At 55.6% G+C, this 56724-nt stretch carries 55 protein-coding genes and 1 other RNA gene (1 of these 56 cut by a window edge); 24 read left to right on the forward strand and 32 right to left on the reverse strand.

What is annotated here, in order from left to right:
- The 3 genes in view from recJ to xerD are tightly spaced (at most 22 nt apart) and all read right to left on the reverse strand, a layout consistent with a single transcriptional unit that may run on beyond the window.
- A protein-coding gene (recJ, locus tag NIM72_RS08680) for a single-stranded-DNA-specific exonuclease RecJ (protein ID WP_161732582.1) crosses the window boundary here: on the reverse strand, nt 1-1465 show its 5' portion. 272 nt of this gene lie to the left of the window's left edge; the window shows 1465 of its 1737 coding nt (coding positions 1-1465); it begins with the start codon at nt 1463-1465; its stop codon lies off the left edge, out of view.
- 3 nt (nt 1466-1468) lie between these two features.
- Nucleotides 1469-2182, reverse strand: a complete 714-nt coding sequence (gene dsbC / locus NIM72_RS08685) for a bifunctional protein-disulfide isomerase/oxidoreductase DsbC (RefSeq protein ID WP_161732584.1) — start codon at nt 2180-2182, stop codon at nt 1469-1471.
- Nucleotides 2183-2204: 22 nt separating this feature from the next.
- On the reverse strand, nt 2205-3098 hold the full coding sequence (gene xerD, locus NIM72_RS08690; protein WP_161732586.1) for a site-specific tyrosine recombinase XerD: 894 nt from the start codon (nt 3096-3098) through the stop codon (nt 2205-2207).
- A gap of 102 nt (nt 3099-3200) precedes the next feature.
- Between xerD and fldB the strand changes: the two genes are divergently transcribed.
- Nucleotides 3201-3719, forward strand: a complete 519-nt coding sequence (fldB, locus tag NIM72_RS08695; RefSeq protein ID WP_161732588.1) for a flavodoxin FldB — start codon at nt 3201-3203, stop codon at nt 3717-3719.
- Between the two features lie 72 nt (nt 3720-3791).
- Here fldB and NIM72_RS08700 read toward each other — a convergent pair whose 3' ends face one another.
- Nucleotides 3792-4202 carry a protein YgfX gene (locus NIM72_RS08700; RefSeq protein ID WP_253419958.1) on the reverse strand — a complete coding sequence of 137 codons (411 nt, stop codon included), beginning with the start codon at nt 4200-4202 and terminating at the stop codon, nt 3792-3794.
- Nucleotides 4177-4443 (reverse strand): FAD assembly factor SdhE, encoded by a 267-nt coding sequence (gene sdhE / locus NIM72_RS08705; RefSeq protein ID WP_013358937.1) that lies wholly within the window; start codon nt 4441-4443, stop codon nt 4177-4179. Before sdhE ends, NIM72_RS08700 begins: the two co-directional genes overlap by 26 nt.
- Before the next feature lie 226 nt (nt 4444-4669).
- Here sdhE and ygfZ point away from each other — a divergent pair, with 226 nt between their 5' ends.
- Nucleotides 4670-5656: a tRNA-modifying protein YgfZ gene (ygfZ, locus tag NIM72_RS08710; protein WP_253419962.1), complete on the forward strand. Its 987-nt coding sequence runs from the start codon at nt 4670-4672 to the stop codon at nt 5654-5656.
- Between the two features lie 51 nt (nt 5657-5707).
- Here ygfZ and NIM72_RS08715 read toward each other — a convergent pair whose 3' ends face one another.
- Complete coding sequence (locus tag NIM72_RS08715; protein WP_253419965.1) at nt 5708-6373, reverse strand: hemolysin III family protein; 666 nt, start codon at nt 6371-6373, stop codon at nt 5708-5710.
- Between the two features lie 168 nt (nt 6374-6541).
- Here NIM72_RS08715 and NIM72_RS08720 point away from each other — a divergent pair, with 168 nt between their 5' ends.
- Entirely contained in the window at nt 6542-7261 is a 720-nt protein-coding gene (locus NIM72_RS08720; RefSeq protein ID WP_253419968.1) for a MurR/RpiR family transcriptional regulator, read from the forward strand.
- A 115-nt stretch (nt 7262-7376) separates the two neighbouring features.
- Nucleotides 7377-8816 (forward strand): 6-phospho-beta-glucosidase, encoded by a 1440-nt coding sequence (locus NIM72_RS08725; protein WP_161732598.1) that lies wholly within the window; start codon nt 7377-7379, stop codon nt 8814-8816.
- A 27-nt stretch (nt 8817-8843) separates the two neighbouring features.
- Here NIM72_RS08725 and NIM72_RS08730 read toward each other — a convergent pair whose 3' ends face one another.
- From NIM72_RS08730 to NIM72_RS08765, 8 genes are all read right to left on the reverse strand, one after another.
- The gene (locus NIM72_RS08730) at nt 8844-9587 is read right to left on the reverse strand and encodes an SDR family oxidoreductase (RefSeq protein ID WP_161732600.1); all 744 of its coding nucleotides are present in this window, start codon (nt 9585-9587) and stop codon (nt 8844-8846) included.
- Nucleotides 9588-9653: 66 nt separating this feature from the next.
- Nucleotides 9654-12527, reverse strand: a complete 2874-nt coding sequence (gene gcvP, locus NIM72_RS08735; RefSeq protein ID WP_253419971.1) for an aminomethyl-transferring glycine dehydrogenase — start codon at nt 12525-12527, stop codon at nt 9654-9656.
- 80 nt (nt 12528-12607) lie between these two features.
- A complete protein-coding gene (gene gcvH, locus NIM72_RS08740; protein ID WP_161732604.1) occupies nt 12608-12994 on the reverse strand; it encodes a glycine cleavage system protein GcvH in 387 nt (128 codons plus the stop codon).
- Nucleotides 12995-13017: 23 nt separating this feature from the next.
- Complete coding sequence (gcvT, locus tag NIM72_RS08745) at nt 13018-14115, reverse strand: glycine cleavage system aminomethyltransferase GcvT (protein WP_222925012.1); 1098 nt, start codon at nt 14113-14115, stop codon at nt 13018-13020.
- Nucleotides 14116-14547: 432 nt separating this feature from the next.
- The gene (ubiI, locus tag NIM72_RS08750) at nt 14548-15750 is read right to left on the reverse strand and encodes an FAD-dependent 2-octaprenylphenol hydroxylase (RefSeq protein WP_253419974.1); all 1203 of its coding nucleotides are present in this window, start codon (nt 15748-15750) and stop codon (nt 14548-14550) included.
- Between the two features lie 13 nt (nt 15751-15763).
- A complete protein-coding gene (gene ubiH, locus NIM72_RS08755) occupies nt 15764-16942 on the reverse strand; it encodes a 2-octaprenyl-6-methoxyphenyl hydroxylase (protein WP_161732610.1) in 1179 nt (392 codons plus the stop codon).
- Nucleotides 16939-18261 carry a Xaa-Pro aminopeptidase gene (gene pepP, locus NIM72_RS08760; protein WP_161732612.1) on the reverse strand — a complete coding sequence of 441 codons (1323 nt, stop codon included), beginning with the start codon at nt 18259-18261 and terminating at the stop codon, nt 16939-16941. The genes ubiH and pepP overlap by 4 nt, the downstream gene beginning before the upstream one ends.
- Nucleotides 18262-18307: 46 nt before the next feature.
- On the reverse strand, nt 18308-18886 hold the full coding sequence (locus NIM72_RS08765; RefSeq protein ID WP_022623836.1) for a YecA family protein: 579 nt from the start codon (nt 18884-18886) through the stop codon (nt 18308-18310).
- Between the two features lie 170 nt (nt 18887-19056).
- On the opposite strand from NIM72_RS08765, the gene zapA reads away from it, so the two are divergent.
- From zapA to NIM72_RS08780, 3 genes are all read left to right on the forward strand, one after another.
- Nucleotides 19057-19386, forward strand: a complete 330-nt coding sequence (gene zapA / locus NIM72_RS08770) for a cell division protein ZapA (RefSeq protein WP_008925677.1) — start codon at nt 19057-19059, stop codon at nt 19384-19386.
- A gap of 39 nt (nt 19387-19425) precedes the next feature.
- Nucleotides 19426-19608, forward strand: a non-coding RNA gene (ssrS, locus tag NIM72_RS08775) — 6S RNA.
- 106 nt (nt 19609-19714) lie between these two features.
- Complete coding sequence (locus tag NIM72_RS08780) at nt 19715-20308, forward strand: 5-formyltetrahydrofolate cyclo-ligase (protein WP_253422066.1); 594 nt, start codon at nt 19715-19717, stop codon at nt 20306-20308.
- Between the two features lie 344 nt (nt 20309-20652).
- Here NIM72_RS08780 and serA read toward each other — a convergent pair whose 3' ends face one another.
- Nucleotides 20653-21891 (reverse strand): phosphoglycerate dehydrogenase, encoded by a 1239-nt coding sequence (serA, locus tag NIM72_RS08785; protein ID WP_161732614.1) that lies wholly within the window; start codon nt 21889-21891, stop codon nt 20653-20655.
- A gap of 279 nt (nt 21892-22170) precedes the next feature.
- Nucleotides 22171-22830, reverse strand: coding sequence for a ribose-5-phosphate isomerase RpiA (gene rpiA, locus NIM72_RS08790; RefSeq protein WP_010248819.1), 660 nt, complete (start codon nt 22828-22830; stop codon nt 22171-22173).
- 182 nt (nt 22831-23012) lie between these two features.
- Here rpiA and NIM72_RS08795 point away from each other — a divergent pair, with 182 nt between their 5' ends.
- Entirely contained in the window at nt 23013-23918 is a 906-nt protein-coding gene (locus NIM72_RS08795) for a LysR family transcriptional regulator ArgP (protein WP_010248822.1), read from the forward strand.
- A 32-nt stretch (nt 23919-23950) separates the two neighbouring features.
- Here the strand turns inward: NIM72_RS08795 and NIM72_RS08800 are convergent, their stop codons facing one another.
- The 7 genes from NIM72_RS08800 to tkt form a co-directional block, all read right to left on the reverse strand.
- Nucleotides 23951-24673, reverse strand: coding sequence for an oxidative stress defense protein (locus NIM72_RS08800; RefSeq protein ID WP_150014177.1), 723 nt, complete (start codon nt 24671-24673; stop codon nt 23951-23953).
- Between the two features lie 143 nt (nt 24674-24816).
- Nucleotides 24817-25440 (reverse strand): arginine exporter ArgO, encoded by a 624-nt coding sequence (gene argO, locus NIM72_RS08805; protein ID WP_161732616.1) that lies wholly within the window; start codon nt 25438-25440, stop codon nt 24817-24819.
- A 124-nt stretch (nt 25441-25564) separates the two neighbouring features.
- On the reverse strand, nt 25565-26446 hold the full coding sequence (gene mscS / locus NIM72_RS08810) for a small-conductance mechanosensitive channel MscS (RefSeq protein WP_161732618.1): 882 nt from the start codon (nt 26444-26446) through the stop codon (nt 25565-25567).
- Nucleotides 26447-26638: 192 nt separating this feature from the next.
- Complete coding sequence (gene fbaA, locus NIM72_RS08815) at nt 26639-27718, reverse strand: class II fructose-bisphosphate aldolase (protein ID WP_013358958.1); 1080 nt, start codon at nt 27716-27718, stop codon at nt 26639-26641.
- 104 nt (nt 27719-27822) lie between these two features.
- Nucleotides 27823-28986, reverse strand: coding sequence for a phosphoglycerate kinase (pgk, locus tag NIM72_RS08820; protein WP_033733685.1), 1164 nt, complete (start codon nt 28984-28986; stop codon nt 27823-27825).
- 51 nt (nt 28987-29037) lie between these two features.
- Nucleotides 29038-30057, reverse strand: a complete 1020-nt coding sequence (epd, locus tag NIM72_RS08825) for an erythrose-4-phosphate dehydrogenase (protein ID WP_161732622.1) — start codon at nt 30055-30057, stop codon at nt 29038-29040.
- Between the two features lie 314 nt (nt 30058-30371).
- Nucleotides 30372-32366, reverse strand: a complete 1995-nt coding sequence (gene tkt / locus NIM72_RS08830) for a transketolase (protein ID WP_161732624.1) — start codon at nt 32364-32366, stop codon at nt 30372-30374.
- A gap of 271 nt (nt 32367-32637) precedes the next feature.
- On the opposite strand from tkt, the gene NIM72_RS08835 reads away from it, so the two are divergent.
- Nucleotides 32638-33393 carry a M48 family metallopeptidase gene (locus NIM72_RS08835; RefSeq protein WP_161732626.1) on the forward strand — a complete coding sequence of 252 codons (756 nt, stop codon included), beginning with the start codon at nt 32638-32640 and terminating at the stop codon, nt 33391-33393.
- A gap of 64 nt (nt 33394-33457) precedes the next feature.
- Here the strand turns inward: NIM72_RS08835 and NIM72_RS08840 are convergent, their stop codons facing one another.
- From NIM72_RS08840 to speA, 3 genes are all read right to left on the reverse strand, one after another.
- Nucleotides 33458-33868: a YidB family protein gene (locus NIM72_RS08840; protein WP_161732628.1), complete on the reverse strand. Its 411-nt coding sequence runs from the start codon at nt 33866-33868 to the stop codon at nt 33458-33460.
- A gap of 198 nt (nt 33869-34066) precedes the next feature.
- Nucleotides 34067-34987, reverse strand: a complete 921-nt coding sequence (speB, locus tag NIM72_RS08845; protein ID WP_253419977.1) for an agmatinase — start codon at nt 34985-34987, stop codon at nt 34067-34069.
- Nucleotides 34988-35157: 170 nt separating this feature from the next.
- Nucleotides 35158-37134: a biosynthetic arginine decarboxylase gene (gene speA, locus NIM72_RS08850; RefSeq protein WP_161732632.1), complete on the reverse strand. Its 1977-nt coding sequence runs from the start codon at nt 37132-37134 to the stop codon at nt 35158-35160.
- Between the two features lie 843 nt (nt 37135-37977).
- Between speA and metK the strand changes: the two genes are divergently transcribed.
- Both metK and NIM72_RS08860 read left to right on the forward strand, forming a co-directional pair.
- Complete coding sequence (gene metK / locus NIM72_RS08855) at nt 37978-39129, forward strand: methionine adenosyltransferase (protein WP_010248851.1); 1152 nt, start codon at nt 37978-37980, stop codon at nt 39127-39129.
- A gap of 532 nt (nt 39130-39661) precedes the next feature.
- Complete coding sequence (locus tag NIM72_RS08860; protein WP_161732634.1) at nt 39662-41059, forward strand: sugar porter family MFS transporter; 1398 nt, start codon at nt 39662-39664, stop codon at nt 41057-41059.
- A 79-nt stretch (nt 41060-41138) separates the two neighbouring features.
- Here NIM72_RS08860 and NIM72_RS08865 read toward each other — a convergent pair whose 3' ends face one another.
- Both NIM72_RS08865 and NIM72_RS08870 read right to left on the reverse strand, forming a co-directional pair.
- Complete coding sequence (locus NIM72_RS08865) at nt 41139-42407, reverse strand: O-antigen ligase (protein ID WP_237566680.1); 1269 nt, start codon at nt 42405-42407, stop codon at nt 41139-41141.
- The gene (locus tag NIM72_RS08870; protein ID WP_222925007.1) at nt 42397-43542 is read right to left on the reverse strand and encodes a glycosyltransferase; all 1146 of its coding nucleotides are present in this window, start codon (nt 43540-43542) and stop codon (nt 42397-42399) included. The genes NIM72_RS08865 and NIM72_RS08870 overlap by 11 nt, the downstream gene beginning before the upstream one ends.
- Before the next feature lie 210 nt (nt 43543-43752).
- Here NIM72_RS08870 and NIM72_RS08875 point away from each other — a divergent pair, with 210 nt between their 5' ends.
- The 6 genes from NIM72_RS08875 to ruvX all read left to right on the forward strand — a co-directional run bounded on the left by NIM72_RS08875 (nt 43753) and on the right by ruvX (nt 47969).
- Complete coding sequence (locus tag NIM72_RS08875; RefSeq protein ID WP_161732638.1) at nt 43753-44265, forward strand: SprT family zinc-dependent metalloprotease; 513 nt, start codon at nt 43753-43755, stop codon at nt 44263-44265.
- Between the two features lie 76 nt (nt 44266-44341).
- Nucleotides 44342-45046, forward strand: a complete 705-nt coding sequence (gene endA / locus NIM72_RS08880; RefSeq protein ID WP_161732640.1) for a deoxyribonuclease I — start codon at nt 44342-44344, stop codon at nt 45044-45046.
- A gap of 70 nt (nt 45047-45116) precedes the next feature.
- Nucleotides 45117-45848: a 16S rRNA (uracil(1498)-N(3))-methyltransferase gene (rsmE, locus tag NIM72_RS08885; RefSeq protein WP_253419991.1), complete on the forward strand. Its 732-nt coding sequence runs from the start codon at nt 45117-45119 to the stop codon at nt 45846-45848.
- Between the two features lie 106 nt (nt 45849-45954).
- On the forward strand, nt 45955-46899 hold the full coding sequence (gshB, locus tag NIM72_RS08890) for a glutathione synthase (RefSeq protein WP_161732644.1): 945 nt from the start codon (nt 45955-45957) through the stop codon (nt 46897-46899).
- An 87-nt stretch (nt 46900-46986) separates the two neighbouring features.
- On the forward strand, nt 46987-47550 hold the full coding sequence (locus tag NIM72_RS08895) for a YqgE/AlgH family protein (protein WP_161732646.1): 564 nt from the start codon (nt 46987-46989) through the stop codon (nt 47548-47550).
- Complete coding sequence (ruvX, locus tag NIM72_RS08900; protein WP_161732648.1) at nt 47550-47969, forward strand: Holliday junction resolvase RuvX; 420 nt, start codon at nt 47550-47552, stop codon at nt 47967-47969. Before NIM72_RS08895 ends, ruvX begins: the two co-directional genes overlap by 1 nt.
- A 5-nt stretch (nt 47970-47974) precedes the next feature.
- On the opposite strand, the gene NIM72_RS08905 is transcribed toward ruvX, so the two are convergent.
- Entirely contained in the window at nt 47975-48970 is a 996-nt protein-coding gene (locus NIM72_RS08905) for a type IV pilus twitching motility protein PilT (protein ID WP_253419995.1), read from the reverse strand.
- A 14-nt stretch (nt 48971-48984) separates the two neighbouring features.
- Here NIM72_RS08905 and NIM72_RS08910 point away from each other — a divergent pair, with 14 nt between their 5' ends.
- Genes NIM72_RS08910 through hemW form a run of 4 tightly spaced genes read left to right on the forward strand, consistent with a single transcriptional unit; the run spans nt 48985 to nt 52006 of the window.
- Complete coding sequence (locus NIM72_RS08910) at nt 48985-49692, forward strand: YggS family pyridoxal phosphate-dependent enzyme (protein WP_161732652.1); 708 nt, start codon at nt 48985-48987, stop codon at nt 49690-49692.
- A gap of 12 nt (nt 49693-49704) precedes the next feature.
- The gene (locus NIM72_RS08915; RefSeq protein ID WP_150014212.1) at nt 49705-50259 is read left to right on the forward strand and encodes a YggT family protein; all 555 of its coding nucleotides are present in this window, start codon (nt 49705-49707) and stop codon (nt 50257-50259) included.
- A 21-nt stretch (nt 50260-50280) separates the two neighbouring features.
- Nucleotides 50281-50874, forward strand: coding sequence for an XTP/dITP diphosphatase (locus NIM72_RS08920; RefSeq protein WP_161732654.1), 594 nt, complete (start codon nt 50281-50283; stop codon nt 50872-50874).
- Nucleotides 50867-52006 (forward strand): radical SAM family heme chaperone HemW, encoded by a 1140-nt coding sequence (gene hemW / locus NIM72_RS08925; RefSeq protein ID WP_253419998.1) that lies wholly within the window; start codon nt 50867-50869, stop codon nt 52004-52006. Before NIM72_RS08920 ends, hemW begins: the two co-directional genes overlap by 8 nt.
- A 36-nt stretch (nt 52007-52042) precedes the next feature.
- On the opposite strand, the gene NIM72_RS08930 is transcribed toward hemW, so the two are convergent.
- The 3 genes from NIM72_RS08930 to trmB all read right to left on the reverse strand — a co-directional run bounded on the left by NIM72_RS08930 (nt 52043) and on the right by trmB (nt 53870).
- Nucleotides 52043-52759: a DUF2884 domain-containing protein gene (locus NIM72_RS08930; protein WP_253420000.1), complete on the reverse strand. Its 717-nt coding sequence runs from the start codon at nt 52757-52759 to the stop codon at nt 52043-52045.
- Between the two features lie 65 nt (nt 52760-52824).
- A complete protein-coding gene (locus NIM72_RS08935) occupies nt 52825-53151 on the reverse strand; it encodes a YggL family protein (RefSeq protein WP_003853403.1) in 327 nt (108 codons plus the stop codon).
- Entirely contained in the window at nt 53151-53870 is a 720-nt protein-coding gene (gene trmB / locus NIM72_RS08940) for a tRNA (guanosine(46)-N7)-methyltransferase TrmB (protein ID WP_161732661.1), read from the reverse strand. Before trmB ends, NIM72_RS08935 begins: the two co-directional genes overlap by 1 nt.
- Nucleotides 53871-54024: 154 nt before the next feature.
- On the opposite strand from trmB, the gene mutY reads away from it, so the two are divergent.
- Genes mutY through mltC form a run of 3 tightly spaced genes read left to right on the forward strand, consistent with a single transcriptional unit; the run spans nt 54025 to nt 56516 of the window.
- A complete protein-coding gene (mutY, locus tag NIM72_RS08945; RefSeq protein WP_253420003.1) occupies nt 54025-55110 on the forward strand; it encodes an A/G-specific adenine glycosylase in 1086 nt (361 codons plus the stop codon).
- On the forward strand, nt 55110-55382 hold the full coding sequence (locus NIM72_RS08950) for an oxidative damage protection protein (protein WP_003853409.1): 273 nt from the start codon (nt 55110-55112) through the stop codon (nt 55380-55382). Before mutY ends, NIM72_RS08950 begins: the two co-directional genes overlap by 1 nt.
- Nucleotides 55383-55436: 54 nt before the next feature.
- Nucleotides 55437-56516 carry a membrane-bound lytic murein transglycosylase MltC gene (gene mltC / locus NIM72_RS08955; protein WP_161732666.1) on the forward strand — a complete coding sequence of 360 codons (1080 nt, stop codon included), beginning with the start codon at nt 55437-55439 and terminating at the stop codon, nt 56514-56516.
- The last annotated feature ends 208 nt before the right edge of the window (nt 56517-56724 follow it).

The following is a 56724-nucleotide window of genomic DNA, read 5'->3' on the forward strand; positions in this document are numbered from 1 at the left end:
CGGCTTCGCGCAGCATCTCTGCGGTCTGCAGCGAAAACTCCTGCGGCTGTAACGCGCCATCAGACCAGATGATGCCCTGCAGGGCTTCGCCATCCAGCCACTCTCCGACCAGGTCGGCAAAGCGCTGACGAAACTCCTCGTAGCGTGCGGTTTCCAGTGATAAACCGGCCGCCATGGCGTGACCACCGAACTTCAGCATCAGGCCGGGATTCAGCGTGTCCAGGCGCTCCAGCGCATCGCGCAGATGCAGACCGGCAATCGAGCGGCCCGAGCCTTTCAACGTGCCGTCACCCGCGGGCGCAAAGGCAATGACCGGACGATGGAAACGCTCTTTCAGACGAGAGGCGAGAATGCCCACCACGCCCTGATGCCATTCGGGATGATAGAAGGCCAGTCCCAGCGGCAGATCGCTCTGTTCACGCTCCAGCGCCTGACACAGCGCCAGCGCTTCACTCTGCATGCCCTGCTCTATCTCTTTGCGCGTCTGGTTCAGCGCATCCAGCTCACTGGCCAGCATGCGCGCCTGGCTAAGATCGTCGGTCATTAACAGCGCCACGCCCACCGACATATCGTCGAGGCGGCCTGCGGCGTTGAGCCGTGGCCCCAGCGCAAAGCCGAGATCGCTGGCCGCCAGCTGACGGGCATCGCGATTCGCAATTTCCAGCAGCGCCCGGATGCCTGGCCGACATTTTCCGGCCCGGATGCGGCTGAGCCCCTGCCACACCAGAATGCGGTTATTAACGTCGAGCGGCACCACATCAGCAACCGTGCCGAGCGCGACCAGATCCAGCATCTCTGCCAGATTCGGTTCAGTGCGGGTAGCGCCAAACCAGCCCTGGGTACGCAGATGGGCGCGCAGCGCCAGCATCAGATAGAACGCAACGCCCACGCCTGCCAGCGCGCGTGAAGGAAAGTTGCAGTCCGGCAGATTGGGATTCACGATCGCCTCAGCGGCCGGCAGGGTTTCGCCCGGCAGATGGTGGTCGGTAATCAGCACCGGAATACCGTGCTGATGCGCGCACTCCACACCGGCATGAGAGGAGATGCCGTTATCGACCGTCAGAATCATTGCGGCACCACGCGCGCGCGCCTGCTCAACCACTTCCGGACTGAGGCCATAACCATCTTCAAAGCGGTTAGGCACCAGATACTGCACGTTGCCGCCACCCATGCTGCGCAGCGCCATCACCGTCAGCGCGGTACTGGTTGCGCCATCGGCATCAAAGTCGCCCACTACCATAATGCGACGCCCATCCAGCAGCGCCTGGTGCAGCAGCTCTACGGCGCTCTCAATCCCGCTTAAGGACTGATAGGGCAGCAGGTTTTTTGCACCGCGCTCCAGCTCCGCAGCGTCACACACGCCGCGTTGCAGATAAAGTCGTTTCAGCAGCGGCGGCAGCGTGGCCGGTAGCGCATCGTCAACCGTCACCTCACGGCGACGGAGTTCTACATCCTGTTTTACCACCGATTAACCACCACGCTTCTGATTGTCCAGCACCTGCTTCAGCTCCTGCGGCGACTGATAACCCGGTATCATCATGCCGGTGTCGGTCAGCATTGCGGGCGTGCCCTGAATGCCGAAAAGCACACCCAGTTTGTAGTGCTGAGCAATATCAATTTTGCAGCTGTCCGGCGCGGCCATCTTCGGCGCATTACCTTTCATCGCCTCGTCGAACACTTTATTACGGTCAGCGCTGCACCAGATCGCTTTCATCGCCGGTGCGATCTGACCATTCAGCCCTTCACGCGGAAACGCCAGGTAGCGCACGGTAATGCCCAGCGCATTGTAGTCCGCCATCTGCTCGTGCAGCTTGTGACAGTAGCCACAGGTGATATCGGTGAAGACCGTGATCACGTGCTGCTCTTTTGGCGCTTTGTAGACGATCATTTCCGGCACCAGCGCCTCGACTTTTTTGTCCAGCAGCTGGTTGGTGACGTTGACCGGCTGTTTGCCGCTGACATCATAGAGCGGGCCCTGAATCATATGTTTGCCGTCATCGGTCACGTAGAGCACGCCGCTTTCCGACAGCACGGTTTTAAAACCCGGCAGCGGTGACGGGCTGATCTCCGTCTGGTTCAGACCGAGCTTTTTAAGGGATTGCTGAATGGCGCTGTCATCGGCCTGGGCCAGACCGGAAAAGGCGCTGGCTAACAGGGCCAGCATGGCAAAATGCTTGTTCATTTTTATCCTTTATGCCCGCGAATCAGGCTCGCGGATGGTGTTGTTGATGTAACTGACGCAGGCGCTCAGTGGCGACGTGCGTATAAATCTGGGTGGTGGAGAGATCGCTATGTCCCAGCAGCATCTGTACGACACGCAGATCCGCGCCGTGGTTCAGCAGATGGGTCGCAAAGGCATGGCGCATCACATGCGGCGATAACTTTTCACTGTCGATGCCCGCCAGCGTGGCGTAGTGCTTAATGCGATGCCAGAAGGTCTGGCGCGTCATCTGCTGCGCCCGGTTGCTGGGAAACATCACGTCCAGCGTCTGCCCGTTGAGCAGCCACGGACGACCATGTTCCATATATTGCTCCAGCCAGTAAACCGCTTCTTCACCTAACGGCACAAGCCGCTCTTTATCCCCTTTACCGATAACCCGGACAACCCCCTGGCGCAGGCTGATGTCGCTGAGCGTCAGTCCAGTCAGTTCAGAGACGCGCAGGCCTGTGGCATAGAGCACTTCCAGCATCGCTTTGTCGCGCAGCTCTAATGGGATGTTGGTATCCGGTGCCTGCAATAGCCGTTCAACCTGGGCTTCACTGAGATCTTTCGGCAGACGCTGCGGCAGTTTTGGTGCAGAGAGCAGCGCGCTGGGATCGTCCGGGCGCAGCTTTTCGCGATAAAGATACTGGAACAGGCGACGCATGGCGCTGAGCAGCCGCGCTGAACTGGTCGCCTTGTAGCCGCCCTCCAGCCGTTCAGCAAGAAACTGCTGCAGATCCAGCGGCGTCACGCTGAGCAGCGTCAGCTGGCGATGCGCCAGCCAGCCGGTCAGCGTCTGAAGATCCTGACGATAAGAGGAGAGAGTATTCTGCGCCAGATTGCGTTCAATCCAGAGCGCATCAAGAAACTGTTCTGTCAGATCGCTGTCCTGCACGTTATCTCCGCCGTCTGGTGTAAAATCATGCTCATTATGCCTGATTCAGCAGCGCTTCTGGTACAATTGCGCCAAAGTCAGTATTTACAGAGTGTTATCTGCATGAAAATCGGTCTTTTTTACGGTTCCAGTACCTGTTACACCGAAATCGTAGCGGAGAAAATTCGCGATTTTATTGGCGAAGAGTTAGTGACGCTTCATAACGTCAAAGATGACGACCCGCGCCTGATGGAGCAGTACGATTTGCTGATCATGGGCATCCCGACCTGGGATTTCGGTGAGTTGCAGGAGGACTGGGAGGCGATCTGGCCGCAGTTGCCCGCACTGAATCTGCAAAACAAGATTGTCGCGCTATATGGCATGGGCGATCAGATTGGCTATGGCGAGTGGTTTTTAGATGCGCTCGGCATGCTGCACGATTTGCTGCAGCCAATGGGCGTGCATTTTGTCGGGTACTGGCCGCTTGAGGGCTATGAGTTCACCAGCCCGAAACCGCTGAGTGCCGATGGCTCGCAGTTTGTAGGTCTGGCGCTGGATGATGTGAATCAGTTCGAGGTCACCGACGAGCGCGTTGAGCAGTGGTGCGAACAGGTGTTAACCGAAACCGCTGCACGACTCTGACCGGTCAGGCGCGCTGGTTTGCTGTTGTCGAACCCAGGCGCCAGCAGACGATGATTGCCTGGCCTGCTGCCGTTAATGCCGCGCTTTGCTGAAACAGCAGGCGCGCAACGCCCGCCATTCGCCAGGCTGCATATTGTCCCGCATCAGCCACCAGCGCAGCGTGGCACCCTGTTCGCTCTTTGCCACCAGCAGCACGCCAATCGGCAACCAGCGCAGCGGCTGGGTTGGCCGCCAGCGTTTTCCCTGCCAGATCCAGCAATGAACGCTTTCCCGCTGTAACGTACCGTGCCGCTGAATTAATCGCCGAACGCTGCGCCAGCCCTCAGCCAGCATCAGCAGAATAACCGGCGTTTTAATCAGCCAGCCGCTCACAGGCAGCGTCATCAGCATTACACCAGGAACGGCAGCCACCAGCCAGGCGCACAGACATCCGCACGCCAGGCGAGAGGGTCGCAGCTTACATTGCCACCGGGCCGCGGTCATGGTTACGCTGCTGGATCAGTTTTACCATCCGCTTAAGCTCCGGATCGGCTGGCTCACCGTGGTTCATCAGCCAGTTAAACAGATCGGGATCGTCACTCTTCAACAGGGCAACAAAGACCTGCTTATCGGTGTCGTTCAGCGTGTCATACTCAAATTTGAAGAACGGCATAATCGCCACATCCAGCTCCAGCATGCCGCGACGGCAGGCCCACTGAATACGTGATTTATCATTAATATCCATGCATCAATTTCCACAATTCTCAACGTGGCCGCTAGTGTAACCTGGTTTACTGCGGCTCGCAGGCACAGCGTCGCAGGCTGTGCAACCTGCCACATTTCAGGCTGGATTTTTTCAGGGTTATCACGCCTTTTGTGCGCCGTTTTCCGTAAACAGGTTGCATTGCCAGTCGGCTCTTTTAACATTGAAGATATTATTCCGGATGAACCTTCTTATACAGGATATCTCCATGCCCACATTTACTTTACCGCCGCGCCAGCCTGCCGCGTCGTCTCGTCTGCCGTTAACCCTGATGTCACTGGATAGCTGGGCGCTGGTCTCCGTTACCGGGGCCGACAGCACCGCTTACCTGCAGGGTCAGTTAACGCTGGATGTCGCGGCGCTGGATGCCGACCATCATTCGCCCGCCGCACACTGCGATGCCAAAGGCAAAATGTGGAGCAATATGCGCCTGTTCCATCGCGGTGAAGGCTATGCCTATCTGATCCGTCGTGAACTGCGCGACACCCAGTTGACCGAGTTAAAGAAATACGCCGTGTTTTCGAAAGTGACGATGGCGGCTGATGATGAGTCAGTATTGCTGGGCGTAGCCGGTTTTCAGGCGCGCGCCGCGCTGACCAATCTGTTTGATAGCCTGCCCGACAGCGAGAAACCGGTGGTACAGCAGGGCGAAACGACGCTGCTATGGTTTGCCCATCCGGCCGAGCGTTTTCTGCTTGTCACTTCGCTGTCTCAGGCAGAAGCGCTGAAGCAGAAGCTCAACGAGGATGCACAGTTCAATGACAGTCAGCAGTGGCTGGCGCTGGATATTGAAGCGGGCATTCCGGTGATCGATCCGGCCACCAGCGTGCAGTTTATTCCCCAGGCCACCAACCTGCAGGCGCTGGATGCCATCAGCTTTAAAAAAGGCTGCTATGCCGGTCAGGAGATGGTCGCCAGGGCGAAATATCGCGGTGCCAATAAACGCGCGCTTTACTGGCTGGCGGGTCAGGCCAGTCATCTGCCCGAAGCGAATGCCCCGCTGGAGTTGCAGATGGGTGAACGCTGGCGTCGTACCGGCAGCGTGCTGGCTGCAGTGCAGTTAGATGATGGCATCAGCTGGATTCAGGTGGTGCTGAATAACGATCTGGAGCCGGACAGCGTGCTGCGGGTGGAAGGTGACGAAGGCGGCCATCTGACCATTCAGCCGCTGCCCTACTCACTGGATGAGAGCTGATTCCGCCAAATGGCCCTTCCGTTAAGGGAAGGGCCAGTGCTGCAATTCAGATCAGCGCACATAAAAGTAGATAGCGCAGAAGTGGCAGAGACTGCCGCCCAGCACGAACAAATGCCAGATGGCATGGTTATAGGGAATGCGGCGCGCCACGTAGAAGATCACGCCCAGCGAATAGATAATTCCGCCTGCGGCCAGTAACCAGATGCAGCCCGCAGGCAGGATCATCGCCAGCTGATAAACCACAATCAGCGACAACCACCCCATACAAAGATAGGTCACCAGCGACAGCGCTTTGAAGCGATGCGCAATCGTGAGCTTGAACAGAATACCCGCCAGTGCCAGCCCCCAGATTACCGCCATTAATCCATACGCCAGCGGCGTTCTCAGCCCGACCAGCAGAAACGGCGTATAGGTGCCGGCAATCAGCAGATAAATGGCGCAGTGATCCAGCTTTTTCAGCCAGGGCCTGGCCGGGCCAGCCGGAATAGCGTGATAAAGCGTCGAGGCCAGAAACAGCAGGATCATGCTGCCACCATAGAGGCTGTAACTGATAAAAGTGACGGTGTCAGCCTGCCTCTCCGTTGCCTGATTGAGCATCAGCACCAGTCCGACGATGCCGAAGAGACAGCCCAGACCATGACTGATACTGTTGGCAATTTCTTCGCCGAACCACTCGTCCGCGGCGTGTCGTTGTTTGTGAGAAAGTGTGGGGGTCATAAGTGTGTCCTGAACAGCGTAATCGCAGTGATAATATTCTCCAGACGGGATGATAACGATTTCAGTGTACACCTGTACGCTAAAATTATCTGATGAATTTCGCTATCCGTTAAACCGGATGCTGAATCTGGTAAACTGACCGCTGGTCAACTGTTCTATGAGTCATTCATGTTTTCGCATCGCGATCTCGCTCGTCTTAACGATCTGGAAATGCAGGTCTATCAGTTCATCATTAAGCACCGCGAAGGCGTCAGCTACATGACGATCCGCGAGCTGGCTGCGCAGGCTGGTGTCTCTACTACTACCGTGCTACGTTTCTGCCGCAAGATGGATTGCGAAGGCTGGTCGGAATTCCGCATCCGCCTGCGCTTAAGCGAACAACAGAGCGCGCCGCTGCTGAACACGGCCGGCGTCAGCGAAATGCTGAGCTTTTTTAAGAGTATAAATAACCCGGAGTTTGAACAGCTTATTGCCCAGGCCGCGCAGAAGATTAATCAGGCGGAGCGAATTTTCTTTATTGGCGTCGGCACCTCCGGCAGCCTGGCAAAATATGGCGCGCGTTTTTTCTCAAACCTCGGTAAATTCAGTCATGCGATTGACGATCCCTATTATCCTGTCGCACCCGATCTCTATGAAAATGCTATTGCCATTATTTTATCGGTCTCAGGCGAAACCGAAGAGATCCTGCGCATTGCCAGCCAGTTTAGTATTAATAAGTGCAAAATCATTGCGATAACCAATACGGAAAGCTGCTCACTGGCGAAGATTGGTGACTTCAACCTCTGCTATCACGTGCCGATTATCCGCATGGCGGACAACACCGATATTACGACTCAGGTGCCAGTGACCTATATTATTGAAGCTATAGGCCGTCAGCTGGGGAAATAAAACAGCCTGTTTTTCAGATGTAACAAACGCCATTTTCTGCGCGCTGTTATATCGTGACTTTCATTATTTCCTTGCTACACTCAGCGCAATTTCAATATTCGCAATAGGGTGAAGCATGAGTGCAGAATTGCAGTTACCAAAAGGCTTTCTTTGGGGCGGCGCAGTGGCAGCGCATCAGGTTGAAGGTGGCTGGGATCAGGGCGGCAAAGGCGTCAGCATTGCTGACGTGCTGACCGGCGGTTCGCATGGCGTTGACCGGGTGATCACCGACGGCGTGCAGCCTGGCCATTTCTATCCGAACCACAAAGGCGTGGAGTTTTACTCCCACTACAAACAGGATGTCGCGCTGTTTGCCGAGATGGGCTTCAAATGCTTCCGCACCTCCATTGCCTGGACCCGCATCTTCCCCAACGGGGATGAGCAGCAGCCCAACGAAGCGGGCCTGCAATTCTATGACGATCTGTTTGATGAACTGCTGAAGTATGGCATTGAACCGGTCATCACCCTTTCGCACTTCGAAATGCCTTATCACCTGGTCAAAGAGTATGGCGGCTGGCATAACCGTAAAGTGGTCGACTTCTTTGTGCGCTTCAGCGAAGTGGTGATGAATCGCTATAAGAACAAAGTGAAATACTGGATGACCTTTAACGAGATCAACAACCAGCGTAACTGGCAGTATCCGCTGTTTGGTTACTGCTGTTCAGGCGTGATCTTCACCGAACACGAGAAGCCTGAGCAGGCGATGTATCAGGTGATGCATCACCAGTTTGTTGCCAGCGCCAGAGTGGTCAAACTCGGCCACGATATCAATCCAGACTTTCAGATTGGCTGCATGATTGCCATGGTCCCGGTTTATCCGTTCTCCTGCCACCCGGACGATGTCGTGCTGGCGCAGGAGTCGATGCATCAGCGCTATGTGTTCAGTGACGTGCAAATGCGCGGCTACTACCCGGCCTACACCCTGAAAGAGTGGGCGCGCAAAGGGTATGACATCCAGATGGAAGCGGACGATGCCGAGACACTGCGTCAGGGCTGCGCCGACTATGTCGGCTTCAGCTACTACATGAGCAACGCCGTGAAGACCGATGCCAGTGGCGTTGACGACCCGATTACCGGCTTTGAAGGTGTGGTGAAAAACCCGCATGTGAAAGCGTCAGACTGGGGCTGGCAGATCGACCCGGTGGGCCTGCGCTATGCCATGAACGAGATGTACGAGCGTTACCAGAAGCCGCTGTTCATTGTAGAGAACGGCTTTGGTGCTATCGATAAGCCCAATGCCGACGGGCTGATTGAAGATGATTACCGTATCGACTATCTGCGTGCGCACATCGAAGAGATGAAGAAAGCGGTGGCATATGATGGTGTGGATTTAATGGGCTATACGCCGTGGGGCTGCCTGGATTGCGTTTCGTTCACTACCGGTCAGTACGACAAGCGTTACGGCTTTATTCATGTGAATAAAAATGATGATGGCAGCGGTGATTTTTCTCGTGCGAAGAAGAAGAGCTTTGACTGGTATCAGCAGGTTATCGCCAGCAACGGCGAAAACCTCTGATTCATTACTTCGCTCAGACGAAACCCGTTAACGCCCACCGGCAGCGTCAATGATGCTGCCGGTGACGTAAGAGGCCGCGTCACTGGCCAGCCAGACGATCGCTTGCGCCACCTCTTCTGCCTCACCGCCACGTCCCATCGGGATCACGCTGGCAAGCCTGTCTACCCTGTCCGGCTCGCCGCCATCGGCATGCATCTCTGTATAGATAAATCCCGGACGTACGCTATTAACCCGAATCCCCTGCTGCGCCACTTCCAGCGACAAACCTTTCGTCAGCGTATCCATCGCCCCTTTTGAGGCGGCGTAATCAACATATTCGCCGGGCGCACCAGTACGGGATGCGGCCGATGAGACATTGACGATCGCACCGCCCTGACCGCCATGATGGGTGCCCATCCGCTTAACCGCCTCACGACAGCAGAGAAAGGTCCCGATAACATTGGTGGCAAAGACTTTATGCAGTCGCGCTGCATCCAGTTGCTCGGTGCGGCACTGCTGAAAAAGAATCCCGGCGTTGTTCACCAGCAACGCCAGCGGCACAGACTGCTGGTCGAGTTGCGCAAACATCGCCATCACCTGGGCTTCATCACTGATATCTGCCTGAACAGCAAAGGCTTCACCGCCCTGCTGCTGGATCTGCGCCACCAGCTGTTGCGCTTCGGCCTCACGCTGACGATAGTTCACCGCAACACGATAACCCTGCGCTGCCAGTAACAGCGACGTGGCCCGTCCGATACCGCGGCTGCCACCCGTAACCAGTGCCAGTTTCATACTGATTCTCCAGTAAAAAGGGCCGAAAAATCGGCCCCTGATAGTTAATACTTACCTGCGGTGAGCTTACTGATAGTCGCTCATCGGCACGCAGGAGCAGAACAGATTGCGGTCGCCAAACACATCATCCAGACGTTTTACCGTCGGCCAGTATTTGTTGTGGCTGCCCGCCGGGAAGACCGCCAGTTCACGGCTGTAAGGATGTGACCACTCACTGACGATTTCCAGCTGGGTATGCGGCGCATTGACCAGAGGGTTGTCGTCGAGCGGCCACTCACCTGCCGTGATACGGTCAATCTCCATGCGGATCGACAGCATCGCGTCGATAAAGCGATCCAGTTCGATTTTGCTCTCGGACTCGGTTGGTTCCACCATCAGCGTACCCGCTACCGGGAAGGACATGGTCGGCGCGTGGAAGCCATAATCAATCAGGCGCTTAGCGATATCCAGCTCACTGATACCGGTCTGCTCTTTCAGCGGACGGATGTCGAGAATACATTCGTGCGCCACGCGGCCGTCACGGCCCGTGTAGAGCACCGGATAGGCGGACTGCAGGCGGCTGGCGATATAGTTGGCATTCAGAATCGCGACCGAGCTGGCCTGTTTCAGCCCTTCGGCGCCCATCATACGAATGTACATCCAGCTGATCGGCAAAATAGAGGCGCTGCCAAACGGCGCTGCGGAGACCGCACCCTGCTGCGTCAGCACACCGTCGATCTGTACCACGCTGTGTCCCGGCACAAACGGGGCCAGGTGCGCTTTGACGCCAATCGGTCCCATACCCGGGCCGCCGCCGCCGTGCGGAATGCAGAAGGTTTTATGCAGATTCAGGTGCGAGACATCCGCGCCGATATAGCCCGGCGTGGTGATGCCGACCTGCGCATTCATGTTCGCGCCATCCAGATAAACCTGGCCGCCATACTGATGCACAATCTGGCACACTTCACGGATGGTCTCTTCATAGACGCCGTGGGTGGAGGGATAAGTCACCATGATGCAGGAGAGCTTGTCGCCCGCCTGCGCCGCTTTTTCCCGCAGGTCGCCAAGGTCGATGTTGCCCTGTTTATCGCAGGCCACGACCACCACGTCCATGCCCGCCATCTGGGCGGAAGCCGGGTTAGTCCCGTGCGCTGAACTCGGGATCAGGCAGAGATGACGATCGCCCTCGCCACGGCTTTCGTGATAGCGGCGGATCGCCAGCAGCCCGGCATATTCACCCTGCGCGCCGGAGTTCGGCTGCATACAAAGTGCGTCATAGCCAGTGAGCTGCACCAGCCACTGCGAAAGCTGGCCGATCATCTGCAGATAGCCGGTCGCCTGTTCCGCCGGGCAGAACGGATGCAGCTCCGCAAATTCCGGCCAGGTGATCGGGATCATTTCGGCAGCAGCGTTGAGTTTCATGGTGCAGGAGCCCAGCGGGATCATCGCCTGATTCAGCGCCAAATCCTTTTTCTCCAGGCTGTGCATGTAGCGCATCATCTCGGTTTCGCTGTGATGACGGTTGAACACCGGATGGGTCAGGATTTCGCTGTGGCGTTGCAGGCCAGCAGGAATCGCGTGGCTTTCGCTGGCCACTTCGCTGTCGAGCTTTTCCAGGTCCTGACCGTGTTCGTCACCCAGCAGAATGGCAAACAGCGCAAGAATATCGTCGCGGCAGGTGGTTTCATCCAGCGTGATGCCCACGGCGTTATGGATGTCGCTACGCAGGTTAACGCCAAAGCTCAGGGCGCGGTTCAGCACGGCGGCTTTATCCGCCACTTCCACCGTCAGCGTATCGAACCAGTGGTGATGGCGTAGCTTCAGGCCACCCTGCTGCAGTCCGGCTGCCAGAATAGTCGTGAAGCGGTGAATGCGTGAGGCAATACGTTTCAGACCGGCCGGGCCGTGGAACACCGCATAGAGACCGGCGATGTTAGCCAGCAGCACCTGCGACGTACAGATGTTGGAGTTGGCCTTTTCACGGCGGATATGTTGTTCACGGGTCTGCATCGCCATACGCAGCGCCGTGTTGCCCGCTGCATCACGTGACACACCGATGATGCGGCCTGGCATAGAGCGTTTATGCTCGTCGCGGCTGGCGAAGAAGGCCGCGTGAGGGCCGCCATAACCCATAGGCACGCCGAAACGCTGAGCGGAACCAAACACAATGTCTGCACCCTGCTTGCCTGGCGCTTCCAGTAATACCAGCGACATGAAGTCTGCCGCCATGCTGACCACCACTTTACGAGCTTTCAGTCCGGCAATCAGCGCGCTGTAATCGTGCGCGTCGCCGGTCGTGCCCACCTGTTGCAGCAGCACACCAAACAGGTCGTCGTGATCGGGCGCTTTGTCGGCGCTGTCGATAATCAGTTCGAAGCCAAATGTCTCTGCACGGGTGCGGACCACATCCAGCGTCTGCGGATGAATATCGTCGGCAATAAAGAATTTATTGGCGTTTTTGAGCTTACTGACGCGCTTTGCCATCGCCATCGCTTCGGCAGCAGCAGTGGCTTCATCCAGCAGTGACGCGGAGGCAATATCCATGCCGGTGAGGTCCAGCGTCAGTTGCTGGAAGTTCAGCAGCGCTTCCAGACGGCCCTGCGAGACCTCGGGCTGATATGGGGTATAGGCGGTGTACCAGCCCGGGTTCTCCAGCATATTTCGCAGGATGACCGGCGGGGTGATGACCGCACTGTATCCCATACCGATCCAGGATTTGTAACGCAGATTCTGGCTGGCAATCGCTTTCAGTTCGGCCAGCGCCTGCTGTTCCGTAGCGGCTTCGCCCACCGCGGGCGGGCCTGGCAGCTGAATGTCTGCCGGCACAATCGTGCTGATTAACGCGTCCAGCGAACGGGCACCAATCGCGTCAAGCATCTGCGCCTGCTGCTCAGGTGAAGGACCAATATGGCGCTCGATGAATGCACCGTTGTGTTCAAGCTGGCTGAGAGTCTGAGTCATTAGCAGTAAATCCTGAATCGGGCTGGGGGAACCGGAGAGCAAACATAAATCTGCGGCCTCTGTGTGAGGCCGCCTGACGACTACTCGTCGATGGAGGCTTTGTAAGCATCCGCATCCAGCAGCGTGTCGATTTCAGACGCGTCGCTGGCTTTGATTTTGAATAACCAGCCGCCTTCATAAGGCTCGCTGTTGACCTGCTCCGGTGAGTCAGTCAGTGCTTCGTTGACCGCCACAATCTCACCGCTGATCGGCGCATAGATATCTGAAGCCGCTTTAACGGATTCTGCGACCGCGCACTCTTCACCAGCGGCAAACGTCGCGCCCACTTCCGGCAGATCGACAAACACCATGTCGCCCAGTAACTCCTGCGCATGTTCCGTAATTCCCACGGTGTAGCTGCCATCGGCTTCTTTGCGCACCCATTCGTGGCTGTCGCGGTACTTCAACGTATTCGGCACATTGCTCATTGGCCATTTCTCCTGAATAAAATTTACTGGGCGACCGGCTTACCGGCGCGGACAAAAACGGGACGGGTAACCTGAACCGGCATCTGACGGTTACGGATCTCAACGATGGCAGTGCTGCCGATAGAGGCCGGAACACGCGCCAGGGCGATGCTGCAACCCAGCGTTGGTGAGAAAGAACCACTGGTAATGATCCCTTCCTGTAACTGCCCCTGGTCATCGGTGAAACGCACCGGCAGGCCGTTACGCAGCACCCCTTTTTCTGTGAGGATGAGTCCCACCAGCTTTTCGGTGCCGCGTTCACGCTGCAGTTCCAGCGCTTCCCGGCCGATAAAATCGCGGTCAGCGGGTTCCCAGCAGATGGTCCATCCCATGTTGGCGGCCAGCGGTGAAACGCCTTCATCCATCTCCTGACCATAAAGATTCATACCCGCCTCCAGACGCAGCGTGTCGCGCGCGCCAAGGCCAGCAGGTTTTACGCCTGCGGCCAGCAGACGCTGCCAGAAATCGGCCGCCTCCTCTGCAGGCATAGCAATCTCATAGCCCGCTTCGCCGGTATAACCGGTTGTGGCGATAAACAGGTCACCTGACTGCACGCCGAAAAACGGCTTCATGCCAGCGACAGCCTGACGCTGTTCTTCGCTGAACAGCGTCTGTGCTTTCTGCTGCGCCTGCGGCCCCTGCACGGCAATCAGCGCCAGGTCATCACGTTCGGTAAGCGTAATGCCATAGCCCTCTGCGTGTTGGATGATCCAGGCGAGGTCCTTCTCACGGGTGGCAGAGTTCACCACCAGTCTGAAGAACGTTTCGCTCATAAAGTAAACAATCAAATCATCAATGACGCCACCCGATGCATTCAGCATGCCGGTGTAGAGCGCTTTACCCGGCTGCGTCAGTTTTGCCACATCATTTGCCAGCAGGTAGCGCAGGAATTCGCGGGTCCGCTGACCTGTCAGGTCAACAATGGTCATGTGAGAGACATCAAACATACCGGCATCGCTGCGCACCAGATGATGTTCATCCATCTGGGAGCCATAGTGCAGCGGCATCATCCAGCCATGAAAATCCACCATGCGGGCACCGCAGGCCTGATGCTGTTCAAACAGAGGTGTTTGCTGAGTCATAACCATCCTGTGCAGAAGCGGTTGAGTGCAAAAGTGCGCCGGAATTCAGTGCCGACGCAAACGTTCTCTTACGGCTGACGTTACCACCGAATCTGACGATTAACCATAAGCAAACCGGGGTCGAAAGCAGATGCACAGCCTAACCAGGAACGACCACCAACAGGATAAAAAACTGCAATTTTGTGATTAATCGCGCAATAAATTCAGTGATTATAAATATACGCAGCAAATTTATGCGAGATGGCATTCAGGATGTTAAAAAAATCCCGCAGCTCGCCAGGATATGAATGAGAAAAAGTAATGCGAATTCAGCCGCAAAATTAGAATAAATCAAACGAAGATCCCTGATGGTGCAGCGTTGCCTTTTGGTGGTGCAGAGGGGTTCAGATATAAAAAAAGCCAGCAGATGCTGGCTTATCAGGAGGCGTGGATTTAGCGTAGCCAGGCGGGCAAATCATTCAGGCCCATCGCCTGCTTCAGCATCATCGGTTTTACCCCTGGCAGGCGATCCGCCAGCTTCAGACCCACGTCGCGCAGCAGTTTCTTCGCCGGATTATTACCAGCGAACATCTCACGGAAGCCCTGCATTCCTGCCAGCATCATGGCGGCACTGTGTTTACGGCTGCGCTCGTAGCGACGCAGATAGAGGTGCTGACCAATATCTTTGCCCTGCTGATGCAGACGCCGAATCTCACCAATCAATTCGGCGGCATCCGTAAAGCCAAGGTTAACGCCCTGACCCGCCAGTGGATGAATGGTGTGGGCCGCATCGCCCACCAGTGCCAGACGGTGTGCCGCAAAGTTGCGGGCATAGCGTGCCACCAGCGGAAACGACTTACGCTCGCTCTCCAGCTGGCACAGGCCGAGGCGCATATCAAACGCCACCGAGAGCTGCTGATTGAATAGCGCTTCCGGCATAGTTTCCAGACGACTCGCTTCCTGCGGCGAGAGGGACCAGACGATAGAGCTCAGATGCGGATCCTGCATTGGCAGGAAAGCCAGAATGCCGTCGCCGTGGAACACCTGGCGCGCCACCATGTCATGCGGCTTCTCAGTGCGGACGTTAGCCACTAATGCATGGTGATCGTAATCCCAGAAGGTCAGCGGAATATCGGCTTTATTACGCAGCCAGGAATTGGCACCGTCGGCGGCAATCATTAATCGCGCGCTTAACATGCTGCCATCCTGCAGGGTAATAAAGGCTTCGTTGTCGCCAAATGCCACCTGCTGTAACTGCGAGGGGGCCATCAGCGTTACGTCACTGCAGGCACTGGCGCGTTGCCAGAGCGCGTTATGGATCACCGGGTTTTCGATGATATGGCCCAGATGCGACAGGCCCTGGTGCTGATCATCAAAGGCGATGGCACCGAAACTATCCTTATCCCACACTTCCATGCCGTGATAAGCGCTGGCACGCAGCGAGAGAATGGTCGACCAGACATCCAGCTTCTGCAACAGCCGTTCACTGGCGGCGTTGATCGCCGACACGCGAATGGACGGTGATGCACTCATCGCCAGCGGTGGCTCCGGTGATTTTTCCAGGACGGCGATGCGCAGTCCGCTGCCCTGCAAGCCGCAGGCCACCGCCAGTCCCACCATACCGCCACCGGCAATCACCACATCAAAAGTTTGCATCTGAGCCTCTTTATTAACGCTTAACCCAGCCAAGCGTACGCTTAGCCAGTTGATTTCGTAGCCACGGCAGATGATCCATCGCCAGCAGGCCCAGGTTGCGACCGGCTACCATCGGGCCATAGCGATTCGCAAAGACGCGAACCAGCCCGTCGGTAATACCGATAGTCGCGGCGCGATCGGGCTGACGACGCTGCTGGTAATGGTTAAGCACTGCATAACTGCCGGGGTCCTGCTGCTGGCGATGGGCGGCGGCCAGGGTTTCAGCCAGCGACATCACATCACGCAGGCCAAGATTGAAGCCCTGACCAGCAATCGGATGCAACGTCTGCGCCGCATTGCCCACCACCGCCACGCGATGCGTCACGGGCGACATCGCCCGGTGCAGCGCCAGCGGGTAATATTCACGCTGACCGGTGTGGGTGAATTTGCCCAGGCGCCAGCCAAAGGCACGCTGCAACTGGCTGAGAAATTCAGCCTCGCTCCACGCCTCAATCTGTTCACGCTGCGACAGCGGATGACACCAGACCAGCGACAGACGGTTGCCGGACATCGGCAGCAGCGCCAGCGGGCCATGTTGGGTGAAACGCTCGAATGCCCGGCCCTGATGAGGCAGCGCAGTGGTGACATTGGCAATCACGGCGAGTTGTTGATAGTCGTCCCGTTGCCACTGGATACCGCACGAGGCGGCCAGCGCAGAGCGCGTGCCATCCGCCGCCACCAGCAGTTTGCCGCTGAGTTGCTCCCCACTGTCCAGCGTCACCTCCACCTGCTGCTCGCTGCGTTGGGCATGCGTAACGCGCGCCGGACAGCACAGCGTCACACCTGGCGCTTTTTTCAGTTCCGCAAACAGCCGCTGACCGACGTCAAACAGTTCAACCACCTGTCCCAGTGCCGGAATAGCGTAATCCGCCGCTGCCAGCGACACAAAGCCAGCGTGCCCGCGGTCGGAGACATGGATGTCGGTAATCGGGGTGGCACAGCTGGCGATGCGCTGCCACAGATTGATGTCCGCCAGCTGCTGGCAGGTGCCGGCAGAGAGCGCAATCGCGCGGCCATCGAAACCGGGATGCGCCCGACTGCCCGGCTCACTGCTTTCAATCAGCGTCACCGGCAGGGTACCCTGAGTGAGATGGGAGAGCGCCAGCGCCAGCGTCGCCCCGGTCATGCCGCCGCCGGCAATCAGAATCGTCATGCCTGTTTTGCCGCCGCCATCAGTGCTTCAATCTCATCGGCCTCTTTCACGACGCTGTCGGTAAGATTTTCAATACCATCTTCAGTGATCACAATGTCATCTTCGATTCGGATACCGATGCCGCGATACTGTGCGGGCACATCCGCATCCGGGGCGATATAAAGGCCCGGCTCAATGGTTAACACCATGCCCGGCTCCAATACGCGGTCGCGGCTCGGGGTACCATAGTGACCGACATCATGAACATCCAGCCCCAGCCAGTGCCCCAGGCCATGCATGTAAAACTGGCGATGTGCTTCTTCAGCGATCAGGGTATCAACGTCGCCTTCAAGGATGCCCAGATCAACCAGGCCCGTCACCATAATGCGCACCACTTCATCATTCACTTCACGAATGCTGATGCCGGGCCGGAACAGCTCAAGCGATCGGTTCAGCGAAGCCAGTACGATGTCATAAATCGCGCGCTGCGCCGGGCTGAATTTGCCATTAACCGGGAAGGTGCGGGTGATATCGCCAGCGTAGCCGTAGAATTCACAGCCTGCATCGATCAGCACCAGATCGCCGTCGCGCATTTCACTTTCATTTTCGGTGTAGTGCAGAATGCAGCCGTTCTCACCAGCACCCACAATGGTGTTATAGGAGGGAAAACGCGCACCGTGACGGGTAAACTCGTGAAGAATTTCCCCTTCCAGCTGATATTCGAACATGCCTGGCTGGCAGGTTTGCATGGCACGGGTATGCGCCAGTGCGCTGATTATCCCGGCGCGACGTAACAACTCAATTTCATCCGCATCTTTAAACAGACGCATCTCATGCACCCACGGACGCCAGTCAGTGACGGTGGCAGGCGCGCTGAGATTCTGGCGGAAACCGCGACGCAGCTTGTCCAGCGCGCTGAACACCAGCGTATCCGCATGGGCATATTCGCCCTGCGCATGATAAATGACGTCAAGGCCATTCAGCAGCAGGTGCAGCTGTTCGCCGATATCGCTCCAGGGGAGGGCACGATCGACGCCCAGTTTTTCGGGAGCCGCCTCCTGGCCCAGCCGACGGCCAGACCAGACTTCCGCTGCCGGGTCGCGAACGCGGTTAAACAGCACGCTGTGGTTGTGATTTTCATCGCTTTTGATCAGTACCAGCAGTGCCTGCGGCTCGTTAAAGCCGGTGAAATAGCTGAAGTCGCTGCTCTGACGAAACGGATATTCCGTGTCATTACTGCGCGTCACTTCGGGCGCAGCAAAAATCAGCGCTGCGCTGCCAGGCGCCATCTTTGCCAGCAGCGCCTGACGACGCTGCAGGTATCGTTCCAGTGAAATCATCTCTGCACTCCCTGTAAACTGACCGGTTAAACGCGTTGACCTGAAATTAGTGTAGCGTCGGTTTTTGCACTTCTGGCGCAGTAGGCTGTGGACGGGTAAACGTATCGTGGCACAGCAGTGCGGCGACACGTACATACTCAATCACCTCTTCCAGCGACTGCTCCAGCTCCTCCTGGTCTTCATCTTCTTCGTAACCGAGCTGGGCGATAGTACGCAGATCGTCGATTGCTTCGCCGGTTTCGCCGGTGACCTTATCCAGTTTAGGCTGTGTTACGCCCAGGCCGAGCAGAAAATGGTTAACCCAGCCCGCCAGCGCGTCGGCACGGTCAAATACGGTGATGTCGTCGTCAGCAGGCAGCAGTAGCTGAAACAGGAAGCCTTCATCTTCCAGCGTAGTCGCCGTATGCTCGTGTAGCTCCGCCAGCGGCACGGCAAGAGTGTGTGAAAACGCCATGCCTTCGTTAGCCAGATCGTGTACCAGCGTCTTCCAGCTGGTGTCCTGGTTACCACCGCAGAGGATCCCGCTCAACAGGCCATGCATTTCCGCGGGCGTCATTCCAACACCCTGCTGTGAGAGCACCGCCGCGAGCGCGTTGTAATCGGGGGTTGCGTTCTGTAAGGACATAAGTTTTCATCGTCGTTGGCAGAATAAGTTCGTGTTATGCTACCACTAGCTGCCTCAAGGTTTCCAGAAAAGGGGTTGTATCTTATTTCGTGGGTCTATATAGTTGCCCGCCTCCCAAGCCATTGACTGCTAAGGGAGTTGCGAGCGAAGTAATCAGTCAGGAAGGTGGCATGTCTGCACAACCGGTAGATTTACAAATTTTTGGTCGTTCGTTGAGAGTAAATTGTCCGCCAGAGCAGCAAGATGCGCTCAATAGCGCGGCTGAAGATCTCAATCAACGGTTGCAAGATCTAAAAGTTCGCACTAGAGTCACCAATACAGAACAACTGGTGTTCATCGCCGCGTTAAACGTCTGCCACGAGCTGGCGCAAGAGAAAGTGAAAACGCGCGATTATGCTGCTAATATGGAACAACGTATCCGTATGTTGCAGCAGACGATTGAACAGGCATTAGTTGAGCAGGGTCGCATCTCTGAGCGTGAGGGTGCGAAATTCGAATAAAACTTCATGGTTGCTATACTTAAGTAACGGTGAGGTAAATCTTCTCTGAGATGTTTGCATGTGGGCCAGTCCCCTGAGCCGATATTTCGAAAAAACAGAATGTGACGCTCGTAACCTGTGTGCATGCTCGGTTCGTCCGAGAAGCCTGATGGTTATGACGGCATGTTCACCTTGAACCAAGGGTTCAAGGGTTACAGCCTACGGCGGCATCTCGGAGATCTCTCTTCCTGTAGTCCTGCTTTTTCCCCTGACTGACATGTTATAGTCGCTCAACAGCGACTTATCCGGCGGGGAAATCATGTCTGAACCTTCCATGTCTGAACCTTCCATGTCTGAACCTTCAATGACCCAGCGTCAGGCGATTCGCCAGCATGTGCGACATCTGCGACGGGCACTCACCGATGAGCAGCAAACGCAGGCCGCTGAGCAGCTCGCTGAACATGCGCTCAACTACGCCCCGGTGACTGAAGCGCGCAATATCGCCCTTTTTCTGTCGGTGGATGGCGAACTGAATACCCGTCCGCTGATTGCCCGCCTCTGGCATCTGAAGAAAACGGTCTGTCTGCCGGTTTTACACCCCTTCTCCCCCGGTAATTTGTTGTTTCTGCGCTACTCGCCCGATACCCCATTGCTCAAAAATAAGCTGCGCATTCCTGAACCGCCGCTGGATATCCGGCAGTTGATCACCCTTGACCAACTGGATCTGATGATGGTGCCGCTGGTGGCATTTGATCAGCATGGACAGCGTCTGGGGATGGGCGGCGGCTTCTACGATCGTACCCTGCAGAACTGGCGGCAGCACGGTTTTTTGCCGGTGGGCCTGGCACACGATTGTCAGCAGGTCGATAGCCTGCCGGTGGCAGAATGGGATGTGCCTTTGCCGACGGTAATGACGCCATCAAAACTCTGGCAGTGGGAGTAGAAGCGTCGCTTTTGCAGACAAGTGAAAACCCATACCTGGGCGCATCTGGCAGCAATGGAAAAGCTTAACGCGCAGGGAACATGGTCAGAAGAGGAAAGCGTCCCGCGGAAGGGACAAAAACGCCGGGAACGTTTTTGAACAACGCAAAGCGTTGGCCCGGCAACGGGCACACATCAGGGATGAGGTGCGTAATCGCGCGGGCCGGGCATGCCAGGGATGGCGGCTTTTGCGTCTTTCCGATCTGACCGTGTTCTCTTCGCAGTCTCGATCTTAAAGTAAATCGCGACAGCCTGTATTACCTACCTGAAGAGACGCGACTAAGCGCCTGTTCAGGTTGGTAGCGCTTAGTAGAGCAGACGCGCGCGGATAGTACCCGGAATCGCCTTCATCAGCTGCAGCGCGTTCTCGGCCACTTCCGGCTCTGCATCAATGTCGATCACCACATAGCCCATGAACGGTGAAGTTTGCAGATACTGGGCGGCGATGTTGATACCCTGCTCGGCAAAAATCTGGTTGATGGCCGTCAGCACGCCAGGACGGTTCTCATGGATATGCAGCAGACGACTGGCGCTGATACCGTGAATCGGCAGTGATACTTCCGGGAAGTTGACCGCTGAGAGAGTCGAGCCGTTATCGGAATATTTTGCCAGCTTGCCCGCCACTTCAATCCCGATATTCTCCTGCGCTTCTTCTGTCGATCCGCCAATGTGCGGCGTCAGGATCACATTGTCGAACTCACTCAATGGAGAGATAAACGGCTCGCTGTTGGTGGCTGGCTCGGTCGGGAAGACGTCGATGGCTGCACCACCCACATGCTTGCTGGCCAGGGCATCACACAGCGCGGGAATATCCACGACTGTACCGCGTGAGGCGTTAATCAGCAGCGCACCGGGTTTCATCTGCGCCAGCTGCTCTGCACCGATCATATCCTGTGTAGAGGCCGTTTCCGGCACGTGCAGGCTGACAACGTCGCTCATGTTGAGCAGGTCTGCAAGATGGCGTACCTGCGTGGCATTACCCAGCGGCAGCTTGTTTTCAATGTCGTAGAAGAAAACATGCATGCCCAGACTTTCTGCCAGCACGCCCAGCTGCATACCGATATGACCGTAACCGATGATGCCCAGCTTTTTGCCACGCGCTTCAAATGAGCCTTTGGCAATCTTATTCCAGATGCCACGGTGTGCTTTCGCGTTTGCTTCCGGGATGCCACGCAGCATCAGCAGCATCTCACCAATGACCAGCTCCGCCACCGAGCGGGTATTCGAGAAAGGCGCATTGAACACCGGGATACCCCGGCGGGCAGCCGCCTGCAGATCAACCTGGTTGGTGCCGATACAGAAACAGCCCACGGCGACCAGCTTTTCAGCCGCCGCAAAAATCTCTTCAGTGAGCTGGGAGCGGGAACGGATACCAATGAAGTGCGCATCGCGGATCGATGCTTTTAACGCGTCGGAGTCCAGTGCGCCCTTGTGGAATTCGATGTTGGTATAGCCTGCAGCCCGCAGGTTTTCCAGCGCGCTCTGATGGACACCTTCCACCAGCAGGAACTTAATCTTATCTTTTTCCAGTGATACCTTTGCCATTTCCCGATCCTATTCAGCATTCAATGAGGACTACCATAAGCCAGCCTTCTGTCAAAATATCAAAAAAATCGCGTCCGGCAATACAAACGATTGCCCGCCAGCCAGCATGGCAATGGCTGGCAGCAGCACATTGCCGGACAAAATCATGAGGTCAGCGATGAAGAGAGAACGAACCTACTGTCGATGACGGTTATGTGACATAAGTCACCAAATTTCACCGACGCGAGAAAAGATGATTTGCAGGCAGAAATAACCGGCGCCTTTACAGCGCCAGACAGATCATTTTTTGATGGTTTTCACGCCATCAGGACCGCCGATCAATGCGATATCGGCACCGCGCGCGGCAAAAAGGCCAACGGTCACGACGCCAGGCAAAGCATTGATGGTTTTTTCCAGCTCAATCGGATCGAGAATGCGGAGATTATGCACATCAAGAATAATGTTGCCGTTATCCGTGACCACGTTCTGACGATACTCAGGTAAGCCACCCATTTTCACCAACTGACGCGCCACGTAACTGCGCGCCATCGGAATCACTTCGACCGGCAGAGGGAAACGCCCCAGCACATCGACCTCTTTTGAGGCGTCAGCGATGCAGATAAACGTCTCTGCCACTGCGGCCACGATCTTTTCGCGCGTCAGCGCTGCGCCACCGCCTTTGATCATCTGCATCTGTGGGTTGATCTCATCCGCGCCATCAACGTATACCGACAGCAGGTCAATCTCGTTCAGATCGAACACCTGAATACCCAGGCTCTTCAGCTTCTGGGTTGAGGCATCCGAGCTGGAGACAGCACCTTCAATCTGATGCCTGACTGTGGCCAGCGCATCAATAAAGTGGGCAGCGGTGGATCCGGTGCCTACGCCAACAACGGTGCCCGGCTGCACGTACTCAAGTGCAGCCCAGCCAACGGCTTTTTTCAGTTCATCCTGGGTCATGGTATGTTTAAAACCTGTGCGACAACGAAGTGCGCGTAGTATAAAACAAGGCTTGCTGAAAATGCTCGGCTGTCCGACGTGGATTTATCGCTTTGGAAGCCAGCCCACAAAAAATAAGAGAGCCATCACAGGTGACACTTTTGTGGCATAGTGACGTCCACCCTGAAGGAGAGAGAAGAAGAATGAAACGCCCGGATTATCGAACGCTTCAGGCGCTGGATTCAGTGATCCGCGAACGCGGCTTTGAGCGTGCCGCACAAAAGTTATGTATCACCCAGTCGGCGGTTTCACAGCGTATCAAGCAGCTGGAGAACCTGTTTGGTCAGCCGCTGCTGGTACGTACCGTGCCACCGCGTCCGACTGAACAGGGGCAAAAACTGCTGGCGTTGCTGCATCAGGTAGAATTGCTGGAAGAGGAGTGGCTGGGCGACGAGAACAGTGGCACCACGCCGCTGCTGCTGTCGCTGGCGGTCAATGCCGACAGTCTGGCGACCTGGCTGCTGCCCGCACTGAAAGATGTACTGGCGGATTCACCTGTGCGTCTGAATCTGCAGGTCGAAGATGAAACCCGCACTCAGGAGCGTCTGCGTCGGGGTGAAGTGGTGGGTGCGGTGAGTATTCAGCCGCAGCCACTGCCAAGTTGCCTGGTGGATCAGCTCGGTGCGCTCGACTATCTGTTTGTGGCGTCACGCGACTTTGCCGATCGCTTCTTCCCAAACGGCGTCACCCGCTCTGCCCTGCTGAAAGCGCCTGCGGTAGCGTTTGACCATCTTGATGATATGCATCAGGCCTTCCTGCAGCAGAACTTTGATCTCTCACCGGGCAGCGTGCCCTGTCACATTGTGAACTCCTCTGAAGCTTTTGTGCAGATGGCGCGACAGGGTTCGACCTGCTGTATGATCCCACATCTTCAGATTGAGCGTGAGCTGGCAAGCGGTGAGTTAATCGATTTGACGCCGGGTCTGTGTCAGCGGCGGATGCTCTACTGGCATCGGTTTGCGCCGGAAAGCCGGTTAATGCGTCGGGTGACCGATGCGCTGATTGCGCATGGACATCGGGTGCTGCGGCAGGATGACGTGGCAGCCTGAAAACAAAAACGGGGCATCAGCCCCGTTTTGCATTATGGCGTGTTGGGCTTGAGCTCAAACACCACATCCACCTGATCGTCAAAGTTGATGCTCTGCTGATCATAGGTTTCCTGCGCCGACGTATCCGCCGCGGCAGCCGCTTTATACATGCGGTTCATTGGCATCGGCTGATAGTTGGCAACCTGATAACGAATGCTGTAGATGGATCCCAGCTTCGCGTTGAAGCCTTCAGCCAGCTGTGATGCCTGCTGAGTCGCGTTTTTAATCGCGGCTTTACGCGCCTGCTCTTTGTAACTTTCCGGGTTTGCCACGCCTAACTCGACGCTGCGTACCTCATTCAGACCGGACTTCAGCGCCCCGTCCAGCAGATCGTTCAGCTTATCCAGCTGACGCAGGGTGACCTGTACCTGACGCACCGCGCGGTAGCCTTTCAGTACCGATTTACCCTCTTTGGTGTAATCGTACTCAGGCTGTGTGCTCAGGTTAGCTGCATCGATATCTTTCTTCTCAATGCCGTTTTTCTGCAGAAAATCGAAATATTGCGCAACCCGGCTATCCGCCTGCTTTTTCGCATCTGCGGCATCTTTAGACGACACGTTCACCACGATAGAGAGCGTCGCAATATCGGGACGGGCATCGACCGTTGCCTTGCCTGAGGTCACCACGTGCGGTCCGTTCGGTAACTCATCAGCGTAGACGCCAGGCAATGCCCCGGCGCTCATGATTGCAGCCAGAGCCAATGCTTTCAGTTTCATGAAAGTCCTCCTTGAAAAGGTACTATGACGGCTTCCAACCGGCGAAGCCCAACAGCGCATCGGTATGCGCCATGCTTTGAGTGGTCATTATGGCAAAAGTTCGGCCTCCGCGCGGCAATAACCGCACCGGATCGACGTTGGGATCAAAATCCGGCAATGCCCTGGCGCGCCAGTTGCAGGGCGATAAACCACATCACCGCGCCCACCAGCAGGTTAATGATGCGCTGGGCTTTGGCGGTGCGCAGGCGTGGTGACAGCCAGGCGGCCAGCAGCGCCAGACCAAAGAACCACAGGATCGACGCACTGATGGTGCCCAGCGCAAACCACTGACGCGCGGTGGTGGTCGGCAACTGACCGCCAAGACTGCCCAGCACCACAAAGGTATCGAGATAGACGTGCGGATTGAGCCAGGTCACTGCCAGCAGCGTCGCGATAATGCGTCCCCTGCTCTGCTTTAATGGCTCACCATCCGACAGATCGGCGTCGCCGCGAAAAGCGTTACGCAATGCGCCCCAGCCATACCACAACAGAAAGGCTACACCCGCCCAGGTGATCACCATCAGCAGCAGTGGAGACTGGCTCAGCAAGGCGCTGCCGCCAAAGATCCCACCGCAGATCAGCAGAATATCACTCAGCGAGCAGAGGGCTGCCGTCATCAGATGATACTGACGCTTTACCCCCTGATTCATCACAAAAGCGTTCTGCGGGCCCAGCGGCAGAATCAGCGCGGCGCCAAGGGCAAGCCCCTGAAAATAGAGAGATAACACAGGATTATTTCCTCACATCGTTAGAGGAGGAGAAGTATAAAGAGAGAGGATGATTAGCGGAAATTGAAAGAATTAATCTGCGATTAGCAAAATGAATGGGCGACAGAAGCCGCCCACTGAAAGATTACTGTGGCTGAGTCTCTGGCGTAGTTGCGTCTGACTGTCTGACACGGTGCAGATGCACATCCATCTGCGGATAAGGAATACCAATCCCTTTGCCATCCAGCGCACGCTTAAAGTTCTTCAGCAGGTCCCAGTAGACGTCCTGCAGATCGCCGCTGTTGCTCCAGCAGCGCACCACAAAGTTCATGGAGGAAGCGGCCAGCTCATTCAGACCAACCTGCACGCCTTTATCCTGCAATACACGACTGTCAGCGTCGACCACTTCACGCAACAGCGTCAGAACCTCATCAACATCAGCATCGTAAGAGACGCCAATGATAAATTCATTACGGCGAACCGGCTCACGCGAGAAGTTAACGATGTTTCCGGCAAGAATTTTACCGTTAGGCACCACCACTCGCTTGCCGTCGGCTGATTTGAGCGTGGTGGAGAAGATCTGCACGTTCATTACCGTACCCATGATCCCACCCAGATCAACGAACTCACCGGCACGGAAGTGACGGAAAATCACCAGCAGTACGCCCGCAGCAAGGTTTGACAGGGAGTCTTTTAATGCCAGACCGACAGCCAGACCGGCTGCACCAAGGATGGCGATGACCGAGGTTGTCTGGACACCAATGCGCCCAAGTGCCGCGATAAGCGTGAAGGCGATAATACCGTAGCGCACCAGCGCCGACAGAAAATCAGCAACAGTCGTATCAATATGACGCGCGCGCAGCAGACGATTAACGGTGTTAGAGATGATGCGTGCAATCATCATCCCCACAAAGATAATCGCAATAGCTGCGACAATGTTTACCGCATAGCTAATCAGCAGCTCCTGATTGCGTACTATCCAGTTACCCGCGTTGTTGAGCTCATCAAACATACCCGTATCCTGCATGGAACCATCCTGTAATCAAATTTCCCGGGGAAATAACAACACATTGTCAGAACCGCTCTGACAATCCCTGACAAAAGGGTAAACAATAAATGGCGGTGTGCCAAACCTGCATGGCTTTTGACACAAACCTGACAAAAAAAGGTCAAAAAAAAGGCCCTTTCGGGCCTTTTTTGTACGATAACTGTATGTCAGTTACAGCACGTCGACAGCGTTCAGCTCTTTGAAAGCCTGCTCCAGACGCACGACCATAGAGGCCTGGGCAGAACGCAGCCAGACGCGTGGGTCGTAGTATTTTTTGTTTGGCTTGTCGTCGCCTTCCGGGTTACCCAGCTGCGACTGCAGATAGCCTTCGTTCTTTTTGTAGTACTGCAGGATGCCGTCCCAGGTTGCCCACTGGGTGTCGGTATCGATGTTCATCTTGATCACGCCGTAGCTGATAGACTCTTCAATTTCTGCAGCTGAAGAACCTGAACCGCCGTGGAAAACGAAGTCCAGCGCGTTGTGCGGCAGGCCATGTTTTTCACACACATATTTCTGCGAATCACGCAGAATGGTTGGGGTCAGTTTCACGTTACCTGGTTTGTAAACGCCGTGCACGTTACCGAATGAGGCCGCAATGGTGAAGCGCGGGCTAATCGCATGCAGTTTTTCGTACGCGTAGTTCACATCTTCTGGCTGGGTGTAGAGCGCAGATGCGTCCATGTGGCTGTTATCCACGCCATCTTCTTCACCACCGGTGCAGCCCAGTTCGATTTCCAGCGTCATGTCCAGTTTCGCCATGCGCGCCAGGTATTTGCTGCTGATCTCGATGTTCTCTTCCAGAGACTCTTCTGACAGATCGATCATATGAGAAGAGAACAGTGGTTTACCGTTTTTCTGGAAATACTCTTCACCTGCGTCCAGCAGACCGTCGATCCATGGCAGCAGTTTCTTGGCACAGTGGTCAGTGTGCAGGATAACCGGCACACCATACTGCTCAGCCATCAGGTGAACATGGTGTGCACCCGCGATAGCGCCGAAAATGGCCGCGCCCTGTGGTTTATCAGTCTTGAAGCCTTTACCCGCGATAAATGCAGCACCGCCGTTAGAGAACTGGATAATGATTGGCGCTTTAACTTTCGCAGCGGCTTCCAGTGCGGCATTGATAGAGTCGGTGCCGACGCAGTTTACGGCTGGCAGTGCGAATTTGTTCTCTTTCGCAACTTTGAAGATCTTCTGTACGTCATCACCAGTGACAACGCCGGGTTTTACGAAATCAAAAATTTTAGACATGATTGTGTCCTGTTTCGTGACCGTTGTTCCCCTTGAGGAACGTCGATTTAAACGCCCAGACGGGCAAGACTTCAGGCGATGCCACGGGCATCGCCCCCAAAGGATTACTGCTTAGCACGCTCTTCCAGCATAGCAACTGCAGGCAGTTTTTTGCCTTCCACGAACTCAAGGAACGCGCCGCCGCCGGTAGAGATGTAGGAAATTTTGTCTTCAATGCCGAACAGGTCGATAGCCGCTAAGGTATCGCCGCCGCCAGCAACAGAGAAGGCATCGCTGTCTGCAATGGCGTTAGCCACGATCTCGGTGCCTTTACGGAAGTTAGGGAACTCAAATACGCCCACCGGGCCGTTCCACAGAATGGTTTTAGCATCCTTCAGGATAGCAGCCATTGCCTGTGCAGTTTCGTCACCGAAGTCCATAATCTCTTCGTTATCCGCCACTTCCGAAACCTTTTTCACGGTCGCTGGCGCAGTTTCAGAGAATTCTGTGCCGACGCGTGAGTCAGTCGGAACCGGGATGCCGTGCTGATCACGCAGGCCTTTGGCTGCTTCAACGAAGTCGGGTTCATAGAGTGATTTACCGACTTTGTTGTCGATAGCGACGAAGGTGTTCGCGATGCCGCCGCCCACAATCACGGTGTCCGCGATTTTGACCAGAGACTGCAGCACGTCAAATTTGGTAGAGACTTTAGAACCGCCAACGACAGCCACCAGCGGACGCTCCGGGTTGCTCATGACTTTACCCAGCGCTTCCAGTTCCGCAGAGAGCAGCGGGCCAGCACAGGCGATAGGGGCAAATTTGCCGACGCCGTGGGTAGACGCCTGCGCACGGTGCGCAGTACCAAAGGCGTCCATCACAAATACGTCGCACAGCGCAGCATATTTTTTAGACAGCGCTTCGTCGTCTTTCTTTTCGCCTTTGTTAAAGCGAACGTTTTCCAGCACCACCAGTTCGCCAGCGCCGACTTCAACACCATCGAGGTAATCTTTTGCCAGGGTCACATTGGTGCCGCTCAGCTTCTCTTTCAGGTAGTTAACTACCGGCAGCAGCGAGAACTCTTCGTTGTACTCACCTTCGGTCGGACGACCCAGGTGGGAGGTAACCATTACTTTCGCGCCCTGTTTCAACGCCGCTTCAATGGTTGGCAGAGAAGCACGGATACGTGCATCAGACGTCACTTTACCTTCTTTAACTGGTACGTTCAGATCGGCACGGATCAGAACGCGTTTGCCAGCCAGATCCAGATCGGTCATCTTAATTACAGACATGGTGAACCCTCTCGTTGATTCTCATAAGTTTTGCCAGACGCAAACCGCGTCTTACCTGAAACCGCTTGCGGCCATCGCTAACGTCGTGTCGAGCATTCGGTTAGCAAAGCCCCATTCGTTGTCACACCAGACCAGGGTCTTGATAAGGTGTTGACCGCTGACCCGCGTTTGTGTTCCATCCACAATGGCACTGTGCGGATCATGGTTAAAATCTACTGAGACTAACGGTAATTCCGTATAGTCAACTATACCACGAAATGCCCCTTCTGCCGCACTCCGCAACAGGGTGTTAACATCACACGCTGTCACCGCGTTATGCACAGAAACGCTGAGATCAATGGCCGTCACGTTAATCGTCGGGACGCGAACGGCTATTGCCTCAAAGCGATCGTTGAATTTCGGAAAAATACGGGTAATGCCGGCCGCCAGACGCGTATCCACTGGAATGATCGACTGACTGGCTGCGCGTGTGCGGCGCAGATCGCTGTGATAGGCGTCGATCACCTGCTGATCGTGCATCGCCGAGTGGATCGTAGTGACGGTACCGGATTCGATTCCAAACGCATCATCCAGCAGCTTAATCACCGGAATAATGCAGTTCGTCGTACAGGAGGCGTTGGAAACGATGCGGTCGCTGGCGGTCAGTGCCTGCTGGTTAACGCCATACACCACCGTGGCGTCGAGATCGTTGCCACCGGGATGAGAGAACAGCACTTTTTTAGCGCCCGCCTGCAGATGCGCTTCGCCATCAGCCCGCGAGCCATAGACGCCGGTGCAGTCCAGCACCACATCCACGTCGAGTTCACGCCAGGGCAAATCGGTAATGTCTGCACGGTGCAAAATACGCAGGGTATCCCCCCCCACCCACATCACATCGCGCTCCTGACGGACATCGAAAGCAAAACGGCCATGACTGGTATCGTATTTCAGCAGGTGTGCCATACCGGTGGCTTCTGCCAGCTCGTTAATGGCGACCACAGTAATCTCTGCACGTCGGCCCGTTTCATAGAGCGCGCGCAGGACGTTGCGTCCAATCCGGCCAAAACCATTTATCGCTACCCGTACCGTCATTTCTCTCCTGCCACGTCAGACTGAAAAAAACGTGCCGTTAGCCTGAGCGTTTCACTGCATTTTGTACAGGAGATTCTTACCCGGCATTGTCCGAAATCAGGGCGGCCTGCACGGCAACTGAAACGGTTCAGCCACAATAATAGAAGGAAGGAATAACAGGAATGATTGTGATCAATCTGACTGCTTAAATTTGGATCTGCGTCACAAATTCGAGCCATTGTCAGTTATTACTGGAGGAATAATAAATAAGAGGGATGAAAATTTCGTCCCTCTTATTTCGCTGCCAGACGGGAACAGACCCGCCCGGGCGGTTTTTACGCCAGCAGCGCCTTCGCTTTCGCGACCACGTTGTCAACGGTGAAGCCAAACAGTTCAAACAGCTGATCCGCAGGTGCAGATTCGCCGAAGCTGGTCATACCCACGATAGCGCCGTTCAGGCCAGTGTATTTGAACCAGTAATCCGCAATGCCCGCTTCGATAGCGACGCGCGCGCTGATCGCTTTCGGCAGTACAGATTCGCGGTATTCATCGCTCTGCTTGTCGAAAGCATCCGTTGACGGCATAGAGACCACGCGCACTTTGCGGCCTTCGCTGGTGAGTTTGTCCCATGCACCGACAGCCAGTTCAACTTCTGAACCGGTGGCGATCAGGATCAGCTCAGGTGTGCCGTCGCAATCTTTCAGCACATAACCGCCACGTGCCACGTTAGCCAGCTGCGCAGCGTCACGTTCCTGCTGCGCCAGGTTCTGACGAGAGAAAATCAGTGCCGTCGGGCCATCTTTACGCTCAATGGCATATTTCCACGCCACGGCGGATTCAACCTGGTCACAGGGACGCCACAGGCTCATGTTTGGTGTGGTACGCAGGCTCGCCATCTGCTCCACTGGCTGATGCGTCGGACCGTCTTCGCCCAGACCGATAGAGTCGTGCGTGTAGACCATGATCTGACGGATCTTCATCAGTGCCGCCATACGCGCTGCATTACGCGCATATTCAACGAACATCAGGAAGGTGGCGGTATACGGCAGGAAGCCGCCGTGCAGCGCCAGGCCATTAGCGATAGCGGTCATACCGAACTCGCGCACACCGTAATGGATGTAGTTACCCGCCGCATCTTCGTTGATCGGCTTAGAGCCAGACCAGATAGTCAGGTTACTTGGTGCCAGGTCGGCTGAGCCACCCAGGTATTCCGGCAGAATTTTACCAAAGGCTTCGATTGCGTTCTGTGAGGCTTTACGGCTGGCGATCTTCGCCGGGTTCGCCTGCAGCTGCTCAACGAACTTCTGCGACTCTTCCTGCCAGTTAGCGGGCAGTTCGTTGCTGACGCGACGTTTAAACTCGGCAGCCAGTTCAGGATGTGCCTGCGCATACGCAGCGAATTTCTTATCCCATGCAGATTCTTTCGCCTGGCCCGCTTCTTTCGCGTCCCACTCAGCGTAGATGTCAGAAGGAATAACGAATGGTGCGTGGTTCCAGCCCAGCTGTTTGCGGGTCAGAGCCACTTCATCATCACCCAGCGGTGCGCCGTGTGAATCATGCGTACCTGCTTTGTTGGGTGAACCAAAGCCGATAACGGTTTTGCACATCAGCAATGAAGGCTTGTCGCTGACGCTTTTCGCTTCGTCGATCGCTTTAGCAATCGCATCCGCATCGTGACCATCAACGCCGCGCACCACGTGCCAGCCGTACGCTTCAAAGCGCTTCGCGGTGTCATCGGTGAACCAGCCATCAATGTGACCGTCGATAGAGATGCCGTTGTCATCATAGAACGCAACCAGTTTGCCCAGCTTCAGCGTACCCGCCAGCGAGCAGACTTCGTGCGAGATACCTTCCATCATGCAGCCATCACCCATGAAGACATAGGTGTTGTGGTCTACGATGTCATGACCCGGACGGTTGAACTGTGCGGCCAGCGTGCGCTCTGCAATGGCGAAGCCGACTGCGTTTGCGATGCCCTGCCCCAGCGGGCCGGTAGTGGTTTCAACGCCCACGGTGTAGCCATATTCCGGATGACCTGGAGTTTTTGAGTGCAGCTGGCGGAAGTTTTCCAGTTCACTCAGTGGCAGATCGTAGCCGGTCAGGTGCAGCAGGCTGTAGATCAGCATGGAGCCGTGGCCGTTAGAGAGGACGAAACGGTCGCGGTCGGCCCACAGCGGGTTGGTTGGGTTGTGGTTCAGGTAGCCGCGCCAGAGTACTTCAGCGATGTCCGCCATGCCCATTGGGGCACCCGGATGTCCCGATTTCGCTTTCTGTACTGCATCCATACTTAACGCACGAATGGCGTTGGCAAGCTCTTTACGAGAGGGCATTTTCTACTCCAGGTCGGATTAATGCTTCGCGCCTTAACCCATTGTTATTAATGAGTTAGTGGGCAAAACAAGGAAAAAGTTGCCCATCAATGTACATGAAAATCGGGGCAAAAGTACATGCTGTAAAACGCTAAATGTAACCGCTTCGTATGGCTTTTCCGGCCAACTCTGCTAGCAAAGTGCAGACTGGCACGCTATAACCAAATCGTTTATTCACCTGAGTGAGTTTCAGGTGTTTGTTTTTCTTACCTTGTTATGAATGGGATAGAGCATGAAAATCCAGAAAACGGTGTTAGCGCTTGGGCTGGCAACGCTGCTCAGCGGCTGTCAGGGTTTAGACAATAATGCGCTGATGCAGTCGGGCGCGCAGGCGTATCAGGCTTATTCCCTGAGCGACGATCAGGTTAAGCAGCTCAGTGATAAATCCTGTGAGCAGATGGACAAAGATAATCAGGTTGCGCCTGCAGGCAGTGAGTATCAGCAGCGCCTGAACAAGATCGCCGCCGCGCTGGGCGACAACATCAACGGCGTTCCGGCGAACTACAAGGTTTATCAGACCAAAGATGTCAACGCCTGGGCAATGGCAAACGGCTGTATCCGCGTTTACAGCGGCCTGATGGATATGATGACCGATAATGAAGTGGAAGGCGTCCTGGGCCATGAGATGGGTCACGTGGCGTTAGGTCATACGCGCAAGGCAATGCAGCTGGCGTATGCCACGACCGCAGCCCGCACGGCAGCGGCCTCCGTGGGCGGCGTGATCGGTTCACTGTCTCAGTCGCAGCTGGGTGAAATGGGTGAAAAACTGGTAAATGCACAGTTCTCACAGACGCAGGAATCGCAGGCGGATGACTACTCCTACGATTTGATGAAGAAGCGCAATATCAATCCGGAAGGCCTGGTGACCAGCTTTGAGAAACTGGCGAAACTGGAACAGGGACGTCAGAGTTCGATGTTTGACTCGCACCCTGCTTCTGAAGCACGCGCCGGGCACATCCGTGAGCGTATTGCCGCTGACGCGAAGTAATAGAGACGTCAGGCGCATGTACGGTGCATGCGCCTGTAAGGCGTATCAGGTCAACATCACTGACCTAACGCTTGAATATCTGATCCACCATCGAACCTAAATCGAGTTTGTTCTCGTGCAGCGATGCTTCATCCATGTGCCCCTGAGGTGACATCTTATCGATCAGCTGCGGCAGAATAACCGCCAGCGTGCCTGCGGCGCCCTTCACGTCGGTTCCCAGCTTATCTGCCAGTGACTGCAGTTCCGCCTCACCAAACGCTGTGTGGATGTCGCTGTGTTCTACCGGCTGATTCGTCCCGGTGCCGATCCACGAACCAAATACCTCACCCAGCCCGCCCTGCTGGAATTTTTGCAGCAGCACTTCGATGCCGCCCTGCTCCTGTACCCAGTGCCAGACCGCCTGCAACTGTCCGGGCAGATGCCCGTCACTCTGGTTGCCCTGCAGCGCTCCCGCCAGTTCATCCAGAAAGCCCATAATTGCCTCCACGTTGAGAATTGATATCCGTCAGTTTAGTTGCTGATGCGCGGTTACGCCTGATGTGCGTGCGCTATCAAAGGGGGACAAGCTGAAGGCGAAAAGCGGATGGGCAGAGTTGTTGGCATTGCGCCGCCTCACTTAGCGGCGCAATGCCAGCCAGGCAAACCCGGCAGGCTTCTCTTATCAGAGACGGAATTAGCCTTTGTTCGCAGCCTGAACATGCAGCATATCCAGCGCCAGCGTCGCCGCCGCCAGTGCAGTCAGATCCGCATGATCGTAACCCGGTGCCACTTCTACCAGATCCATGCCAACAATGTTCATGCCCTGCAGGCCACGAATCAGCTTGGTCGCTTTATCAGTGGTCAGGCCGCCAATGACCGGTGTGCCGGTGCCAGGCGCATGGGCCGGGTCCAGACAGTCGATATCGAAGGTCAGATAAACAGGCAGATCGCCGACGGTGCGTTTTACTTCGGCGAGGATATCGTCAACGCTGCGGTCATTGACCTGTGCCGCATCCAGCACGTTGAAGCCCAGGCTCTTGTCGAACTCGGTACGGATACCGATCTGCACGGAATGCTGTGGATCAATCAGGCCTTCTTTCGGCGCGGTAAAGAACATGGTGCCGTGGTCAAAGGTCGGGCCGTTGGAGTAGGTGTCGGTATGGGCATCAAAATGCACCAGCGCCAGCTTGCCGAAGTGTTTTGCATGAGCGCGCAGCAGGGGCAGCGTGACGTAGTGGTCACCGCCAAAGGTCATCATGCGCTTGCCATTGGCCAGCAGTTTTTCAGCATGAGCCTGTAACTTGTCTGAGAGATCCTGCGAGTCGCCGAAGGCGTAAACCAAATCGCCACAGTCGACGACGTTCAGACGCTGACGCAGATCGAAATCCCACGGCCAGCGGCAGCCTTCCCAGGCCAGATTAGTAGAGATATGGCGGATTGCGCCCGGACCGAGGCGGCTGCCCGGACGACCGGAAGTGGCGGCATCAAACGGCACGCCGGTGATAACCCACTCGGCGTCGCTGTCGTAAGGCTGGAAATTCAGCGGAAAACGCATGAAGCCAAAGGCGTTAGAAACCAGGGAGTTGTCGTACTGATTGCCAAGCGTGTTATACATAATTGCTCTCTCTATGTGCGTAAGTCGGGCCAGGCCCGCAAGCCATTAAGGTTGAGATGAAAAAAATCCCCTCCGCGTCGTTAGGCCCGACGAGGAAGGGATTGAGTGGTTCAGATTATCGACATAGTTAACGGCAACTGCAATATGCGATTACGGGCTGCCGGGGCCGGTTACTCATCTTCTAAATAGGTGTATCCGTAGAGGCCGCTCTCAAACTCTTCCAGGAACTGCGCGCGCAGTTCGTCGTCAAGATCGGACGCCTGCACCTGATTGCGGAACAGCGCCATCAGCTCGTTAGGATCCAGCTGCACGTAACGCAGCATGTCAGCCACGGTGTCGCCTTCATCAGAAAGCTGCACTTCTACTTCGCCATTTTCGCGCGCGTAAACATCCACCGCCTCGGTGTCACCGAACAGGTTGTGCATGTTGCCCAGGATTTCCTGATAAGCACCCACCATAAAGAAGCCCAGCATCGGCGGGTTATCAACATCATATTGCGGCATCGGCATAGTGGTGGCGATACCGTCGCCATCGACGTAGTGATCGATGGTGCCATCAGAGTCACAGGTGATGTCGAGCAACACGGCGCGGCGCTCTGGTTTCTTGTTCAGCCCTTCCAGCGGCAGGACCGGGAACAGCTGATCGATACCCCATGCATCCGGCATTGACTGGAACAGCGAGAAGTTAACGTAGATCTTATCCGCCATCCGCTCCTGCAGTTCGTCAATGATCGGACGGTGCGCACGGTTGCTGGGATCAAGATGCTGCTGAATGTAGTGACAGATGCTCAGATAGAGCTGCTCAGCCCATGAACGCTGTTTGAGATCGTAAGTGCCGGACGCATAGCCTGTGTGAATATCAGACAGATCCATCTGGCTGTCATGCAGCCATTCACGCAGCGAACGACGGGTGTCCGGCTCGTGCATCTCCTGCCAGGTTTCCCACATGCTGAGGATCGGGCGCGGCGCATCCGCATCCGGCGTTTCGGGTTCGCTGAACTCGTTACGCTCCACACCGATGATGTTGGAGACCAGCACCGTATGGTGCGCGGTCACGGCACGACCGGACTCAGTGATCACCGTCGGATGGTCCAGACCGTGCTCATCACAGGCAGCGCCAATCGCCCAGATCACATTGTTAGCGTACTCATTCAGGCCATAGTTGACCGAGCAGTCAGACTGCGAGCGTGTGCCTTCGTAATCGACGCCCAGACCGCCGCCGACGTCGAAACATTTGATGTTGACGCCCAGCTTCGCCAGTTCGACGTAGAAGCGCGCCGACTCGCGCACACCGGTGGCGATGTCGCGGATGTTGGACATCTGCGAACCCAGATGGAAGTGCAGCAGCTGCAGGCTGTCGATGCGACCTGCTTCACGCATGATCTCAACCAGCTTCAGCACCTGGGTCGCGGACAGACCAAACTTCGACTTTTCGCCGCCGCTCGACTGCCATTTACCGGAGCCCTGTGAAGCCAGACGCGCACGGATACCGAGACGCGGCACCACATTCAGACGCTCCGCTTCTTCCAGCACCAACCGTACTTCTGTCATCTTCTCAAGCACCAGATAGACCTTGTGGCCCATCTTCTCGCCGATCAGCGCCAGACGAATATATTCACGGTCTTTATAGCCGTTACAGACGATCACCGAGCGGGTCTGTCCGGCGTGCGCCAGCACCGCCATCAGCTCTGCTTTGGAACCTGCTTCCAGCCCAAGCGGCTCGCCACAGTGGATCAGCGACTCAATCACGCGTTTATGCTGGTTAACTTTAATCGGGTAAACCAGGAAGTAGTCGCCCTTGTAACCGTAGGATTCACGTGCACGTTTAAAGGCGGCGTTAATCGAACGCAGACGATGCTGCAGGATCTGCGGGAAGCAGAATAAGGCAGGCAGACGCTGACCCTGGGCTTCGCGCTCTTTCACCAGGCGGGCTAAATCGACGCGCACATCCGGACGATCCGGATCGGGGCAGACACTGATGTGGCCCAGTTCGTTAACGTCGTAATAGTTGTTGCCCCACCAGGCGATGTTGTACGTACGCAACATTTTGCTCGCATCCTGATCGTTCATTGCAACCTCCTGCATTGAGCGGAGTGTACCCTGTTCGCCAGCTGACGAACCTTTGATATTCTTCATGTCGTCAGACATCGCGAACCTCAATTTTCCGTTGAAAGATAGAACTGTTAACCGGCTTTATGGCCGCTAATCTGAAAACCTGTTGCCACATTAAATGCACTGTCCTGTTCACCTGACATCGCCGTCAGCGCGATTCACGCATGAGAGTTAAGTGTAAAACACCCTGGCCATCTCCGTTGAAACAGAGAACATTTAACCGAACACTATTGACCATGGATAATCTGTGTCGTTCCGCTGCGCGGGCGCAGAGAAGAGACAAAATCGCTTGAGCAGAGATAAAGATTAGCCGGCGCCTGTGTCGGTAAAATTACCGCATCGGACGTTGTGTCGGCAGAAAAGAGAAACAGATGGGAAGCGGGAGAGAGCCAGCGCCACGCCGCAGCGCAGAGAACCGGAAAGAGAAAAAGCGTGGTTCATTACTTGTATCACCTCCGCATATGCCAGGGGCACATGGAAAACAACCTGGGTGAAAGCCAGATCAGAGTCCGACAGGCGCGACGCAAAGAGTAGCGTCATTCTTGCTGCTGCTCTCGAAGCAGCGGCGTTTTATACCGTTTACGGCTCTAAAATGCAAAAAGATTATCCGGGAATTGCGTGAAGTGTCAGCAAATTATGTCGATAACGCTAACAGGTTAAATGCTGAAACAGAAAAAGGGCTGGTAATTGGTTTCCCCTCTATCCTAAAATAGCCGTCCAGATGGTTTTCCATCTAAACAGGTTACTATCCAGGCGGTGTTGGCCCGCTGTGCTGACACAACCTCACTGCTCGCGGCTTTGCCTGAAGGGGCGTCAGGTCAGACAACCTCACTGGCGCTATGCAGTCGTACTCAAACCATATTTAAGGTAAAGAACAGAATGGCTAAACACCTTTTTACGTCCGAGTCCGTATCAGAAGGACATCCCGATAAAATCGCCGACCAGATCTCCGATGCTGTGCTGGATGCAATCCTTGAACAGGATCCGAAAGCGCGCGTGGCCTGCGAAACTTACGTTAAAACCGGTATGGTGCTGGTTGGCGGTGAAATCACCACCAGCGCCTGGGTCGATATCGAAGAGATCACCCGTAAAACCGTACGTGAAATCGGCTATGTTCATTCCGATATGGGCTTTGATGCCAACTCCTGTGCGGTATTAAGCGCGATTGGTAAACAGTCTCAGGATATCAATCAGGGCGTTGACCGTACCGATCCACTGGAACAGGGCGCGGGCGACCAGGGCCTGATGTTCGGCTATGCCACCAACGAAACAGATGTGCTGATGCCTGCGCCGGTGACCTATGCGCACCGTCTGGTGCAGCGTCAGGCTGAAGTGCGTAAAAACGGCACATTGCCGTGGCTGCGTCCGGATGCCAAGAGCCAGGTCACTTTCCAGTATGACGATGGCAAAATCGTCGGCATCGATGCCGTCGTGCTCTCTACCCAGCACGCAGAATCCATCAGCCAGAAAGATCTGCAGGAAGCGGTGATGGAAGAGATCATCAAGCCGGTTCTGCCAGCAGAATGGCTGAGCGCCTCAACCAAATATCACATCAACCCAACCGGTCGCTTTGTGATCGGCGGCCCGATGGGCGATTGCGGTCTGACCGGTCGTAAAATCATTGTGGACACCTACGGCGGCATGGCGCGTCACGGTGGCGGTGCGTTCTCGGGTAAAGATCCGTCAAAAGTTGACCGCTCTGCAGCCTATGCAGCGCGTTACGTGGCGAAAAATATCGTGGCTGCCGGTCTGGCTGACCGTTGTGAAATCCAGGTCTCCTACGCTATCGGCGTGGCTGAACCGACCTCCATCATGGTGGAAACTTTCGGCACTGAGAAAATCTCTACCGAACAGCTGACGCTGCTGGTACGTGAGTTCTTCGACCTGCGTCCATATGGTCTGATTCAGATGCTGGATCTGCTGCACCCAATCTATAAAGAGACCGCCGCTTACGGTCACTTTGGTCGCGAACATTTCCCGTGGGAAAAAACCGACAAAGCAGCCCTGCTGCGTGAAGCAGCTGGCCTGTAAGATCAGCGACTGCTAATAAAACCCTGCCCCTGCGGCGGGGTTTTTTATCGCCTTTTCAGCCCCACAGCTGACCAGAGAATTTTTTCTCACGCACGCAGACTGAACGCCATATTCGCGCAGTTCCCGGCGACCTTCAGACGTTATAAAAATAAATCTGCCCGGCATCTCCTTCACTCTGAAGCAAATTTTCCATTCTCAGCTACACTTCCTTTCGCTTTTTCTGACGACAAAATGTTAACGATTACAAATTGAAATGCTTTGTTTTTCTGATATTTAGGAATTAACGCACGTAGTTATTATGCTGAAAATGCGTTATTTTCAGCGTCGTCTGATAGCCACTAAATAGAGCATTGTCAGAAACTTAATGAGTGCTATACCTCACTGGTTAATTAATCTTTCCGGGAAAAATATGCTGAATTTCAGGGTTTCAGCGTGTGTAAGCGATTACACTGATGTGATCAGACTCACTTTTTTCCCGCAAAAGGTTTTTTAACATTGATAAAAACAATGATGGATAAACCTGGAGGCTCCCATGCCTGGCAATACACACAAAAGCAGAACTTCAAATAAGGCGATGACCTTATTTGTCTGCTTTCTGGCGGCCCTTGCGGGACTGCTGTTCGGCCTGGATATCGGCGTTATCGCCGGTGCCCTGCCGTTTATCGCAAAGGACTTTAACGTTACTCCTCATCAGCAGGAGTGGATCGTCAGTTCCATGATGTTTGGTGCGGCGGTCGGTGCTATCGGCAGCGGCTGGATGTCTTCCCGCCTGGGGCGTAAAAAAAGCCTGATGGCCGGTGCGATTCTGTTCGTTATCGGTTCACTCTGGTCGGCAATGTCGCCGAACCCGGAAATGCTGATCAGCGCCCGCGTTCTGCTGGGCCTGGCAGTGGGTATCGCCTCTTATACTGCCCCGCTTTATCTTTCTGAGATCGCTCCGGAAAAAATTCGCGGCAGTATGATTTCGCTTTACCAGCTGATGATCACCATCGGTATTCTGGGTGCTTACCTTACTGATACCGCCTTCAGCTTTACCGGCAACTGGCGCTGGATGCTGGGCATTATCACCATTCCGGCACTGCTGCTGCTGGTTGGTGTTTTCTTCCTGCCAAACAGCCCACGCTGGCTGGCGGCGCGAGGCAACTTCCGCGATGCGCAACGTGTACTGGATCGTCTGCGTGATACCAGTGAGCAGGCAAAACGTGAGCTGGAAGAGATTCGTGAAAGTCTGAAGGTCAAGCAGTCTGGCTGGGGTCTGTTCACCAGCAGCAGCCACTTCCGTCGTGCGGTCTATCTCGGCATCCTGTTGCAGGTCATGCAGCAGTTTACCGGTATGAACGTTATCATGTATTACGCGCCAAAAATCTTCGAAATCGCGGGCTTTACCAACACCACCCAGCAGATGTGGGGCACGGTGATTGTGGGTCTGGTCAACGTACTGGCCACCTTCATCGCTATTGGTCTGGTGGATCGCTGGGGCCGTAAACCTACGCTGATTCTGGGCTTTATGGTGATGGCAGCCGGTATGGGCGTGCTGGGTACGATGCTGCATTTCGGTATCCACTCTGCGGGCGCGCAGTACTTCGCAGTAGGTATGCTGCTGATGTTCATCGTTGGTTTTGCGATGTCAGCCGGTCCGTTGATTTGGGTACTCTGTTCCGAAATTCAGCCGCTGAAAGGCCGCGACTTCGGTATCACGGTTTCCACAACCACCAACTGGATCGCAAACATGATCGTGGGTGCGACCTTCCTTACGATGCTGAATACGCTGGGCAACGCGAACACCTTCTGGGTCTACGCACTGCTTAACCTGTTCTTTATTCTGCTGACGCTGATGCTGATCCCGGAGACCAAAAACGTCTCGCTGGAGCACATCGAACGTAACCTGATGGCAGGTAAAAAACTGCGTGACATCGGTTCACGCGATTAACATTACCGGATAAAACGCGGTAAAAAAAACGGCGGGGTTTCTCTGGAAACCCCGCCGTTTTTATTTGTTCAATACAGGATTACAGCGTGTTAACTCGCCCTGCCGGCAATGGCTGACGTATGCAGCAGAGCGCCAGCGCCATAATGAAAATGGTGACGGTCTGATTATACGGCAGTACCGAATCGGTTAATCCGCAGATAAACAGTGCCAGCATTGGCAGCGCCACGCCGCGCAGATCGCACTTCTTCAGCATGCCGCCAGCCACAGTCAGATAGAGAAGCACCAGCGACAGCGTACCCAGCCAGCCCTGTAGCGTGGTTACTTCCAGAAACTCATTGTGCATGTTGTATTTAACGTTGGTGTAGCCTTCAACATTCAGTGGATAGTGCGCCATGATGAACTGACGCGCCTCGGTAGTGCGCGCATCCGGCGTCGCAAAACTGCCATGATGCTCAATAAAGTTGACCGCCCCGCCCCAGATCGCGACACGTGCGCCCAGAGAGGTCGAGCTGTTTGATCCGTAGTTCTCAATGTCCTGCACGCCTTCCACCCAACGGTTACTGGTCATCAGGATCAGCACCGCCAGTACGCCTACTAACAGTGCGCTAATCCGCCAGTTGGTCAGCAGCGACAGCCGCCAGGTCTGCAACAGGAACAGCAGACCCACGGCAATCAGCGCAATCAGCGTTACGCGGGTGCCGCACAGGTAGAGCAAGGCAAAGGTCACCGCCAGTACGGCGATGTCGGCAATCTTCCAGTATCTGTGCGTCTCGTAACGGCTCAGCCACAGCCAGGCGCAGTAGATAAACAGAATCATGTAGGAGGACATGGAGGCCGCTTCGGTGGTGAGCTTAATGCGGATATTCTCGGTATAGAGATGCTCATGAATACCAAAGCCCAGCGTAATCAGCAGACCGACCAGAATTAACACCTTTCCAATACGCAGCGTGGTTGCAGAGACCCGATTGCCATAAATCGCCAGACTAAGCAGCACAAAGGCGCCCAGCAACAGCCGCTTCGCTCCCAGCAGATAGTTGCTGATATTGGTCATGGCATCGTTTGAGGGCGCGGTCTCAATCCCCTTTGTGTGTATTGCCCAGAACAGACGGATCAGAGCAAAGATAATCAGCACAGCAAACAGGACGACATAAAAACCGTTCTCTTTAAACGCTACTCGCTTGCGCACTACGCCATACAACACAGACGCGACGGAGAGATAAGAGACCAGATAAAATATTTTTTGCGGCAGGCCGGAAACAAACATATTCAGTGACAGCGCCAGACAGAGCGCAACAACTGAGGCATTAACCATTAACGTTAATCCATTACGGCTGCTTTTATTTGTCATGCTTAACCTCAGTCAGACGGTTAAATGCACTCATCAGGTGCTTCATATAATTTTCCTCATAAAAACCGGTGATGCTCGCTTTAATAACCTGATGATCGGGAAAGGGGTAATCCCGGCTCATGGCGTTGAGAATAGCGGCAAGCGCCATGCTGTCATTGGTGGGGTAGAGCTGACCATTGAGACCGTTCTGAATAATTTCTGACGGGCCACTGATGCAGTCGGATGAGACGCAGTAGACGCCCCGTGACATCGCCTCCAGCAGGATCAGCGGGAAGCCTTCAAAGTTCGAGGTCATGAGCAGACAGGTGACCTGTCTGATATGGCGGATGACATACTCCCAGGCGTTCTCCTGCCAGCCATGCCAGGTGATACGATCCTGAATGCCGAGTTCCGACACGTAATGCTGACATTGCGTCAGATCTTCCCCATCCCCGACAATTTCCAGCGTCCACGGCGCATCCAGATGCTTTAACGCATCAAACAGATCTTTAAGCTGTTTCTGCCGCTGAAAATGGACGCGGCCGATATAGAGAAACTTCAGCCCCTGCGGCCTGCCGATAACCACGTCATTACGCCTGATCGGGTTGTAGATAACGTCCACGTCAGTGGCGCGTGCACCTAACTCCACCAACTGCTCTTTAATCTGCTTACTGATGGCAAAATGGTGATCGGCCCGCAGCAGATAATGTGGGCGATAGCGTTCACGCGGTGGCAGGTGCATCCAGCTCGACAACATGATTTTACGTCCTGAGAGCGTAATGGCCCGGCGCGTCATCAGACAGGGAATGGTGTTGAGGGTCAGAACATGATCAGGCTGATAACGACGAAAGAAGGCGGCCATTCTCAGCGTGTGAATAAGATTTTTTATTTTCTTATTCCGCAGCGTGCAGACGCTCTCTGATAAAACGGCGTTGGCAGTCCAGGCGCGGGAGAGGCTCTCCTCTCCGCTGTTGATAATAAACAGCCCCGCTTCCGTTCCGGATTCCTTATTGAGGGCGGTAATCAGCTGGCAGGTCACATTCTCCATACCGCCGCGGCCAGCCATGAGATCGGTAACCAGCACAATGCGCTGTTTCCTGATGTTATTATTTTTCATTGCGTTGTCCGTACACTGTGCTTTCCGCTTCTGATCCATTCACTCTGCTGTGAACATTAGCAACAGGATATTCTAAAAAAGGCCGTAACCATATTTAATCCAGAAATTTCAGCCAATAGCAGGGACACTCCTGGCCACTCTCCCGCGGTGGATCGTATGGATCGAAACTGGCGAAAGAGTATAGTCGCTGCGCTGTCGTTTTCACGGGTAACGTTGAGTTCCTGGACGACGGCGATTATTCTGAGCGCCATGAAAACACCTCGTCTCCCCATTGCCCTGCAGCAGGCCGTAATGCGCTCATTGCGCCAGTCGCTTGAGCGTGCAAATCTGGCACTGAAAACCCATTATCCGGAACCGAAGCTGCTTTACCAGCAGCGCGGTACGGCGGCGGGCACCGCCTGGCTGGCGTCCTGGGAGATCCGCATCAATCCGGTGCTGCTGCTGGAAAATCAGCAGACATTTATCGATGAAGTGGTGCCGCATGAGCTGGCGCATCTGCTGGTGTGGAAACAGTTTGGCCGCGTCGCACCACACGGCAAAGAGTGGAAGTGGATGATGGAGCAGGTTCTGGGCGTTCCGGCACGGCGCACCCATCAGTTTGAGATCGCCTCCGTACGCAGTAACACCTTTGCTTACCGCTGCCAGTGCCAGCAGCATCAGCTGACGGTTCGCCGCCACAATCGTGTTCTGCGTAAAGAAAGTGAATATCGCTGCGTGCACTGTGGCAGCCTGCTGGTCGCAGGCGAGTTTGTCGCTTCCTGAGAACAATCCCCATTCCGCCCTATTCCACATTCTGTTAACCTGCCGCCCTTTTTCGTACCAGGAAGAAATCCGGAATATGTCTCGCATACTAAGTCTGGCGGTTGCGCTGCTATTTGCACCTGCCGCTGACGCCCTTAATCTGAATAACTATCATCAAAATAACTTCCAGCAGGCTAAAACCTTTGCGGCGGCGATTAACGCCGATGCGCCGGGTTCATTCTACTGTGGCTGTAAGATTCAGTGGCAGGGCAAAAAGGGCATTCCCGATCTCAACAGCTGTGGTTATCAGGTGCGCAGGAACGCCAATCGCGCCGGGCGCATTGAGTGGGAACATGTGATGCCGGCCTGGGAGTTTGGTCATCAGCGTCAGTGCTGGCAGGACGGAGGCCGCAAAAACTGCAGCAAGGACCCCGACTATCGCCGCATCGAAACAGATTTGCATAACCTTCAGCCTGCAGTGGGTGAAGTGAATGGTGACCGTGGTAACTTCGCCTACAGTCAATGGAACGGTAGCGAGAAGCAGTACGGCCAGTGTGAGATGAAGATCGACTTTAAACTCAAACAGGCGGAGCCACCCGCACGGGCGCGGGGAGCTATTGCCCGAACCTATTTCTACATGCGCGATCAGTACCATCTGCGCATTTCGCGCCAGCAGACGCAGCTGTTTACCGCCTGGGACAAGCTCTATCCCGTCACAAAGTGGGAGTGTGAACGCGATCAGCGCATTGCAAAGGTTCAGGGCAATCACAATCCTTATGTGCAGCAGGCTTGCCAGCGCTAAAATCCCTGCCCTACACTAGCTTTTTTTCCCATGACGCCGCTGCAGTGCGGCGTCCGGTTTCAGGAACCTTATGCGCATACCTCGCATCTATCACGCCGGGCCATTAGAGATCGGCAGTGAAATTACCCTGGATGAAGATGCATCCAATCATGTGGGCCGGGTACTCCGGATGACGGCAGGCCAGCGTCTGGAACTCTTTGATGGCACTAATCTGACTTTTGCAGCAGAGATCACGCATGTTGATAAAAAGCGTGTAAAAGTATCGCTCACAGAGAGCCAGCCGGACGATCGCGAGTCACCTTTGCATCTGCATTTAGGTCAGGTGATGTCGCGCGGTGAAAAAATGGAATTCACTATCCAGAAATCGATCGAGCTGGGCGTGAATGTCATTACACCCTTGTTTTCCGAGCGCTGTGGCGTAAAGCTTGATGCTGAACGTCTGGCGAAGAAGATCCAGCAGTGGCAGAAAATTGCTATTGCCGCCTGCGAACAGTGTGGCCGTAATCGCGTGCCGGAGATTCGTGAAGCGATGACGCTGGAAGACTGGTGTGCAGAGGCTGACAGCGGTCTGAAGCTCAACCTGCATCCGCGCGCCAGTCACAGCATCAATACGCTGCCACAGCCTGTTGAGCGGGTACGGCTGCTGATTGGCCCTGAAGGCGGTTTGTCTGCGGACGAAATTGCGATGACGGCCCAGCACGACTTTACTGACATTCTGCTTGGCCCACGGGTATTACGTACCGAAACCACCGCGCTGACGGCCATTACGGCACTTCAGGTGAGGTTTGGCGACCTGGGTTAAGCGATACTTTCAGCGGAAAGAGCGCAGGCATGATGTCCTGACCGATCGGCCCACTGCAGACCGAACCAGACGAGGCGGTAAACACCGCCTCACCGAGGAGATAATAATGATTAAACTTGGCATCGTGATGGACCCTGTTTCGTCCATCAATATTAAAAAAGACTCCAGCTTCGCTATGCTGCTGGAAGCACAGCGCCGCGGTTACGAAATTCACTACATGGAGATGCACGATCTCTCCATGCGCGGTGGCGTGGCCTCTGCCCGCACCCGTCTGCTGACCGTCGAGCAGAATCCTGACAACTGGTATCAATTCGGCAGCGAGCAGGTGATCCCGCTGGCTGACCTGAACGTGGTGCTGATGCGTAAAGATCCGCCATTCGATACCGAGTTCATCTATGCAACCTACATTCTGGAGCGCGCAGAAGAGCTGGGTACACTGATCGTGAACAAACCGCAGAGCCTGCGTGACTGTAACGAAAAGCTCTACACCGCCTGGTTTGCCGAGTTTACGCCTGACACCCTGGTGACCCGCAGCAAAGCGCAGCTGCGTGACTTCTGGCAGGAGCATGGCGACATCATCATGAAGCCGCTGGATGGCATGGGTGGCGCCTCTATCTTCCGCGTGAAGAAAGACGATCCTAACTTTGGTGTGATTACCGAAACCCTGACCGAGCATGAGAGCCGTTTCTGCATGGCACAGAACTACATTGCGGCGATTAAAGAAGGCGACAAACGCGTGCTGGTTGTAGATGGCGAACCGGTCCCTTACTGCCTGGCGCGTATCCCGCAGGGTGGTGAAACGCGTGGTAATCTCGCCGCCGGTGGTCGCGGTGAAGCGCGTCCGCTGAGCGAAAGCGACTGGGAAATTGCGCGCCGTGTAGGCCCAACGCTGAAAGCAAAAGGACTGATTTTTGTCGGTCTCGACATCATCGGTGATAAACTGACTGAAGTTAACGTGACCAGCCCAACCTGCATTCGTGAAATTGAGGCTGCGTTCCCGATCTCCATCACCGGCATGTTGATGGATGCCATTGAGAAGCGCCTGGGCTGAGCAAGAAGCCGGGGCGTGGCTCCGTGATCAACCCAATACCGGTGCGGCCGTCGCGTGCCGGTTCTTTTTTTGGTACATCGTGTGAGAATGAATTTACAACATCACTTTTTGATTGCCATGCCTTCATTGCAGGATCCTTTCTTCAAACGTTCCGTGGTCTATCTCTGCGAACATAACGAAGAGGGTGCAATGGGACTGATCATCAATAAACCCATGGAAAACCTGACGGTTGAAGGCATTCTGAAGAAGCTGAAAATCCCTGCTGACGATCGCGACCCGGCCATCAGGCTGGATAAACCGGTGTTTACCGGCGGTCCGCTGGCGGAAGATCGTGGCTTTATTCTGCACTCAGCACAACGCACGTTTACCTCCAGCATTCGCGTCTCAGATAACACGATTATCACTACCTCCCGTGACGTGCTGGAGTCGATTGGCACCGCGTCTCAGCCCACCAATGTGCTGGTCGCGCTGGGTTACTGCGCCTGGGAAAAAGATCAGCTGGAAAATGAGTTGATGGAAAATGCCTGGCTGACCACGCCCGCTAACAGCAATATCCTGTTCCAGACGCCGATTTCAGAGCGCTGGCGCGAAGCGGCGCGCAGTATTGGCGTCGATATTCACAACATGGCCAGCGACGCGGGACACGCCTGATGTCAACTCAGACTCTGTTAGGTTTCGACTTCGGCACCAAAAGTATTGGTGTCGCTGTAGGTCAGGAACTCACGGGCAGTGCCCGTCCGCTGACCGCGATTAAAGCGCAGGATGGTATCCCGGACTGGCTGGTGGTCGAAAAGCTACTGAAAGAGTGGCAGCCCGATTTTGTCGTCGTCGGCCTGCCGCTGAATATGGATGGTACCGAGCAGCCGCTGACTGACCGCGCGCGTAAATTTGCCAACCGCCTGCACGGTCGCTTTGGCATCCGGGTAGAGCTGCAGGATGAACGGCTCAGCACGGTAGAGGCGCGTGCTGGCCTGTTTGAGCGCGGCGGTTATCGCGCCCTCAACAAAGGCTCGGTCGATTCACAGTCTGCTGCCATCATTTTGCAGGACTGGTTCGAAAACCATTACTGATCGGCTTACTCAATCAGACCGGCTGCCTGACGCGCCAGCCGGCTCTGCTCAAACGTCTGCATACCGGCCTGTGCGCCGGTCTGCAGCAGCGCGGGGATCTGATGCATCTTGCCTTCCCGGATCAGATTCGTGATACCCGGAGTGGCGATCAGTACCTCAAACAGTCCAATCCGCGATCCAGCCACTGAGGTTACCAGCCGCTGTGCAATCACTGCTTTCAGGCTACCCGCGAGTTGCGTACGCACCAGCTGCTTCTCCTCCGCCGGGAAGACATCCACCAGCCGATCCACCGCCTGCGCCGCGCCACGAGTATGCAGCGTCGCCAGTACCAGATGGCCAGTCTCCGCCGCCGTCAGCGCCTGACGGATGGTGTCGCTGTCGCGCAGCTCACCCAGCAGGATGACGTCGGGATCTTCACGCAGCGCCGCCTTTATCCCCAGCGAGAACGAATCGCAGTGCAGGCCGATTTCGCGCTGCTGAATCAGCGACTGCTGGCTGTGATGGATAAATTCAATCGGATCTTCCAGCGTAATGATATGGCGCGCCTGCTGGCGGTTCAGCGCATCGACCAGCGCCGCCAGCGTGGTCGATTTACCACTTCCGGTCGCACCGGTCACCAGAATAAGGCCATCCTGCTGCTCCAGCAGCGTCGGCACAATGGCGGGCAGCTGCAGGCTCTCCAGCGTCGGGCTCGTCGTGGCGATGATGCGCAGCGCCAGTGACAGGCCGTTACGCTGCATAAACAGATTGGCACGCAGACGCTGACCGCCAGCCAGGCTCAGAGCGAAGTCGAGCTGCCCTGCGCGTTCCAGCGCCTGCCGCTGCGGGTCACTGAGCCAGCGGGTCATAAACTCTGCCATCCAGGCGGCAGAAAGCGGGCCCTGCTGCGAAATGACCTCCAGCTTTCCCTGCCGCCGCCAGTAGGGCAAATGTCCGCAGCAAAGGTGCAGATCGGCGGCATTATGCTTTACACTAAGCCCCACCATTTCATCCAGATTCATAATTTCTCCTGACTATGACTTCAATCCAGCAGAACTTACAGCAAGTGCGGCAGCGAATCGCCGCCGCTGCCGCGCGTTGCGGCCGCGCACCAGAAGAAATTACCCTGCTTGCAGTCAGTAAAACCAAACCTGCGAGCGCGGTCGAAGAAGCCTTTGCCGCTGGCCAGATTGCCTTCGGTGAAAATTACGTTCAGGAAGGGGTTGAAAAAGTTCAGGCACTGGCCGCACATCCTGAGCTGGCGTGGCACTTCATCGGCCCGTTGCAGTCCAACAAAAGCCGTCTGGTGGCGGAAAATTTCGCCTGGTGTCACACCATTGACCGCCAGCGCATTGCGCAGCGGCTCAACGATCAGCGGCCCGCCTCGCTGCCACCGCTGAATGTGTTAATTCAGGTAAATATCAGTGACGAGAACAGCAAATCTGGCATCATGCTGGAGGCCGTTTCCGGGCTGGCGGAGCAGATTGCTGCCCTGCCGCAACTGCGGCTGCGGGGATTGATGGCGATTCCGGCAGCGGAGAGTGATTACCAGCGGCAGCTGGCGGTGTGTCAGCAGATGGCGGAAGCCTTCCGGCAGCTGCAACAGCACTATTCTGGTATAGATACGCTTTCGCTGGGAATGAGCGATGACATGGAGGCGGCAATCGCCGCAGGTAGTACGATGGTGCGTATCGGCACCGCCATTTTTGGCGCACGAGATTATGCGCACAACTCACAACAATAACAGAGGAACTTCATGTTAACACTGACGTTTTTAGTAAAAACGCTGATCGATCTCTACGTCATGGTGCTGCTGTTACGCATCTGGATGCAGTGGTCCCGCTGCGATTTTTACAATCCAGTGGCGCAGTTTGTCGTAAAAGTGACACAGCCAATTGTTAAGCCACTGCGCCGCATACTGCCGGCGCTGGGGCCGATTGATACCGCCTCGCTGCTGCTGGCCTTTGTGCTGACCACGCTGAAATACCCGATTCTGCTGCTGATTCAGGTGGGCGTGTTCTCGGTCGATCCGACTAACCTGCTGGTCGGCCTGCTGTCGCTGGTGAAATCCGCCGGCTATCTGGTCTTCTGGGTCATTATCGTACGCTCTCTGATGAGCTGGATCAGCCAGGGACGTGGCCCGGTCGATTATCTGCTGGTGCAGTTAACCGAGCCGATGATGGCCCCTGTTCGCCGTATTCTGCCTGCGATGGGCGGCATCGATTTCTCTGCGATGATCGTCATCCTGGTGCTGTATGCCCTGAACTTTCTCGGCATGGACCTGTTTCCGGGTCTCTGGTATCTGCTGTAAATGAATCAAACTGGAACTGTTATGCAAAAAGTTGTGCTCGCAACCGGCAATCCCGGCAAAGTGCGTGAACTGGCGGAGTTACTCTCCGCCTTTGGTCTGGATATCGTCGCGCAGACGGACCTTGGGGTTGAATCGGCAGAAGAGACCGGCCTGACCTTTATTGAGAACGCGATTCTCAAAGCGCGTCACGCGGCACAGATCACCGGATTACCGGCCATCGCCGATGACTCCGGCCTGGCCGTGGATGCGCTGGGCGGCGCGCCTGGCATCTACTCGGCGCGTTACGCCGGTGAAGAGGCCAGCGATCAGCAGAACCTGGAGAAGCTATTACAGGCGCTGGAAAACGTCCCTGACGGTCAGCGCCAGGCGCAGTTCCACTGCGTACTGGTCTATCTGCGTCATGCGGAAGACCCGACCCCGCTGGTGTTTCACGGCAGCTGGCAGGGGGAAATTACGCGTTCCGCTGCGGGTTCCGGTGGCTTCGGTTACGACCCGATTTTCTTTGTCCCGGCGCTGGGTAAAACTGCGGCCGAGCTGAGCAAAGCGGAAAAAGGTGCGGTTTCTCACCGGGGTAAAGCATTGACGCTGTTGCTGGAAGCGATGCGTAATGCCTAATCTGCCGCCGTTAAGTCTCTACATCCACATTCCGTGGTGCGTACAGAAGTGCCCCTACTGTGATTTTAACTCCCACGCGCTGAAAGATGAGGTGCCGCACGTTGAATATGTGCAGCACCTGCTGCGCGATCTGGAGATCGACCTGCCGCTGATCGGCGACCGGGAAGTGCGCACGATTTTCATTGGTGGCGGCACGCCCAGCCTGCTGAGCAGCAGCGCGATGCAGATGCTGATGGATGGCGTGCGGGAGCGTCTGACGCTCTCCCCTGATGCGGAAGTGACCATGGAAGCAAATCCTGGTACCGTGGAAGCGGACCGGTTCAGCGCCTATCAGCGCGCCGGTATCAACCGTATTTCGATTGGTGTACAGAGTTTCAGTCCGCAAAAGCTGCAGCGTCTGGGCCGTATTCACGGCCCGGAAGAGGCCGTACGCGCCGCCGAACTGGCAGAGTCGCTGTCGCTGCGCAGCTTTAACCTCGACCTGATGCATGGCCTGCCCGATCAGTCTCTGGAGGAAGCGCTCGACGATTTACGTCAGGCGATTGCGCTTAACCCCCCGCATCTCTCCTGGTACCAGCTCACCATCGAACCCAACACGCTGTTTGGCTCACGCCCGCCGGTGCTGCCAGATGATGATGCACTTTGGGATATTTTCGAACAGGGTGATCGGCTACTTCAGGCGGCGGGTTATCAGCAGTATGAAACCTCCGCCTACGCGAAGCCGGGTTATCGCTGTGAACACAACCTCAACTACTGGCGCTTTGGCGACTATCTGGGGATTGGCTGTGGCGCACACGGCAAGCTGACGCAGCCGGATGGCCGCATTGTCCGCACGGTGAAAACCCGTCATCCGCGTGGCTTCATGCAGGGTAACTACCGCGAAAAGCAGTATGAGGTTGCCGATAGCGACAAGCCGTTTGAATATTTCATGAACCGCTTTCGCCTGCTGGAGGCCGCGCCGCGCGACGAGTTCAGCCGCTACACCGGTTTGTCAGAGCAGGTGATCCGTCCGCAGATGGATGCCGCGATTGCCACCGGTTATGTGACGGAAACCGCTGATCAGTGGCAGATTACGGAGAAAGGGAAGCTGTTCCTGAATTCGCTGCTGGAGCTGTTTTTAGCGGAAGAGTAGCAAAAGCGCCTCAGCCCGGCAGGCTGAGGCGTTAACTTATTTTTTCAGTGCGCGGGTAAGCTGTTTACGCTGATCTTCCAGCGAAATAACGCGATTACATACTTCGTGTCCGAAGTTCTGGAAATCCTGCTCCTGCTTGCTCCACTCAGCCTGAATCGACTGTTGCAGACCGCCCAGATTGCCCATAATTGCCTGCAGCGGATTACTGCCGCCGCTGCCCTGCTTACTGCCCATCTCATTCAGACTATCCTGCATCACGCCGCCCAGCGTTGACTGCACCAGCCGTTCGCCTTCGGCGCGCACCTGATCAATCGCCTGATGGTGGAACGTCAGACCGTCTTCCCGATGTTCAATGATGCGGTTCATCTGCTGTTTCAGCTGACCATTCAGCGTGGTCAGGCGATTACGCACGTTGCTGTCGGTGCCCAGTTTTTCAACGATGACCCGATCCAGTGCCGCACGTCCTTTTTCCAGACGGGATGTCGCTCCGCTATCGATCCACGGCAGATCGCGACGCAGCGCGTTCTGATAGTCGATCGCTTTCTGACGTTCAGTGATATCCAGCGAAACTTTCTGGCCGTTGAACTGCACGTCGCCCTGCGGCGAGATTTCCATATTGCCACTGGCACCGACCACCTGCACGCTCTGCGGTTTAATCACCACATCGTCCTGTGGCTTAACGCTGCATTCGTAGGCTGCCTGAGCCTGAGTTGCTGCCACCAGCAGCACAGCAAGAAGCGCTTTACGCATCATATCTACTCCCTAAGATCGGGTCTGAAACCCTCCGATCGGGCCGCAGCCCGACACTGTGTGACGACTTAGTCCCACCAGACGTCAAAGAGTTCCGTCATCTGCACATCCTGCAGCTTGCGGTCTTCCAGCCATTTGCGGACCAGCGCACGATGCTCATCGGTGCATTTGCCGGTTTTCTGCAGGCAAACCAGACCTTCCCACACCAGGTAGCCGCTGCCATCAAAGGCCAGGCCGTTAGGATCGATCGCTTCATTGATGAACTGGTTCAGCGTCTCATCGATTTCGCTTTCGCTGGTGCCTTCCGGAAAGCGCCAGGCAACGGAGAAGCCCAGTTCCTGAAACTCGTCGATGTGCAGTTTTTTACGTAAACGGCGGCTGCGTTGTGTGGCCATTATTTCACCCTCTCAAACATTAAATCCCATACGCCGTGGCCTAAACGCTGCCCGCGCTGCTCAAACTTGGTCAGTGGACGCGTCTCAGGACGCGGCACGTAATTCTGTTGCTCTGACTGGTTGTGGTAGCCATCGATGCTGTTCATCACTTCAAGCATATGCTCCGCGTAGGCTTCCCAGTCGGTCGCCATATGGAAAACGCCGCCCGGCTTCAGTTTACGCATCACCAGCTCGGCGAAAGGTACCTGAACGATACGGCGTTTATTGTGACGCGCTTTATGCCACGGATCGGGGAAGAAAAGCTGAACCATGCGCAGTGAGTTATCCGGAATCATCTTCTCCAGCACTTCTACCGCATCGTGACACATCACCCGCAGGTTCTGTACATCGGCTTCTTTGGCGGCGGCGAGACAGGCACCCACGCCCGGCGCGTGCACTTCAATACCCAGGAAGTTCTGATGCGGTGTGTTCTGCGCCATGGTCACCAGGGACGCGCCCATACCAAAGCCAATCTCCAGCGTGACCGGAGCTTCGCGGCCAAACAGTGCGGGCAGATCGACAGGCTCCGGCTGATATTCCACCCCCATGACCGGCCACAGGGTGTCCAGCGCCTGCTGCTGGCCTTTCGTTAAGCGACCCTGGCGGCGCACAAAGCTGCGGATCCGGCGCAATGGCCGCCCGTTCTCATCAAATTCTGGGGTGATGACGTCATTAATCATGTAAAAGCCTGCTGGTTAGCCTGTTCCGGGAAACGGGCATTATGCAAAGTTCATAAGCAGAAGCAAGCCTTTGCAATCTTCCGGTTTACACCCAGGTGCGCATGTGCTGGAATTCCTGCCTGAGTGTAGAGTAAACACGGAAAATTTCCTTCTTATGATGCAAGCGCCGCAGTTCGCGCAACAGGTGCTGGACTGGTATCAGCGCTTTGGTCGCAAAACCCTGCCGTGGCAGCTGGAGAAAACACCTTATAAGGTGTGGCTCTCCGAAGTGATGCTACAGCAAACCCAGGTTGCCACGGTTATTCCCTATTTTGAACGCTTTATGGCGCGCTTCCCTACGGTCACCGATCTCGCTGCGGCGCCGCTGGATGAGGTACTGCATCTCTGGACCGGCCTCGGCTACTACGCCCGGGCGCGTAATCTCCATAAAGCCGCAAAGCAGATTGTTGAGGTTCATCGGGGCGAATTACCACGTAATTTCGATGATGTCTCAGCCCTGCCCGGCGTTGGCCGCTCTACGGCGGGCGCGATCCTGTCGCTGTCGCTGGGTCAGCATTTCCCGATTCTGGATGGCAACGTCAAGCGCGTGCTGGCCCGCTGCTATGCCGTCAGCGGCTGGCCGGGTAAAAAAGAGGTCGAGAAACGGCTCTGGCAGATCAGCGAAGAGGTCACACCCGCCGAGGGCGTCAGCCAGTTTAATCAGGCGATGATGGATCTGGGTGCGATTGTCTGCACCCGCTCTAAGCCGAAGTGTGAAATCTGCCCGCTGAACAGCGGGTGTGAGGCGTACGCCAGCAACAGCTGGGCGAGCTATCCCGGCAAGAAGCCTAAGCAGGTGCTGCCAGAGCGCAGCGGCTGGTTCCTGATGATGCAGGATGGCGATGATGTCTGGCTGGAGCAGCGCCCGCCTGTGGGTCTGTGGGGCGGTCTGTTCTGCTTTCCGCAGTTCACCACCGAAGCGGCGCTGAATGACTGGCTGGCAGCGCGTGGCATCCATGCAAAACCACAGCAGCTTACTGCGTTTCGTCACACCTTCAGCCATTTCCATCTCGATATCGTGCCGATGTGGCTGTCGTGGCCTTCTGCCGGGGCGGCGATGGATGAAGCAGGCGGTCTCTGGTATAACTTAGCGCTGCCACCATCTGTGGGATTAGCTGCACCCGTTGAGCGCCTGTTACACGAGCTGCGCCATCCCCGACAACTGGCTTTGGACAGTTGTGAGATTAATGAGGAAGAGTAATGAGCCGCACCATTTTTTGTACTTTTTTACAGCGCGACGCGGAAGGTCAGGATTTTCAGCTCTATCCGGGCGACCTGGGTAAACGCATTTACAACGACATCTCCAAAGAAGCCTGGCAGAAGTGGATGGCGAAACAGACCATGTTGATCAATGAGAAGAAGCTCAACATGATGAATCCCGAAGATCGTAAAGTGCTGGAGAAGGAGATGATCAATTTCCTGTTCGAAGGCAAAGACGTTCATATCGAAGGCTATACACCGCCAGAAGCGTAAACATTCCGGGCCTCATCGCTGAGGCCGGTTATCCAGGTCAGGCTTGCATTCCCAATGAATAAAAAATTAATCGCCCTGCTGGTGATAGCCCCACTTTTGGTTTCCTGTTCCGGGTCAAAGAATCAGCAATCCCACGAGGAGTGGGTTAAAGACACCAACGGCTTTGATATTCTGATGGGCCAGTTTGCTCACAATATTGAGAATATCTGGGGTATCAATGAGGTCCTGATCGCCGGACCTAAAGATTACGTCAAATATAGCGACAACTATTACACCCGCAGCCACATCAACTTTGAAAGCGGTAAGCTGACCATCGAGACGATTTCTGGTACCGATCCGATGGCCAGTCTGCGTCAGGCGATCGTGACCACGCTGTTGATTGGCGAAGATCCGGGCAATGTCGATCTCTACTCTGACGCCAACGACATCGAGATCAGTAAAGAGCCGCTGCTCTATGGTCAGGTGCTGGATAACACCGGTCAGCCGATTCGCTGGCAGGGCCGCGCGGAAGCCTTTGCTGACTATCTGATTCAGAATAAATTGATGCGCCGCACCTCGGGTCTGCATGTGATTTACAGCATTTCGATTCCGATGGTGCCGAACCACCTGGACAAGCGAGCGCACAAATACCTGCCGATGGTGCGTAAAGCCGCCGAGCAGTATGGTGTCGACGCTTCGTTGATCCTGGCGATTATGCAGACGGAGTCGAGCTTTAACCCCTACGCCGTGAGCCATTCTGATGCGCTGGGTCTGATGCAGGTGGTGCAGCATACCGCCGGTGTTGACGTATTCCGCATGAAGGGTAAATGGGGCAAGCCGAGCCGCAGCTATCTGCTGGATCCGGAGAACAATATCGATGCCGGTACGGCTTATCTGTCACTGTTGCAACGCAGCTATCTGGGCGGCATTCAGGATCCGGTATCACGCCGCTATGCAGTAATCACCGCCTATAACGGTGGTGCAGGCAGCGTGCTGCGCGTCTTCTCCAGCGATAAAGATCGCGCGTTCTCGATGATTAACGGCATGTCACCGGGCAAGGTCTATTCGACCCTGGCGAACCAGCATCCGTCGGCGGAGTCGCGTCGTTATCTGTATAAGGTGAGCACTGCTCAGAAGAGTTATCGGGGATTCTGATCGAAGCCGCTGAAGCGGGGGGTTGTTCGCTGCGCGAACGGGCTTGCGGCGCTGAAGCCGGGGTTTGTTCGCTGCGCGAACGGGCTATGAGCGGGGTTTCGTTCGCCTGATTAGTTGGGCAGTTTCAGACACGCCTCTGCAGGCGACCGACAAGGGGCGCCAGTCGCCGCGCCCCTTGACCCCCGGCTCCGGCCTGCTTCACCGCCGC

The sequence above is a fragment of the Pantoea sp. B550 genome, from assembly GCF_024158165.1.
Lineage (GTDB): Bacteria > Pseudomonadota > Gammaproteobacteria > Enterobacterales > Enterobacteriaceae > Pantoea > Pantoea alfalfae.

Bases quoted from the DNA above. Each gene is read 5' to 3' on its own strand.
- dsbC (WP_161732584.1), bottom strand. From the start codon at position 2,182: ATGAACAAGCATTTTGCCATGCTGGCCCTGTTAGCCAGCGCCTTTTCC.
- fldB (WP_161732588.1), top strand. From the start codon at position 3,201: ATGAAAATCGGTCTTTTTTACGGTTCCAGTACCTGTTACACCGAAATC.
- NIM72_RS08700 (WP_253419958.1), bottom strand. From the start codon at position 4,202: ATGACCGCGGCCCGGTGGCAATGTAAGCTGCGACCCTCTCGCCTGGCG.
- sdhE (WP_013358937.1), bottom strand. From the start codon at position 4,443: ATGGATATTAATGATAAATCACGTATTCAGTGGGCCTGCCGTCGCGGC.
- ygfZ (WP_253419962.1), top strand. From the start codon at position 4,670: ATGCCCACATTTACTTTACCGCCGCGCCAGCCTGCCGCGTCGTCTCGT.
- NIM72_RS08715 (WP_253419965.1), bottom strand. From the start codon at position 6,373: ATGACCCCCACACTTTCTCACAAACAACGACACGCCGCGGACGAGTGG.
- NIM72_RS08720 (WP_253419968.1), top strand. From the start codon at position 6,542: ATGTTTTCGCATCGCGATCTCGCTCGTCTTAACGATCTGGAAATGCAG.
- NIM72_RS08725 (WP_161732598.1), top strand. From the start codon at position 7,377: ATGAGTGCAGAATTGCAGTTACCAAAAGGCTTTCTTTGGGGCGGCGCA.
- NIM72_RS08730 (WP_161732600.1), bottom strand. From the start codon at position 9,587: ATGAAACTGGCACTGGTTACGGGTGGCAGCCGCGGTATCGGACGGGCC.
- gcvP (WP_253419971.1), bottom strand. From the start codon at position 12,527: ATGACTCAGACTCTCAGCCAGCTTGAACACAACGGTGCATTCATCGAG.
- gcvH (WP_161732604.1), bottom strand. From the start codon at position 12,994: ATGAGCAATGTGCCGAATACGTTGAAGTACCGCGACAGCCACGAATGG.
- gcvT (WP_222925012.1), bottom strand. From the start codon at position 14,115: ATGACTCAGCAAACACCTCTGTTTGAACAGCATCAGGCCTGCGGTGCC.
- ubiI (WP_253419974.1), bottom strand. From the start codon at position 15,750: ATGCAAACTTTTGATGTGGTGATTGCCGGTGGCGGTATGGTGGGACTG.
- ubiH (WP_161732610.1), bottom strand. From the start codon at position 16,942: ATGACGATTCTGATTGCCGGCGGCGGCATGACCGGGGCGACGCTGGCG.
- pepP (WP_161732612.1), bottom strand. From the start codon at position 18,261: ATGATTTCACTGGAACGATACCTGCAGCGTCGTCAGGCGCTGCTGGCA.
- NIM72_RS08765 (WP_022623836.1), bottom strand. From the start codon at position 18,886: ATGTCCTTACAGAACGCAACCCCCGATTACAACGCGCTCGCGGCGGTG.
- zapA (WP_008925677.1), top strand. From the start codon at position 19,057: ATGTCTGCACAACCGGTAGATTTACAAATTTTTGGTCGTTCGTTGAGA.
- NIM72_RS08780 (WP_253422066.1), top strand. From the start codon at position 19,715: ATGTCTGAACCTTCAATGACCCAGCGTCAGGCGATTCGCCAGCATGTG.
- serA (WP_161732614.1), bottom strand. From the start codon at position 21,891: ATGGCAAAGGTATCACTGGAAAAAGATAAGATTAAGTTCCTGCTGGTG.
- rpiA (WP_010248819.1), bottom strand. From the start codon at position 22,830: ATGACCCAGGATGAACTGAAAAAAGCCGTTGGCTGGGCTGCACTTGAG.
- NIM72_RS08795 (WP_010248822.1), top strand. From the start codon at position 23,013: ATGAAACGCCCGGATTATCGAACGCTTCAGGCGCTGGATTCAGTGATC.
- NIM72_RS08800 (WP_150014177.1), bottom strand. From the start codon at position 24,673: ATGAAACTGAAAGCATTGGCTCTGGCTGCAATCATGAGCGCCGGGGCA.
- mscS (WP_161732618.1), bottom strand. From the start codon at position 26,446: ATGCAGGATACGGGTATGTTTGATGAGCTCAACAACGCGGGTAACTGG.
- fbaA (WP_013358958.1), bottom strand. From the start codon at position 27,718: ATGTCTAAAATTTTTGATTTCGTAAAACCCGGCGTTGTCACTGGTGAT.
- pgk (WP_033733685.1), bottom strand. From the start codon at position 28,986: ATGTCTGTAATTAAGATGACCGATCTGGATCTGGCTGGCAAACGCGTT.
- epd (WP_161732622.1), bottom strand. From the start codon at position 30,057: ATGACGGTACGGGTAGCGATAAATGGTTTTGGCCGGATTGGACGCAAC.
- tkt (WP_161732624.1), bottom strand. From the start codon at position 32,366: ATGCCCTCTCGTAAAGAGCTTGCCAACGCCATTCGTGCGTTAAGTATG.
- NIM72_RS08835 (WP_161732626.1), top strand. From the start codon at position 32,638: ATGAAAATCCAGAAAACGGTGTTAGCGCTTGGGCTGGCAACGCTGCTC.
- NIM72_RS08840 (WP_161732628.1), bottom strand. From the start codon at position 33,868: ATGGGCTTTCTGGATGAACTGGCGGGAGCGCTGCAGGGCAACCAGAGT.
- speB (WP_253419977.1), bottom strand. From the start codon at position 34,987: ATGTATAACACGCTTGGCAATCAGTACGACAACTCCCTGGTTTCTAAC.
- speA (WP_161732632.1), bottom strand. From the start codon at position 37,134: ATGTCTGACGACATGAAGAATATCAAAGGTTCGTCAGCTGGCGAACAG.
- metK (WP_010248851.1), top strand. From the start codon at position 37,978: ATGGCTAAACACCTTTTTACGTCCGAGTCCGTATCAGAAGGACATCCC.
- NIM72_RS08860 (WP_161732634.1), top strand. From the start codon at position 39,662: ATGCCTGGCAATACACACAAAAGCAGAACTTCAAATAAGGCGATGACC.
- NIM72_RS08865 (WP_237566680.1), bottom strand. From the start codon at position 42,407: ATGACAAATAAAAGCAGCCGTAATGGATTAACGTTAATGGTTAATGCC.
- NIM72_RS08870 (WP_222925007.1), bottom strand. From the start codon at position 43,542: ATGGATCAGAAGCGGAAAGCACAGTGTACGGACAACGCAATGAAAAAT.
- NIM72_RS08875 (WP_161732638.1), top strand. From the start codon at position 43,753: ATGAAAACACCTCGTCTCCCCATTGCCCTGCAGCAGGCCGTAATGCGC.
- endA (WP_161732640.1), top strand. From the start codon at position 44,342: ATGTCTCGCATACTAAGTCTGGCGGTTGCGCTGCTATTTGCACCTGCC.
- rsmE (WP_253419991.1), top strand. From the start codon at position 45,117: ATGCGCATACCTCGCATCTATCACGCCGGGCCATTAGAGATCGGCAGT.
- gshB (WP_161732644.1), top strand. From the start codon at position 45,955: ATGATTAAACTTGGCATCGTGATGGACCCTGTTTCGTCCATCAATATT.
- NIM72_RS08895 (WP_161732646.1), top strand. From the start codon at position 46,987: ATGAATTTACAACATCACTTTTTGATTGCCATGCCTTCATTGCAGGAT.
- ruvX (WP_161732648.1), top strand. From the start codon at position 47,550: ATGTCAACTCAGACTCTGTTAGGTTTCGACTTCGGCACCAAAAGTATT.
- NIM72_RS08905 (WP_253419995.1), bottom strand. From the start codon at position 48,970: ATGAATCTGGATGAAATGGTGGGGCTTAGTGTAAAGCATAATGCCGCC.
- NIM72_RS08910 (WP_161732652.1), top strand. From the start codon at position 48,985: ATGACTTCAATCCAGCAGAACTTACAGCAAGTGCGGCAGCGAATCGCC.
- NIM72_RS08915 (WP_150014212.1), top strand. From the start codon at position 49,705: ATGTTAACACTGACGTTTTTAGTAAAAACGCTGATCGATCTCTACGTC.
- NIM72_RS08920 (WP_161732654.1), top strand. From the start codon at position 50,281: ATGCAAAAAGTTGTGCTCGCAACCGGCAATCCCGGCAAAGTGCGTGAA.
- hemW (WP_253419998.1), top strand. From the start codon at position 50,867: ATGCCTAATCTGCCGCCGTTAAGTCTCTACATCCACATTCCGTGGTGC.
- NIM72_RS08930 (WP_253420000.1), bottom strand. From the start codon at position 52,759: ATGATGCGTAAAGCGCTTCTTGCTGTGCTGCTGGTGGCAGCAACTCAG.
- NIM72_RS08935 (WP_003853403.1), bottom strand. From the start codon at position 53,151: ATGGCCACACAACGCAGCCGCCGTTTACGTAAAAAACTGCACATCGAC.
- trmB (WP_161732661.1), bottom strand. From the start codon at position 53,870: ATGATTAATGACGTCATCACCCCAGAATTTGATGAGAACGGGCGGCCA.
- mutY (WP_253420003.1), top strand. From the start codon at position 54,025: ATGATGCAAGCGCCGCAGTTCGCGCAACAGGTGCTGGACTGGTATCAG.
- NIM72_RS08950 (WP_003853409.1), top strand. From the start codon at position 55,110: ATGAGCCGCACCATTTTTTGTACTTTTTTACAGCGCGACGCGGAAGGT.
- mltC (WP_161732666.1), top strand. From the start codon at position 55,437: ATGAATAAAAAATTAATCGCCCTGCTGGTGATAGCCCCACTTTTGGTT.